This is a genomic window from bacterium, from assembly GCA_008933615.1.
Lineage (GTDB): Bacteria > CLD3 > CLD3 > SB21 > SB21 > SB21.
On record WBUR01000007.1, the window covers coordinates 1 to 57671 of the forward strand.

Consider the following 57671-nt stretch of genomic DNA (forward strand, 5'->3'; position numbering starts at 1 on the left):
ATTTGAGGTTTGTGTTTCCATGATAAGTTCTCCATTTTAAATTTAGAAGAAACTTATCAAAACACCGACTCATTAACATAATGTCTCAGACTGAAGGGCTCTCTTCCATTTGTGAGCCAACCCGATAAGCGCGTTAAAAATTATAAAACACACCGAGTTTGGTTTGCCGTTTCATGTTTGCCTATTTCCGCATTATCATTTTCTGTGTTTTTCTCAGTGTTCTCTGTTGTCTCCGTGGGTGGTATTTTACGCATTCACACATATTGTCCAGCCGCAAATCCGGATGCCCAGGCCCATTGAAAATTATGTCCGCCAAGATGGCCGGTTACATCAACCGCTTCACCGATATAATACAGGCCCGGAATTTTCTTAGATTCCATCGTTTTGGACGATAACTCATTGGTGTCGATCCCACCGCACGTCACTTCCGCTTTATCGTAACCCTCCGTGTCAACCGGCAAAACTTTCCAATGGTGAACCGTCTGTGCAATTTTTTTCAGATCTTTGTCAACGTATTGATAAATAGGTTTTACCTCAAAAAAAGTTTCACAAAATTTATCAATAAACCTTTTAGAAAAAAACTGCGCGAGAAAATTATCCAGTTTCATCCTGCTCTGAGCATGAGTTTTCAGAAAATTATATAAATCGGCGTTCGGCAGCAAGTTAATTTCAATGCTATCGCCTGCATTCCAATAGGAAGAAATCTGCAATATAGCCGGTCCGCTGAGTCCGCGATGAGTAAAAAGAATGTTCTCCCTGAATGACACGCCTTTACATACAACCTCAGCGGCAATCGAGACTCCGCTTAAAGCGCCGAATATTGACAAGAATTTCTGATCGCAGACCAGCGGAACAAGCCCTGGTTTTGTCGGAGTAACGGCGAGCTTAAATTGTTTTGCAATACGGTACGCGATATCTGTTGCGCCCATTTTTGGAATGGATAAACCTCCTGTAGCAATCACCATGGAGTCGCAACTATATAAACCACGCCCGGTATGAATCTGAAATTCCTTTTCCTTCTGAATTCGCGAGGCGCCGCAGTTTACTACAATTTCAACTCCCGCCGCAGCACATTCTTTCTGAAGCAGCCCAACAATTTCACGCGCGCTTTCATCGCAGAATAATTGCCCCAACTTTTTTTCGTGGTAGCTAATGCCGTGCTTTTCAATCAGTCGGATGAAGTCAGCCGGAGTGAACCGCGCCAACGCGGATTTACAAAAATGGCCGTTTTGAGACAAGAAATTCTGCGGATTAGAATAGAGATTGGTAAAATTACACCGTCCGCCTCCAGAGATCAGAATTTTATTCCCGATCTTATCCGCATGTTCCAGTAACGCCACGCTGCGTCCGCGCTTCCCTGCTTCGATCGCACACATCAGTCCCGCCGCGCCGGCGCCTATAATGATCACGTCCTTTTTTATGATTGCCATGGCAGAAGTGTATTGATAAAATAACTCTAATGAGATACATTGATCGTATATTCAATATGTCCTTTTTTTTGATTGGAATCTATGAAGATTTTTTGCTGCTTATTCCTGATCTATTTTCTGTCCGGCTGCAGTTCTAATAACATCTCATCGGCTGACAATTTGCCCCGAAAAAGACCCGGAGTATTCAGAGTTGCATTCGGTTCATGTAGCAAGCATAATCGTCCGCAGCCTTTGTGGAAATATATACTCCAAGGTAATCCTGACGTTTGGGTTTGGCTCGGCGACGTGATCTATGCCGACACAAAGAACATGAAACGAATGGCGCGAAAATATCAACTGCAGAAGGCCAACCCCGATTATCAAAAACTTGTCGAGACCATACCTGTCATAGGAATTTGGGATGATCATGATTACGGGAAAAACGGCGCCAACAGAACTTATTCGCAAAAAAGAGAAAGTCAGCGTTTGTTTCTGGATTTTCTGGATGTGCCGGCCGACAGCCCTAGACGCTCTCAGGAAGGAGTTTATGCTTCTTATCTTTTTGGAACTGAAAAAAATCAAATCAAAATCATCCTGCTTGACGAACGCTATTTCCGCGAGCGGAAGGGTGAAAATTCAGATATTCTCGGTGAAATCCAATGGCGATGGTTTGAGAATGAACTCACCGATAGCCGCGCGCAAATTCACCTTATCGGATCCTCCACGCAGATTGTGGGGCGCGATCATTTCCATGACAAGTGGGCTGACTTTCCAAAATCTGAAAAACGTTTGTATGAACTGTTAAAAAGAACACGAGTTAAAAACGTCGTCATACTCGCCGGCGACAGGCATTTCAGCGAAATCTCAAAATTTCAGGATGCGCCGATCGGTTATCCTTTGTATGAAATAACATCGAGCGGCATGACACACCACAAAACCGGTTTTTGGCAGAATCTGTTTCGTCTGGAACAAAACCGTTATCGTATCAGCGGGCCCTTTTATGAACTTAATTACGGTATCGTCGATATTGATCTCGTTGGCCAATTAATTACTTTATACATCTGCGATCAAACGGGAAAAGTTCGATTAAAACAGGAAATCCATTTAGAGGAAATTCAGCCTCATTAGTAACGATGTTTTATGAAAGTCAGCATGAACCAAATAGAAATAAAAAACGCCCGAGAGAATGACATCTCGCTTATTCTAACCTTCATAAAAGAATTGGCGCATTACGAAAAACTCGCGCACGCGGTCGTCGCAACCGAAGAACATCTGCGGGAACATTTATTCGGTACAAATCCAAAGGCGGAAGTAGTTCTCGCCTATTATGAACAAGTACCTGTCGGATTCGCGCTATTCTTTCATAATTTTTCTACGTTTGTCGGCCGGCCCGGTATTTATCTGGAAGATCTGTTTGTTCGAGAAACTATGCGCGGCAAAGGTATTGGTAAAGCTTTGCTTGCCTATCTTGCACATGTGGCCATTGAGCGAAATTGCGGCCGATTTGAATGGGCAGTCTTGGACTGGAATTCACCCGCAATCGAATTTTATAAAAGCCTGGGCGCTGTTCCTGTAGACGATTGGACTATATTCCGCGTTTCCGGCGACGCTCTACAGAATCTGGCCCGGAAAAAATAGGAATGGAAAGGCAATATATCATGGCATCACGTTGGACGTTATCCGGAAAAAGGGCGCTGATCACCGGCGCGACCAAAGGAATTGGAAAGGCGATCGCCGAAGAATTTTTGAGCCTCGGCGCGGAGATCACTATCGTCGCCAGGAAAACAACGGATATAAATCTTCTTCTTCAAACATGGAAAGACATGGGCTATACGGCCGACGGCCTTACTGCTGACGTCAGTCGCGACAGCGATAGGAAAATGATGTTTAACGCTTTGGAAACAAAATGGCAACAATTTGATATTTTGGTCAACAACGTCGGTACGAATATTCGCAGGAAAGCTACAGAATATTCTTCAGAAGACTATGACCACATTCTCAATACCAATATGCGTTCGGCGTATGACCTATGTATGTTATCTTACCCTTTTCTGAAGAAATCAGGTTCCGGGTGTATAGTCAATATCTCCTCAGTTGGCGGTTTGACTGCGCTGAAAACAGGCGCTATTTACGCAATGACCAAAGCCGCCTTGATTCAACTTTCAAAAAACCTGGCCATCGAATGGGCGGCTGACAACATTCGGGTTAATTCCATCGCTCCGTGGTATATCCGAACCCCTTTGGCCGAAACGGTTCTGCAAAATCAAGACTATTTGAAATCCGTATTGTCACGAACACCGATGAACCGGATTGGTCAACCGAGTGAAGTTGCATCGGCTGCCGCTTTTTTCTGCATGCCGGCCGGGTCTTATATAACCGGGCAATGCCTTGCCGTTGATGGAGGATTCAGTGTTTTTGGTTTTTAAGATGCTTTTCTGTATTTGATGCTTGAATTCGTCGCCCTTCATTTGAATTTGAAAACACTTTCCCTGCCTCCAAAACCAAAAAAATCCTTGATATATAACGATTTATAATCTATATTTTTGTTTAAATTGAGTCTTTATAACTGAAATTTTGTCAGTGGAAAACTTATGGCACAATTACGGTCAGTTGCGGGTAAACTCATAGTTTTTAGTGCGCCTTCAGGAACAGGGAAAACGGCGATCAAGAACGAACTTGTTAAAAAGGACCCGACACTTGTTTTTTCCATTTCTGCGACCACACGGGAGAAACGGGAAGACGAACATGACGGTAAGGATTATTATTTTATCAGTGAAGAGGAGTTCAAAGATCATATTGAACACAATGATTTTATTGAATACGATCACCATTTCGGAAATTATTACGGCACCTTGCGAATGGCGGTGGAACCGGATCTAAAGGTCGGTTGTAATGTGATCATGGACATTGACGTCAACGGCGCGCTCACCGTTAAGAAAAATTTTCCGGATCAATCGGTCTTGATTTTTATTAAACCGCCTTCCATGGAAGAACTTAAGAAACGACTCATGGCGCGTGGAACTGAAAATGACGAAAACCTGAAAGTGCGCCTTGCGCGGGTTGCTGAAGAAATGGATAAAGCGCATCATTTTGATCATGTCGTGATCAACGATACCATTGAACGCGCAGCAAACGAGATCTTAGACATTATTCGTAAGTGATGGAATGAACCAGACTCCGATACAGGCCGAGAATTTAAGAAATTTTGTATTGGCCAATGACGAAACTGAGATTGAAAACAACCTTGATGAAATAGGCGATACCATCGGGCTAATTGGACGTTCAGCTTCGATTAAATCGGTTGTTCGTGACATTTGCAAAATTGCCCCATCTGATGTTGCCGTTCTCATCATCGGTGAAAGCGGCACCGGCAAAGATATATCGGCGAAAGCCATCCATCAGCTTAGCCACCGCCGAAATCGCCCTCTCGTTATAGTCAATAGCGGCGCAATCGCAGAAGGTATACTCGAGAGCGAACTTTTCGGACATGAACGAGGCGCTTTTACGGGCGCGGTGTCGGAGCGTAAAGGATATTTTGAAACGGCTAACGGCGGAACCGTTTTTTTAGATGAAATCGGCGATATGCCGCTTGTAACACAGGTGAAACTCCTGCGTGTATTGGAATCCGGCGAATTTATTAAGGTTGGAGGCTCGGTTGTCAAAAAGTCAGATGTGCGTGTGATCGCGGCAACTAACCGAAATCTGGAACAAATGGTTCGGCGTGGCGAGTTTCGTAAAGATCTGTACTACCGGCTTAAGGCAATTACGTTGAACATAGCGCCATTGCGCGCGCGGCGGGAAGATATTCCGATACTTGTTGAAAAATTCATTCGGTCATTCAGTCTCCAGACGCACGGATCTTTTAAAGGATTTTCGCCAGAAGCCATGGATATGATTACCCAGTACCGCTGGCCTGGAAACGTAAGGGAATTAAAAAATTTTGTAGAAAGTTTGATCACGCTCAAAAGGGGCGACATCGTTACGCCGTCTGATGTGACCAATAATTTGCAGAATTTCAGAGATATTGATGCGCTCAACGAAGACGAACCGGATAATACGCGCTTGCCGGTTGCCATGCATGTGACTCCTGAACAGGCGGAACGGGAATTATTATATCGGACCTTGCTGTCGCTCAAACAGGACATTACGGATATTAAACACTTTCTTGCGGCAAAATTTGGCGGTTCCGCCTCCGGGTTGTCAAGCCACGCGTCTTCGCCTATGATCTTTGACAAAAAAATTTCTGAAAGCAAAGTGGTCGAACCGGAAATTTATAATGTAGATGAATCGCCCGAACGTGAAACGATGGACGTCGGAGAGGCAGAGAAGGAACTGATCATTAAAGCGTTGAAAAGATATGATAGCAAAAGAAGCGCCGCGGCCAAAGCGCTCGGACTATCCGAACGAACGCTGTACCGTAAGATCAAAGAATATAACCTGGACTTATAATGAACCCGATCCGTCGTAAAAATTATTTTGACTTGTCGACGGGAACCCATTCCTTTATGGCATCTCAAGTCCTCCTGTGCAAGTTTTTTTTGCTCGCGCTGACGGTGAGCATGACGGGTTGCACCTATTCGTTCAGCGGCGCCAATCTAGGAGGCGTTAAAACGGTGGCCGTTCCGGTTTTTGATAACATTACGTCCGAGCCCGGTATCCGCGAACGCGTGACAAACGAACTTGTCCGCGCCATCCTCGATGATAATAATTTCAAGATCGCCGACCTGAAATTGGCGGACGCTGTTATAGCGGGCAAGATTACTAAAATTGATGACGTTCCGTTTACATTCGAAGGCAGCGGCAATACTTTCTCGACTACGGATTACAAAATAACGATAACCACCACCATACGTTTTGAAAATAAGAAAGAAAAGAAAACACTTTGGGAGGAATCGGTCACAGGATGGGGTCGTTATACTCTGCAAGGCGATAAGCGGCGCAATGACGGTATCGATGAGGCAGTCAAAATGATAACGCAAAATGTTTTAAATAAAGTTGTTTCGGATTGGTAAAACCAAACCCGGAGATATTCAAAAACCCTAAACCCTATTAAACCCAAGGACCCTTATGCTTCTCTCGTTCGACGGCGGATTGCTTTTATTCTACGCCTATCTTTTTTGTATGTTTGTATTGTTTCTTTTCAGTACGCATAATTTTGTGATGATCTATTATTTTCTAAAGCATCGTCATAAAAATAATCTCGAAAAATTTGATCTGAAAAAAATTCCGACACAGAGCTGGCCGCGCGTGACGGTCCAGCTTCCAATTTTCAATGAACAAAATGTCGCAGAACGCCTGATTCTGTCAACAAGTAAACTAAGTTGGCCAAAAGATAGATTAGAAATTCAGGTTCTGGACGACTCAACGGATGACACGCTTAAACTAACTTCGGCGGTTGTTGACCAATTATCAAAAGAAGGGTTTTGTGTTAGGATGTTCCACCGAACAAACCGCACAGGGTATAAGGCCGGCGCTCTCCGCGAAGCTTTGGAAGATGCAAGCGGCGAATACGTCGCAATCTTTGATGCCGATTTTATTCCTGATAAGGATTTTCTGAAAAATACAATTCCCTATTTTGCTAATCCGAAGATCGGCATGGTGCAAACGCGTTGGGGTCATTTGAATGAAGATTATTCAATCCTTACGCAAACACAGTCTATCGGGTTGAACGGCCACTTTGTCATTCAGCAACTCGCCAGGAATCGCGCCGGATTTCTCATCAATTTTAACGGCACAGGCGGAGTCTGGAAAAAAGACTGTATCCATGACGCAGGAAATTGGCACGACGATACGCTGACCGAAGATCTCGATCTCAGTTATCGCGCACAACTCAAAGGATGGAATTTTGTATTTTTGAATGACGTGGTTTCTCCGGGCGAATTACCGGCAGAGATCAACGCATTGAAATCGCAGCAATTTCGTTGGACTAAAGGCTCAGTCGAAACGGCAAAAAAATTAGTTCCTAAGATTCTAAAATCCGAGTTGTCGTTATGGGTAAAAATACAATCGTTGTTTCACCTGACTGCCAATTTTTCGTACATATTTGTAGTGGCGTCTTGTCTGCTTAATTCATCGGTTCTATTTCTGCATAATGAAAATGGACGGTTTAATATCATGCTGGATATCATGATGGTATTTGTTCTAACGATCATTGGTTTATTTATTTTCTACTTCTATTCTGAAAAAATGATCAACCCGAACTGGAAAAAACGCATGCTGTTGTTTCCGATCTTCATGATGGGCAGCATTGGATTGTCGCTCAGCAACGCCAAAGCAGTTCTGGAAGGTTTTTTTAATATCAAATCGGCATTTATCCGTACGCCGAAACTAGGATTTTTACATCGCGATCCGAACAAACAGCATCATACGAAATACGTTATAAAAATCGACAAACTCGTTTTTCTGGAAATACTAATGATTTTTTACGTCGTTTGGTCGTCGTACGTCGGTATTCATAACTATATGACGGCTAAATCTAATTTTATCGGGATGATCTTTTTTAACTTCTGGACGTTAATCGGATTTTCGATGGTCACGTTTCTTTCTCTAAAACACGTATACCAAAGCCGCAACTAACTTGATGGGTCGTTTATGGCAAGAGAAAATAAAGCTACCGTAGCCGCTGTGATCAGCAACCAGGAAATTCTGGCCGAGATCAATCTGATTTCACAGATACAGCAGATAGAAACGCGCTTCGCCACAGAGCCTGATAGCATAAGGTTTGCACAACTCGCCGATGCCTATCTCGGTATCGGTGATTTTGAACATGCAATAAAGCTCTGCGAACAGGGCCTGGTAAAACATCCGCAATACGATACCGGCACATTGGTGCTGGCGAAATCACATTATCTCAGCGGCAATAAGAAAAAAGCGCGCGAAGTGCTGCAAGATTTTCTAATTACGCATCCGGCAAGTTTATCGGGACATAAATTACTTGGCGACTTGTCTCTAGAAGAGGATGACGTTGCAGGTACTGTTTCTCATTACCGCATCGCATTGCGTTTTGACCCGATTAACAGACAGATCATACAGACTCTTGTCGATTTGAAAGATAAATATCAGAAGATTAAAGAATCAAAACCCTCCGATGAGGAAGAGGAAGAAGTTGTCAAAACGGTCGCGAAGAAAGCAGAACCAACCGTTCCTCCCGATACACAGGTGAAGAAAACTTCACCGGTCAGTGAGGAGAAGCCCGCTGTAAAACCAGCGCCGGATAAGGAAGACAACAAACTAGATTCTTTCATCGAAGATGCGATTCAGCCAATGGAAGATCGGGTTGAATTTAAGCCCATTGAAGTTAAACCCGCAAAGACGGAACCGGTTATTGCCAAAACTCAGGAAAAACCGAAAGCCGAAGAAAAACCAAGCGAATTCTCTCCTGCGTACACCGACAATAACGGCATCATGTATTTCTACGATGACGATGAAGTGTCATTTGAACAATACAAAAAACGCCTTGATTTACAAAAAGCCGGAAAGGCGCTCATTCTTGAACGGGCTTTGCTTGATCAGAAATTGGCCGAAAAAGGCATAAAAACTGCAGTTAAAACACGAAAAGCGGAAGACGACGCCTTCGCTGCGCAGGCTGAATCTGCAATTGACATGGAGATTACGCCTAAAGGATTTGAATTCGAAGCTGAAAAAGAGAAACCGAAGAAAATCGCCACTTTTGAGGAACATATAGATGCGTCGATGGCAAAAGAGGAAGAAGATCTCCTTACGGCTGCAGAACAGGAAGCCGCGCTTTCAGAGATCGAAATGTCTTATAAAGATTATCTCGACATCCTGACTAATGAAGAAGATTTGTTAGAGGCTTTGTTTCAAGAGGAACATGAAGCGGGTATCGAAGAGGAAAAAGAGGACAAAGCAGGACGTATTCTCGCAACCGCTGAAGATAGCGAGAAACCGTTAAGTTCGACTACTGAAGCCGATCAGCCGATTCCGTATTTGGATTATGTCCAGAGTCTCGAAAGTGATTCGGATATTACGGAAGCAAGTTTCACAACTCAATCTGCAGTTACGGAAAAGGAGGAAACGATCGGATTTAGCGAATTTTCATCCTATCTCGATGATTCGGACGATACGATTGATTATGCATCTTATGCTATGCTGCTTGAGGTTGAAGGTAGCTCGGCAAAAACATTATGGGCTGATGTTCCTGCGACGGTAGAGTCAGCTGTAAGCTACAACGATTACATCGTGTCTGCGCCTGCGGCAGAAAAAGCATATGCCGTATTCAAAACACCTGATGAAGATAAGAAACAAGAAAAAGCCAAGGAAGTATCGGCAGCGGATGCGGTAGTCGAAGCGACCGTCACTGGAGCCAAAACGGTTGTAGAATCCGTTGTGAAGGCGGAAGCCGCTAAGACAATACAGCCTGAGATCAAAGAAGAAATAACGGAAGAAACTGATGATTACCAGGAAGAGGAATTTGAAACAGAAATTAATCCTCAGGATGCAACGCCTGAATTGGTAGAAAAACTTGCGGCACGAGGACAGTACGGATCGGCGTATAAAGTATGTAAAATGCTTAAAGTAAAAAACCCTACCGACGCTAAAGTGGATAGAAAAATTTTGGAACTTAAACGTCTTTACGTTTGGAGCAGCCAGATGGTAGGATAGAAATTACCCTGCATTTTTATTGAAACTCTGCTTCGATCGTATTATTTTACTCCGCGATTTTGAAGTGCCCCACGCATACCGGAAAAACAGACTGATATGCGGTTTCTACGACACATAATAGAAGGAGACATTGGACATGAATTTCCCTGAAGATCTACTTTACAGCACCAGTCACGAATGGGTCAAACTCAACGGCGATGAAGCGACCATCGGCATTACCGAATATGCGCAGTCTGAACTGGGTGATATTATTTTTGTTGAAACTCCCGAAGTCGGGCGAAAGATCCAGCCGGGTCAGCCTTTTGGATCCATCGAAGCCGTGAAAACGGTCAGTGACCTGTACGGGCCGCTCACCGGTGAAGTAACCGCCGTGAATAGTAAGCTCACCGATACCCCTGAAGTCATTAATTCCGATCCGTACGGCGAAGGATGGATCATTAAAATGAAGGTGACCGACGCTTCTGCAAAAGCAAAACTGTTATCTGTTCAAAAGTACAAAGAAACTACCGCGCACTAAATAAAGCGAAATACCTCCGCGAGATTTTAGAAACCACAACGGCAATGGCAAAAAAAAAACCATCCTTGAAGACTACCATTTCAAAAACTTCCCCGCATAACAAGCCGGCTGGACGGAAAAGTATTTCTAGGAAAGACCGCCCTAAAAAAAAAACTGAACCGGTTGGTTTTCTGTTAGAAACATTAATTCAAAGTTCACCTGACGCACTTTTGATCATTGGCCCCGACGGAAAAGTCATCCGATATAATAAAAAATTTACGGCCCTCCTCGCTGTAAACTCCGGTGTGGCGTTAATATCCGAAGAAGACATTATTACTCAATTAAAAAGCTATCTGCCTTCATATCTACTCCAAAAGATTGAGTCCGAAAATGGTCCAAATTTTTCATGTAGGGAAGACGTTGAGTTTAGTCACCCGGATGTCAAATACGTTCAATGCCAGATCCAACCAATGCTGGATACATCCGGAAATTACGCTGGGAAATTATGGGTGATTCGCGACAGAACTGATCTAGTTCAGAATCAGAAATCAGTAGAACATGCCTCGCGCGATATAGAAAAGCGAAAATTTGATTTTGAAAAAAAGAGCCAGGATTTAGGAAAAGCTTACCGCGAGGTTGAAGAACTGAATAAAAGCGTAACGGAAGCCAATCGCCTCAAGTCCGAATTCTTGTCCAACATGAGCCATGAATTACGTACGCCTTTGAACTCTATCCTCGCGCTTTCAAGTATTTTGCTGGCGAGAATGGACGGCGATCTCAATGAGGAACAGGAAAAACAACTGAAGATCATTGAAAAAAGCGGAAAGAATTTATTACGCTTGATTAATGATATTTTAGATCTTTCCAAGATCGACTCAGGACGAATGGATATTTTCAACTCCGAATACGCCGTACACGATTTCACCGAATCGCTGCGCATGACCATTATGCCGATGCTGAAAGAGACCGACCTCGCATTCAATATCGATGTGGAAGAGGGAATCGATATCCATAGTTCGGATGAAAATAAACTGAAACAAATATTACTTAATCTTATTTCAAACGCTATTAAGTTCACCCATAAAGGCAGTGTTACGCTTCTCGTTAAGCGTACTAAGTTTGATGATGTGCTTGAATACTCAGTCAAAGATACCGGGATTGGGATCGAACCTTCAAATTTTGAAACGATTTTCGACCCGTTCAGACAACTGGACGGGTCAGCCACACGTAAGTACGGCGGAACGGGACTGGGTTTGGCTGTAACGAAAAAACTGGTGGACTTACTTGGCGGCAAGATCTGGGTTGAAAGCGAACCGGGTAAAGGTTCGGCATTTAAGTTCATACTTCCGTCTAAATTGCGTGGTACAACTTCATCCGTTTTGTCTGATACCGAAATTGCCGGAATGATTTCAAAAGAAAAAAAACCAACTGAGTCTCCGGAGAATAAAGAAATTCAAATTGATCCGAGCAAAAAGATTATCATGGTTGTGGATGATGATAATGAGTTCCTGTATGTCATGAAAAAGTATGTCAGCGAAGGTAACTATCAAATTATAACAGTTCAAGACGGCGAATCGGCCATTAAGACGGCTATCAAATACAACCCTGACGTTATTACTTTGGATATCATGATGCCGAAAAAAGACGGATGGGAAATTTTACAGGAATTAAAGCGTACACCCCAAACCAAAGATATCCCTGTTGCGATTATATCCATGATTGACAACAAAAAACTTGGCTACAGCCTCGGCACGGCGGATTATATTGTCAAACCTGTGATTCAGGACATGCTGTTAAAAAGACTAAACAAATTAAGTGAAGAACGCGGACTGAAAAAAATCCTGATCGTTGACGACGATCTGTCGCAGGCTGAGCTGGTTGAGGAAATTCTCGAAAGCGATGATTTTGTTTCTGAAGTTGCTACCAGCGGTGAAATGGCGATTCAATTAGCCAAACGAAAACCCTATGATTTGGTGATCCTTGATCTACTGATGCCGCAAATTGACGGCTTTGCTGTGCTTAAAAATTTGCAAAACGACCCTCTGACGGAAAAAATGCCGGTTCTGATCCTGACGGGGAAATTATTGACACAGGAAGATCAAAAAAAATTGACCGGACGTCATTATTATGTATTTCAAAAAAGCATGTTCTCAAGGGAAAAACTTTTGGAACAGATTCACGTGATACTGAAAAAGGATACCCAGCGCATTTAGGATGAGCATACAATACAAAATTTTAATCGTAGATGATAATGAGCATAGCCGCTATTCGCTGCAAAAGACGCTCCAAAGGCCTGAATACCAGTTTATTGAAGCCCATGATGGTTCTTCCGCTATTCAGCTGGTCCAATCGATTAAACCGGACTTAATTCTGCTTGATGTTCGCCTCCCGGGTATTGACGGTTTTCAAATATGCGAATCCATTCGTCAGTTTGAAAAACATGTTCCGATAGTGTTTGTCACGGCCAACCTTAAAGAATTCGTTGATCAAGTACACGGATTTGAAAAAGGCGGCGACGATTATATTATCCAGCCGTATGATCCGAAAGAATTGATCATAAAAATAAAAGTTTTGCTGCGTAATAAGAGACTCTACGATGAATTGCTCGAAGAAGTTCAGAAATTAGATAAAATGAAGTCGGATTTAAATTCATCCAACGAGAAATTGAAAGAAGTGAATTCGCAGTTGGCAGAAAAAAACGACTTTCTCGTATCTCTTACCATTACTGATCCGCTTACCTCATTATACAACCGAAAATATTTCCATCAGCGAATTGAAAAGGAAATAAGCGCGGTAAAGCGTTATAAACACGATTCGAGCGCTGCTATCTTAGATATCGACCATTATAAAAAAGTGAATGAGCGTTTCAGCCGGCAACAAGGTGACGTCGTTCTAAAGGAACTGTCCAGTATATTGGTCAACAGCGTACGTAATTCGGATGTGGTCACTCGTTTTGACGGAGGCAAGTTTGCAATAATTTTTACCCACACACCGGAAGAGAATGCGCTCACAAAAGCGCGAATGATTCATGAGTCTATTATGGCTTACCCTTTTCCTGTATACGAAGATCTTATTTCGGAAGATGTTTGGAATTCTTTGTCGACTAAGTCAATTCAATTGACGGCAAGTATTGCCGTCGCCGGGTTATCGCGCGACTGGATCAAAAATGAAGCCGACCTGATTGGAGCATTGAATGATTCCATCGATCAGGCTAAACACCAGGGCGGTAACCGTGTCTTAACAGTAACTCAAAATATGCAGCAGCAATAGGAGAATAGAATTAACATGAACACGGAACATGATGGAAGTTTTGAAACGCGCCATATAGGGCCGAATCCGGATGAGACAAAAGCAATGTTGGATGTCATCGGTGTATCTTCGCTGGACAATTTAATTAATCAAACGGTCCCTGAACTCATACGTCTTACCAAGGAAATGAATCTTCCTCCTGCTTTGGGCGAGTATGACGTATTAAAGGAAATGAAGAGTATTGCATCAAAGAATAAAGTTTACAAGTCTTATATCGGGATGGGATATTACGGATGCATAACGCCAACGGTTATCCTGAGAAATATTCTGGAGAACCCGAGTTGGTATACGCAATATACTCCCTATCAAGCTGAAATCGCCCAGGGACGGCTAGAGGCGTTGCTCAATTATCAGACGATGATATCGGATTTGACAGCTTTACCGGTCGCTAACGCTTCTTTGCTCGACGAAGGAACGGCCGCGGCCGAGGCTATGCATATGTTGCACGCGTCACAAACCGATTCGAAACGAAACAGATTTTTTGTTTCACAGAACTGCTTTCCGCAAACTATCGATATTCTAAAAACGCGCGCGAATCCCCTCGGAATTAAGATCATCGTAGGCGATCACACAAAGTTTGATTACACAAAGAATTTCTTCGGAGCGCTTGTTCAATATCCTGACTGCGATGGTGAGATCATTGATTACAAAGATTTCTGCAGTAAGATCCATGATCAAGGAGGGTATGTCGCGGTGGCCGCTGACCTGCTCAGTCTTGCGCTTCTGACGCCGCCGGGTGAGTGGGGCGCAGACGTCGTTGTCGGATCTTCGCAGCGTTTTGGAATTCCGATGGGTTACGGCGGGCCTCATGCAGGCTATTTTTCAACTAAGGACGAGTTCAAACGAAAGATCCCTGGACGCATAATCGGTGTATCCATTGATTCGCACGGAAAACGCGCTCTGCGTATGGCATTACAGACACGCGAGCAGCATATTCGCCGAGAAAAAGCCACGAGCAATATTTGCACTGCGCAGGTTCTATTGGCCAATATGGCCGGCATGTATGCCGTATATCACGGCCCTAAGGGAATTAAAAATATTGCATCCCGCGTCAATCAATTAGCGTCCGTTTTGAATAAGGGTCTGGAAGAACTCGGATTCAAGCAACTCAATCAAAACTATTTTGATACGATTAAGATTCTCATAAAAGATGCCGCTTTATATAAAAGAGTCAAGAAAGCGGCTTTAGGAATTCAGATTAATTTGAGGTATATCGACAAACAAACAGTAGGTATTTCTATTGACGAAACGACGTCTGCATCCGATATCCAGAGGATTACCAATATGTTTGCTGCAGCCAAAGGAGTCCCTGCGGTTTCAATTGATATGGATGTTCAGAATTTTCTGCCGCTGACCCTGATTCGAAAAACTGCTTATTTACAGCATCCTGTATTTAATTCTCATCATTCGGAAGCGGAAATGCTACGCTATATCAAGTCACTTGAAAACAAAGACCTGTCCCTCGCTAATTCCATGATTCCGCTTGGCTCATGTACGATGAAATTGAACGCCACGACAGAAATGATACCCGTAAGTTGGCCGGAATTTGCTGCTCTACATCCATTTACGCCGATTAATCAGACTTCAGGTTATCAACAAATATTTCTTGAACTTGAAAATTATCTTAATGAAATCACGGGTTTTGCAGCCACGTCACTTCAGCCGAATGCCGGCGCGCAGGGCGAGTATACCGGATTGATGGTAATTAGGGCTTATTTAAAAAGCATGAAGCAATCTCATCGCAACGTCGCATTAATCCCGTCATCTGCACACGGAACTAATCCTGCAAGCGCCGTTATGGCGGGCATGCAGGTTGTCGTAATCAAATGCGATGACCATGGAAATATTGATGTAAATGACCTGAAAGAAAAGGCGGAACAGCATAAAGAAAATCTTGCGGCATTAATGGTTACGTATCCGTCGACGCATGGCGTGTTCGAAGAAAGTATTAATGAAATGTGCGCGATCGTACATCAGCACGGCGGCCAGGTATACATGGACGGCGCCAATATGAATGCGCAAGTCGGATTGACCAACCCGGCAATGATCGGCGCAGACGTATGCCATTTGAATTTACATAAGACATTTTGTATTCCGCACGGCGGCGGCGGCCCAGGAATGGGACCTATTTGTGTAGCAAGCCACCTTGCTCCATTCCTGCCCGGACACACGGTTGTAAAGACGGGCGGCAGACAGGCTATTACGGCTGTTTCTGCTGCACCGTGGGGCAGCGCCAGTATTTTGTTAATTTCCTATATCTACATTCGGATGATGGGCGCTCGCGGACTTACGAATGCAACAAAGTACGCCATTCTCAATGCAAACTATATCAAATCCAGATTGCGCGGTTATTATGAGGCGCTATACTCCGGTAAAAACGGTCGAAGTGCGCACGAAATGATTCTTGATACCCGCGTTTTTAAAACTACGGCGAATGTCGAAGTGATCGATATTGCAAAACGACTGATGGATTATGGTTTTCACGCGCCAACGGTTTCATTTCCCGTTCCGGGAACCTTGATGGTAGAGCCTACGGAAAGCGAACCTAAGCCTGAACTCGACCGTTTCTGCGATGCGTTGATCTCTATTCGAAAAGAAATTGAAGAAATCGAAAAGGGGGAGTCAGACAAGGAAAATAATGTTTTAAAAAATGCGCCGCATACCATCGAAACGCTTGTTGCGGATGATTGGAAATATCCCTATTTGCGCGAAAAAGCGGCATATCCATTATCGTTTTTAAGAACCGCTAAATTCTGGCCGAGCGTTGGACGAGTTAACGATGCTCACGGCGACCGGAATCTTATCTGTAGCTGTCCGCCGGTTGAAAGTTATACTTAAGAAAACTGTTGCGTCGTTCGATTAAATACTTTATATTTGCAGCCCAATTGAGAATAAGATATTGTTTATAAAAAATATAAGGAGAATCTTTCATGCCCGTAAAAGCATTTCCATTTGATAAACTGGATGAAAAGATCGAAAACGTATACGAAGCGGTGATCATTGCCGCTCGGCGCGCACGTCAGATCAATGACGAACAAATGATTCAGGTTCGTACTCTAATGGAAGGCGAGGATGCTGAGGATGACGAGGCGCCGCGTATTAACCGCGAAGACATTCTCGATCTTGAAAAATTACCTAAACCGGTCGCGACAGCTCTCAAAGAATTACTGGATCAAAAACTCGAACACGAGTATCTGGATAAAGAGGAAAAATAGATCTCTGTTCTCTGCAGAATTTTATTCTAATTCCAAATAACAAACTTTATCCAAAAAAGTCTGTTATTTGGAATTTCTTATTTTACCCGTAGGAAAATGTTATGCAAGCAGGCAATCCAAAATATGCCGGAAAGAAAATTTTAATTGGGATGACCGGAGGAATTGCTTGCTACAAAATGTGTGAGTTAGTGCGCTCTTTAAAAAAAAACGGCGCAGAAGTACGCGTAATCATGACGCGTCATGCGACCGAATTTATTTCTCCACTTACTCTAGAGACTCTCTCGGGCTATAAAGTTACAACTGAGACCTTCCCCCCTTACGATTCTGCACATACGGAAATGACAGGCACCCATCATATTGATATAGCAAATTGGCCCGATATTTTTCTTATTGCGCCGGCCGGCGGAAATATGGTGGGTAAAATCGCCAACGGTATAGCGGATGAGATTCTATCTACCGTCGTCATGGCCTGTCCTAAACCCATTTTGTTAGCGCTGGCAATGAATGACAAAATGTACCTAAATCCAATCGTTCAGAAAAATATCCAGACCTTGCGTGAATTTAATTATGGCATTATTGATCCTGAAACGGGCTTTTTGGCTGAAGGCTATGAGGGGGTTGGCCGTTTGGCGGACATTGAAAAGATCATTTGGAAGGTAGAAAAGGCACTTTTTGGAAACAACTCGCTTATTAATAAAAAAATCTTAGTGACAGCGGGGCCAACGCATGAATCACTTGATCCCGTGCGATTTCTGACAAATCATTCTTCCGGCAGAATGGGGTACGCTGTGGCAAAAGAAGCCGTTCTGCAGGGAGCCGGCGTAACTCTTATTTCAGGCCCCACTCATTTGCCGCCGCCGCAGGATGTACGTTTAGTTACGGCTACTTCTGCTGAAGATATGGCCCGTGCGGTTGATGACAATATTTCTGATCACGATGTGCTGATCATGGCGGCTGCAGTTGCCGATTTCACTCCATATAATCAGGAAGATCAAAAGATAAAAAAGTCTGAGGAATGGATACTCAAACTCAAAAAGACAACAGATATTCTGTCAGGCGTTGCCAGTAAAAAGGGAAATAAGATCGTTGTGGGATTTGCTCTTGAAACTGAAAATGAAATCCAGAATGCGCAAATGAAATTAAAATCCAAGAATTTGAATTTTATTGTTCTCAACAACCCCAAGGACATCGGTGCCGGATTTAATACGAAAACGAATAAGATCACAATCATAGACCAAAATCATATTGAAAAACTGCCGTTGATGACCAAAGAGGATGTTGCAAAAATAATTCTGAATCGAATAATAAAAATATTATAACAGGAGTTCTCATGTTAGATACGGTCAGAGTCCGCTACGCACCCAGCCCAACGGGATTTCTACATATTGGAGGACTGCGCACCGCATTGTATAATTATCTTTTTGCAAAGCACCATGGCGGAAAGTTTATACTGCGAGTGGAGGACACTGACCGCGCGCGTTTTGTGGAAGGTGCAGTCGAAGACTTTATTCATATGCTTAATTGGGCTGGGATTGAGATTGATGAGGGCCCGGGGAAGGATGGGCCATACGGCCCCTACTATCAATCTCAGCGGCTTGACCTATATACAAACCACGCGCAAAAACTTTTGAACGATGGCCATGCCTATTATTGTTTTTGCAGCTCGGACCGGTTGGATCAAATGCGAAAGTTCCAGGAAAAATCTAAAATGCCGCCCAAGTATGACCGTACCTGTCTGCGCTTGTCTCCAGAGGCGATCAAAAAAAACTTGGACGACCAAGTTCCATTCGTTCTGCGGATGAAAGTTCCGCAGGATACTACGATCCAATTTACAGATCTTATCCGAGGTGAAGTTGAGTTTGTCGGTTCTAATATAGACGATCAGGTTTTGGTCAAGTCGGACGGATATCCCACGTACCATCTCGCCAATGTCGTCGATGATCACTATATGGAGATCTCGCACGTTATACGCGGCGAAGAATGGGTTTCCAGTACACCTAAACATATCCTGCTGTACCGGTATTTCGGTTGGGACATTCCTCAGTTTGCACATTTGCCTTTACTACTCAATTCCGATAGAAGCAAAATGAGCAAACGCCAGGGTGATGTCGAAGCGCGCGCCTACCCGCCCAAGGGTTATTTGACGGAAGCCGTTGTCAATTTTATATCTCTTCTGGGATGGAACCCGGGCGACGAACGTGAAATATTCACAATGGATGAGTTGATCAAAGAATTCTCAATTGAACGCATCCACAAAGCGGGCGCTATTTTTAATATTGAAAAACTTAATTGGATCAATACGCAGCATATACGACGTAAATCCGATGAAGAAATATTCAACATGCTGAAGTCGGATCTTGAAAAATCAGGTTACTCCGATTTTCCAAAACAATATGTCATGAGCGCTATCGGTCTTATGAAAGAACGAATTAATTTTATTCACGAATTACTTTCTTTTTCGTCGTATTTTTTTAAGGATCCGGATACTTTCGATCCCGATGGTATTAAGAAGCGTATGCTGCCCCCGGCTAAGGAACATCTCTCTGAGCTGGCGGATCGTCTTGAAAAATTAGATTCGTTTCAACATGACGAAATTGAAAAGGTATTCCGTGTATATGCTGAAGAAAATCAGATAAAAGCCAGTGAACTTATCCATCCTACCCGTTTAGCTATTTCAGGAGTAACGCTGGGACCCGGACTATTTGATTTAATAGCGGTAATCGGAAAGGAAACCGTTGTTCGCCGGATGCGTTACGTTGTGTCACATTTTGATCAGATAACCAAACTTCCGGCATAATTATCAAAGGGATTTAATTCAGGCTTAGACCTGTACATTCGTTAAATTAACGCCACCGTAATGACTTCTTTAGACACCCCCATTCACAAGCCTCAAACTGACACATCATCAGCGGCAATTTCCGCTACCCCACAAGCTCATCATGATAACAAGATTGCCATGCGATGGTCACTTGGCATAGGTTTGTCCATGTTTTTCATGAAAATATATGCATTCTATATTACGCAGTCTGCGGCGATCTTATCGGACGCGGCCGAGTCCGTAGTACATGTACTTGCGGTTTCATTTGCAGCATACAGCCTTTGGCTCAGTACCAAACCTGCAGATAAAACCCATCTTTACGGCCACGATCGCATTAGTTTTTTTTCAGCAGGTTTTGAAGGCGCTATGATCATTATGGCGGCCATTTATATCATATATGAATCCGTCATGAAATGGATTCGCGGTTTGTATTTGGAAAATATCGAAGTCGGCACTTTTTTTATTGTTGCAGCTACGCTGATAAATGGTTTGTTGGGGTGGTACCTTGTGACCAAGGGGAAAAAAAATAATTCATTGATACTGATCGCAAACGGTAAACATGTTTTAACTGACAGCTGGACAAGTTTTGGGGTCATCGCAGGACTTGTATTAACCATCATCACCGGGTGGCTTCCGTTTGATCCGATAGTGGCAATTCTTGTTGCTCTTAATATTCTATGGTCAGGCAGCAAACTCATTCGTCAGTCCGTTGGCGGGCTGATGGATGAAGCGGATCCTGAGGTCCACAAAAAAATCACGTCGATACTCGAACAGGAAACGAAAAAACATTCAATCGTATTTCATGACGTGAGGCATCGTAACGCCGGTAATAAACTTCACATAGAATTCCATCTTCTTTTCCACAAAGATATGACGATTGCCGCCGCTCATGAAAAGGCAACCTTGATTGAACAGGTTCTGGCTAAATCATTTCCTATGGTAACTGAAATAACAACGCATCTGGAGCCGATCGAAGGACATAATGAAGTACACATGGTCTGGATGGAAGAGAAAAAAAATAAGCCCTTTTGATCAGGGCTCGATTTGTGTATGTAAACCAATTTCTTCTAAAACGCCGCTTACTTTCAAACATTCACCCAGATCGCCTTCATAACATACCGCTTTCCCTGTCGAATGAACCTCCCAGGCAATGGCTTCTGCCCGCGCAGATGTACATCCAATCGCTTTAATTAACTGCGCAATTACTTCGTCGAAGGAATGAATGTTGTCATTGAACAGAATTACTTTAAGCGGAGCGTCCAGCGATGTAATGTCTGAAGTTTCCTTGTCGAATTCGGTCTGGTCAGCCAAACAATAAATGGACCGTGATTCCCTATTTCTCATCGTCCACTCACCTCGCCAGCTTTTTTGATCCTCTATAAATTAAATTCAGCGCGGAAATCTTCGATTGACGTTCCTTTACGATACGCTTCCAGCCAGTCTCGGTATGCGCGTTGTTGTTTGGTATTGATCAATTGGCGCTTTAACTCTTCGCGAGCGTCCTGATATTTTGATTCATTAAATTCATCACGCGTAAATATTTGTACCAAATACGCGCCTCTAGTTCCTTTTACAGGTTCACTTAATAATGATAATGGTAATTGGAATAACGCGCCCGCGAGTTTTGCATCACGCCCGACTCCGGGAATAGAATTATTTATCGTAAAATTATTCAGATCCCTGATATAAAACGTTGTGTCAATCGTCTTAATATCCGCCATGGTAGTCATTTTCTTACGATATTCTTGAGCCCTGGAAAATGCCATTTCTTTGCGTTTTTCCTCCAGTACGGCGTTTTTGACTCGGTCTTTCACAGCCTCCAACGATTTTATTTCCGCTTTGCTCCGACTGACAGTCTTGAAAATAGTAAACCCGAGGCTTGTTCGATGCGGCGTTGAGGTAGATCCTATTTCTTCGTTGAAAGCAAAACGCACTACATTTTTCAAACGGTCTGGAAATCCTGCGACCATACCGAATTCATTGTTGAGCATTTCAGCCGTGGTATCCACTTTCAGGTTGTGTTTGACAGAATATTTTTCAACAGCTTCATCAAATTCTCCGTCTTTAGCCAGCTCGTAAAACGCATTAGCATTTTCGCGAACCGTTTCAATTGTAGTAGGGCTGGCTTCCATTTTAATCAGTATATGGCTTGCTTTTACGCTGTCCTGTTGACCCGCTTCAGACTTTTTATTTTTGTTTTTGAATTTTGTTTCTTCTATCTTGATGATATGATAACCGAATTGCGTTAATATCGGCCCGACAATGTCGCCGGTCTTAGCGTTAAAACAAGCCTCTTCAAATTCAGCTACCATTCGTCCGCGTGTAAACCACCCTAATTCGCCTCCGCTCTTGGACGCGCCGGGTTCCGTGGAGTACATTTTAGCGAGATCCGAAAAGTCTTTGCCGTCTTTTATCTGTTTGCTGATATCGTCTAAACGCGAAAATACTTCTGCAGAGTCGTCCTTAGTTGCCGCATCGCTAAAATTGACGTAGGCAAGACGCGCTTTTTCCGGTTCTTTGTATTCGTCAAGGTGCGCATCGTAATGGGTTTTCAGCTCATCATCGGAAACATCGATCGTATTCGCTGAAAATTCTGAAGGGCTGAAAAATATAAGCTGTCCGTTTACTTTCAGGTTACGCCGTGCATATTCTTGCCGTAATTCTGCATCGCTTACGCGCGCAGAAAGGACAATCATGCTCTGTAATTTCGAATAAGGCAATTGCATACGAAGAATATTCTCGATCTGTGCCCATTCTTTGGCATAAGCCGGGTTACTTAATGCCTGAACATATTTGTTTGCGTCAAAAGCGCCGTCGGTCTGAAATGAAGGGCTTTGTTTCAAAAAGTCCGGCGGATTGTTTCGTAAATGAAAAACGACTTCGGAATCGCCGACGGCTATATCGTTTTTGATAATGAAATTGCGTAAGAGGGTTTCCTCGATCATTTGATTCCATATCTGATCGCTGATCATTTCCATTTCCGATTCAGATAAAGACTCGCCGTCTTTTTTCTGCTGCATTTGCTGAATTTGATTAAAGTACGCGGTCTGAAAATCGGCATAACGAATGTCGTCGCCGTCGATCTTACCGATAATACCGCGCGTGGTACGGGCCGTATCGGAATAATTAGCGCCCCATTCGATCACGATAAGTCCCACAAAACAAAAGATCAAAACATATAAGAGAAGATGGGTCTTCTCCCTGATTTTCGTCATCATAACAAGATTCTCCTGAAATTCGATTTATAAAAAAGTATTCATATTCCTTTTAGGGATGGCAAAATTACAATAATTCACGTAAAAAAGCAACTGTTTATATAGGATTTTCCGATAAAAAACAAAGGCTGTAAACCTTACATTTACAGCCTTTGCAACAGAAGGAGGAGAGAGATGCCTTATCAAAAGTGATAGGTCAGATTAATCTGAGGCCCTCGGATCGGCTTATCGCCAAAACCGAACGCATCGTCGTGTTCCCTTTTTTGATAACTGGCGCCTATACCTATAAAATTGAGATCTACTCCAAGCCGGCCATCGAAAAATAAAGCTTCGATACCGAGGCCTGCGCCGAGTTTCAAATATTTGCGAACTCTATCCAGACTGTATGAGCCTGTTGTTTCGTCATAGATGCCGTTGATCTTGCGATCATAGAAGTAACTTCCGCCTACAACCGTGTACACCGCGATGCGATTTGTTATGCGGCTAAACGCATATTTTAAAGATAACCCCGTATTAAAATCACTGTTGCTTTTTTGGGCAACGCCGCCGATAACAAAAAGAGTTGAAAAATTTCGTGAGATATTCCTTTCATACGAAATGCCGATGCCGCTCACATTACCGGCTGCAAATCCTATTCTGTTATTTAAAACCAAAGCATGCGGCTTTTCTGATAAACCCAATTCATCTTCCTGAGAAAATGCAATTTCTGAAACGAAGGCCAGCGCTACTGCGGCCATGGTTAATTTGATTAAACTTTTCATAAAACGTTTCCCTCTTAAAGTAGTTAGTTGTTTTCTTAGCTAATAGAACAGCAAAGCCTCTGCCAAAGTTATTTTTAGAATTTACAATGGATTATACGTCACGTGTAAGTGTGATTTAGGTCACAGTGTGAAATGGGGCTACAGTTAACTTTGGTAGAAATGAATAAGTCAGGAGGGGTGTTGCACGATCAGAACGCTGTTCAGGCCATTATAATGATCATTTTCTTTCAAAGGATTTAGAGAGTCCTCTTCCCAGCGTTTGTCATCGATTAGAAACTTGTATTGGTAACTGCCATCGGATAATAATGGAATATCAATCCGCCAGAGCCCTTCTTCTACTTTGTGCAGCACGATCATATCCTTCTGCCATGCGGTGAAATCGCCGACCAGTGTAACTTTTTTTGCATGATGATCATGATAATAAAATACGATACGGTGCTGCAAAATTTTCGGCGAGATGTCGACCATACGGAGATGTGTTTCCTCCAATGCTCTTTGAACGCAGGCGCGTGCAGTGATCAAGCCATAGCCTTGTTTTTCCGGAATAATGTCGGGTAATCTTCGCGCCGTGGTTGTCAGTATCATCTTGATAAGTGAAGGCGTTAATTTGGGATTAGCCTCCAGCATCTGTGCAATGATCGACGAAACGATCGGCGCTGCAAAAGAGGTTCCATCCACATGCTGGTAATGCGGCGCGAAAAACTTTTCAGCTGTTAGTCTCTCGATTATTGCTTTTTTTATCTCTTTTGGTTTCTTATCAAGCAATGTCCGATCCAGCTTCGTCTTTTTAATTAGTTTTCTGAGTTTTGACTTGAGTTCTTTTAACGGCAACTTCAACAACGCATGCAATGCTTGCGATTCATCATAAATTACATTTTCCAATAACATCGGCGCTGGCAGTAATCTGCTCGGTGCGACAATCTCAGGCTTCATAAATCCGTCCGTCGTTCTACCGAAAGAGGATCCGTAATCTGTGATCTTATTTTCATCCAACAAATTATTATCATCAATTCCGCCGACCGTGATAACATCGGGGCAACTGGCCGGGGGTATAACTCCTTTCGTCGGATTATTCCCGGCAGCCGCGACAACGGTAATTCCAAGTTGATTCAGTTGTTTTATGACTTTGCAAATACGACTTCGTTTACTCGATTCATTACGATCACCGCCCAGCGAAATATTGACTATTCGAATACGGTACTCCTTATGATGCTTGAGTATCCATTGTAACGCCTTCAATATTGCCCCGGATCGGATAGTCTTGCCGTCAAAGGCCTTGATTAATACGACCGACGCATCGCTTGCAATTCCACGGTAATATCCTTTTGAAGAATTGCCGCTGCCGCACGCAACGCAGGCGACCATGGTTCCATGCCAACTGGAAGCCCGAACCAATTCAAAATCCGATTCTTTAAATTTTTCATCCGTCACATCGACCATCTTCAGAATGCGCGACTCGGGTTTCGCCAGGGCGGGATGCGGGTAAAATCCGCTGTCGATAAATGCGATGGTCACACCTTTACCAGTGTACATCGTGTCTGCATTGACACGAAGATAAACAGGAATAATGACGTAGTCTTTACGCGGGGGTTTTTTGTGAGGCATGGTGAAACGGGATTAAAATAAAAGTAACTGTTCAGGATTTTATGCCACTAAGACACTAAGCCACGAAGATTCACAACAAAACACATTGTTTTTTCTTCGTGTTTCCGCCTGTGGCGGAGTTTTCGTATCTTTGTGGCAATTTTTCAATGGTAGCTGAGTAATTACAAAGTGCAATTTATAATCTGTGAATCTGTGGCAACTTTATTTTACTTTAAAACTACTGAGGTGTTACAAATAAAAAACCATGGTACGGGAGGCACCATGGTTTAAAGATTCAAATAATTAGGTCTTAAGGATTAATAACCCTCTTCCAGTTGGATCATTTTCTGTTTCCGGATAGCGCGCATGCGGTCCGCTTTTTTTCTTTCGCTGGGCTTTACATAATGCGCCGTATCACGCAATGTGCGCATCAAACCGGACTGTAAGCATTTTCTCTTAAACCGTTTCAAAGCTTTGTCAAATGATTCATTTTCGCCGATCTGAACCGTGATCATAAACTCTCTCCTTGCTCTTGGGTTGTATATTATAAACTTATATAAAAACAGGGTTTAGCAATTCTTCGAAAAACCATGCTAAATTTAATAAATTAATGCGCAAAAGCAAGGAAAAATTGTGAAATAAGGAGCGTTAATAATATGGAAAATAAAAAACCCCGGGGTTGCCCGGGGTTTGAAAACTCAATCATGAAATCTTCTTATTTGAGACGAATCAAAATACCTAAGTTAATTCCCATCGTCGTTTCCTTGATTGCGCTTGGACCGGTTTTGTCGAATGCAACTTCTCCATAAACCGCTCCACCTTCCATCGGCCAATACTTGACGCCAACAGAGCCGCCAAATGTCAACGGAGCATCGTCTCCACCTGCTTTCCCTAATAAGCCATCGCCGAGGCCGAAATTCACATGAGCACCTGCGTACGGCCACATTTTGTCTTTAACCATAAAATGATACTTGCCATTTACGTCTACTGCTGCACTAAATTTGTCAAAAGGTGCGATTGCGCCATCGCCGCCGTACTTCAAAACTTGAATGCCGCCGCCGACTTCGATCGCATCATTGATAAAGTAACCTACTCCAACAGCAGGTCCGATAGTGGAAACTTTGGCTTCGGACATGTTTTGCCAAAGAACTCCGCCTAGGCTAAATTCGGTCACACCTTTGGACTGGGCAAATGCGCTAGTAGCCATAGCCATCATCGCGACTAACGATAGAATCATCGTTAATTTCTTCATCTTCGTACTCCTTAAGTTAGTTATTAGGTACATTCCTCCGAAACTTCGGAAGAAAATTTACGACGCTGTTATATGACAGCAGTTAATTACATGTAAATGAACAATTTTTAGTTTAGAAAATGTACATCTGGAGATATATAAAGTCAAGCTGTATTATTTGTCAATAAAAGTGTTTTTAGATGTTCTCTGGATTGATTATATTAATAATACGTATGCACCGTATACTGAAAAAAATTACAATTGTTTCGATTTTTCTGTTGCTCACATCCTGTGGATCACACAGTCAGGATATTCCGTTAACGATTATTTATACTAATAACAATAACGGCAATATACTCGAATGCGAGTGCGAAGATCTTCCCTATGGCGGACTGGCAAGGCGTAAAACGGTATTCGAACAGATTCGTAAAGAAAATAGAAACGTCATAACGCTTGATGCGGGCGATTTCCTGGATCAGTTCGGCACCAAACCGGAACAAGACGAACTCGTCATTACATTGTATGAAGAACTCGGTTATGATGGGATCAATATTGGCGACAACGAACTGGCAAATGAAAATACATTCTTAGAATCTAAAATACTTTCGTCTAAATTGCCGCTCATTTCCACTTCGATGGCAGATAGGAATGGAAAAAAAATAACGAAACCTTATGTCATTAGAGCCGTTTCTAATATCCAAATTGCTCTGATCGGATACACGCCTAAGTCCAGCTTTCGATATTTCCCCGAATGGAAGAAACTTGAAATAAAGATCGAAAATGAACGCGAAAAATTACGGCAAACGTTGGCAGAAGTTAAAGAAAAATCCGATATGATCGTGTTGTTATCCAACTCCGGGGATGATGAGGATTACCGGCTAGCTAAATCTTTTCCAATGATCGACGTGATTATCGGCGGGCACAACCAGGTAGAGCTTGAAGAACCTGTCCAAATCGGCAAAACGATCATCGTTCAGGCCGGAGGCAATGGCGGTTACGTTGGCAAACTGGAGCTTATCTATTCCAATAGAAAAGCCAAAGTCGTGCATAACAAGTTGATCCCGCTGGACAAAAATGTCAAAGATGATTCAAAATTGAAGAAGACCATTGATGATTTTCTCTCTCACTCTAAGTACAAGTAGCCAACGGCTTAATACTCCGTTCAACATCCTGATTAAAAATTGACTTTCAAAACCTATTTATGTAATATGCGAATAATCAGCGGAAATCTATAAACACACGAAATAACGCGAATTCATGAGTCAGATAAATTCAAAAAAAGTTCTATTCAACCTGCCGGTATTGAATGATCCCAATCCGTCTGAACAAATTCATTTGAAAGACATACGGGCAAAGAAAATCAACATTGTTTCGCTCGGATGCCCAAAAAATCAGGTAGATTCCGAGGTTATTCTGGGTAATTTGAAACAGTCAATCATTGTTGACAAAGCGGAAGATGCCGATACGATCGTAATTAACACCTGCGGTTTCATCGAAAGCGCAAAAAAGGAATCCATTGACACTATTTTTGAAGCGATTCGATTAAAAAAAGAATTTGAAAAAAAAGGAATAAAGAAAGAGATCATCGTTACCGGATGTCTCTCGGAGCGTTATAGAACGGAACTAACCGCATCCATGCCGGAAGTAGATTCGTTTTATGGCGTGCATGAATTTGATAAAGTGACTGAACGTATCGAAGGCCATTATCAACAAATTTCATTCACGGAACGCGTTCTCCTCAATCAGAAACACTACGCTTATTTGAAGATTTCTGAAGGCTGCAATCAGCGTTGCGGCTTTTGTTATATTCCCATGATTCGTGGAAATCTTGTAAGTAAATCTATAGATCAAAATTATCGTGAAGCGGTCTTACTTGCCGATCGCGGCGTCAAGGAACTGATCTGTGTTTCACAAGACACTTCGTCGTATGGATACGATTTAGACCGAAGCGCGCCGAATCTGAAGCGTAACTTTAATTTGGTACAGCTTCTCAATACCTTATCGACCGTTGAAGGTATTGAATGGATCCGTGTCATGTATTTATATCCCTCATTGTTTTCTGATGAACTCATCGAATGTATCGCTCAAAATCCAAAAATTTGCAAATATATTGATTTGCCTGTACAACACATCTCAGATAATATGCTGAAATCTATGCGGCGTAACACATCAAAAAAACAAACATCGGGCTTATTGCATAAAATCAAACAACGAATCCCTGAATTGGCTTTAAGAACTTCGATGATCGTCGGTTATCCCGGCGAAACGGAACAGGATTTTCAGGAACTATGCGATTTTGTAACGGAATTTCAGTTCGACCGGTTAGGGGTTTTTGTCTATTCGCGCGAAGAAGGAACTTATGCCTTTGATCTCAATAAGCAAGTACCCGAAAAAGTGAAAAAAGAGCGGTATAATAAATTGATGAATCTGCAACAAACCATATCGCTAAATAAAAACTTGGCTAAAATTGATAAAACGTGCCGTGTTCTGATTGACATCAAAGACGGTGAACGCTACGTTGGGAGGACACAATACGATGCCCCGGAAATTGATAACGAAGTAATCATTGAAACCGATCAATCTCTGCAGATAGGAAATTTTGTGAATGTTCACATCACCGATGCCTCGGAGTATGACCTTTTTGGAAAACCTGTTTAATGTTTATTGAAGGGAGTATAGCGTGAAATTCTTTAGACTTGCGACACTGATAATCGCGATGTTCTTTTTTGCTTCGTTGCTGCAAGCCCAGACTGATCCCGGACGATCCACCGGGGGGCCATTCTTTTTTGTTGACGCCGCTAATGTTGCGTCTAAAGAAGTATCCAAAGGCCGAATCGAGGTTTTTGTAAAGGTTGCATTTAGTGAATTGCTCTTCACGAAGTTCCAATCAACTCTCTTCCGCTCCCAATATGAAATCACTTACCTTTTATACGACAAAAAAAATAACCTCATTCAGCGTGAAATTCAGGATAAAGAAATCATTACCGACAAATATTCCGATACCGAATCAGACCTTCGATTTCATTTCAGCCGGCTAACTTTAAACGTTGAACCCGGCGACTACACTCTGACCACAACCATTACGGACAAGGAAACTCAGAAATTTGGGCAAAGGAAGTTAAGTATTCCCGTTAAGACATTCCGCGAAAAACCCATCGGTATCAGCGATCTTATTTTTGCCGATAGAATCCAGAAAGACAGCCTCTTGGATATTGTCAATATCGTACCGAATGTTTTTAAGAGTTTTGATAATGAATTTAAGCGGTACCTTGTATATTTCGAAATCTATGACAGCAAGTTCTCTGCAAAAAGAGACAGTGCAGATAGGTCACCCGCGGAAAAAGAAACTATCAAGATAAAATATAAGGTACTTGATAAGAACCAGAATGTGATTGTCGCCGATTCCACTGAACAGGTGGTTTCGCAATTTCAAACTTTTAGTTCCGTTGAAATTGATAAAAAGGATATCAGCTACGGAAAATATATTCTCGATGTTGTCGTAAGTCGTGCGGGGCAGCGGGCTTCAAGTAAAGCTATTTTTGACGTGCGTTTGTCCACATTCACGTCTCCTTCGATGACTTCGACTGCTTTTGATCTGGATATTGCGATCAAACAACTTCGTCACATAACACGTAATATTAATATCGGTAAAATTCTCAAAGGTACGCAGGCGGAAAAGGGCAAGTTCTTTGAGGAGTTCTGGAAAACCAAGGACCCTACACCGGAAACGGAACGCAACGAACTCATGGAAGAATACTACCGCCGGATTGATTATGCGAATCGGTATTTTTCATCCGGTTACAGGGAAGGGTGGGATACCGACCGCGGAATGGTTTTCGTTGTGATGAACGGACCGGACGACATTGAAAGACATCCGTATGACTCCGATGCAAAACCGTACGAAATCTGGTACTTTTATGAGGCAAATTTGAAATTGGTTTTTGTTGACTTCTCAGGTGTCGGTGATTATGAATTATATAATCGGCAGGAGTTTGAAAGTTATATACTTTTGCACCGTTAAATGAAGGCCAAACATTTTTTTCTGACGGGTTTACCATTCGTCGGTAAGACTACCGCTTTACTTCGTTCTCTTCAATTATTGGATCAGGCTGAAGGGTTTGTTACTCAAGCTGTGGAATTGGACGGCAAAAGAATCGGGTTAAATATTATCAACTCACATCAGCGGATATTCAAATTCGCCTCATTGGATCTTAACTCAGCTCATCGAAGCGGCAAATATTCAGTTGATATAGCCGCTTTAAATACGGCAATAGGCGAAGTTTTCGATAATCGCGGTAAGGCAAAATACATATATATTGATGAAATCGGCACTTTATTTTGTCAATCTCCATTTTTCATTGATAGAGTTAGCTCACTTCTTGAATCACACACCCTGATCGGCGTCATTGCCAAAAAAGGCCATTCCTTCGTCAAAGAAATTCATCGAAGACCGGATTGCTGTTTTACAGAGGTAACGGCGGACAATCGGGACGACATACCAAATACGATCATGAAAAAAATAACAGGAAACGAATATTTTGAAGAAAACTGAAAAACCAAAAACGCGTTGCGGATACGTCGCCATTATCGGCAGGCCCAATGCAGGTAAATCCACATTACTCAACCAACTGCTTGATTTCAAATTGTCCATCGTTACGGCAAAACCGCAAACAACGCGCCAGCGTATACTCGGCATAATGAATGAGGACAATGTCCAGATCATTTTTCTGGATACACCGGGCTTGATTAAACCTAAATACGCTCTTCAAACTGCGATGATGAAGATTGCCGATCAGGCGATTCAAACATCGGATATTTTGCTGGTAATGATTGACGTCACATCTGAAGAAGACTCGGATTTTGTACTTGAACTTTTCCAAAACGCACTCAAAAACTTAGACCTACCAAAAATACTTTTGCTCAATAAAGTCGATCTTGTGCCCAAAGAGCAATTATTACCTTTAATTCATCGGTTTCATGCAGTTGGAGTTTTTAAAGAAATCATTCCAATTTCCGCATTAAATAATGACGGTGTTGATATCGTCAAAAAGAATTTGATCGACCTTCTGCCTTTTGGAGAGAGGTTCTACCCTGAGGACACCCTGACCGAACAGCCTGAAAAATTCTTTGTCAGTGAGATCATCCGCGAAAAAATTTTCTTGTATTACGGCAAGGAAGTACCTTATTCCACTGACGTTATAATCGAAGAGTTTAAAGAAAGAAACGATTCAAAGGACTTCATCCGCGCAACTATAATCGTGGAACGTCAATCCCAAAAAGTCATTTTGATTGGGAAAAACGGGGAAGCGATTAAACGAGTTGGAGAAGAATCCCGAAAAGATATTGAGAGGTTTCTTGACCGAAAGGTTTTTCTGGAGTTATGGGTCAAGGTCAAGGAGGACTGGAGAAAAAACAACACCGTATTAAAAAATTTAGGTTATTTGTAATATCGTAATGAATAAGCACGTTGTTGCAGTTATTTTTGTTTTTATTTTAGATATCGGTTGTACGCAACATCACAACACACCCGAATTCACTGCAAAACTATTCGTTCGTGATTACTTTCTTGCCGAAGGACGTTCTCATGTATTGAAATACACCTCCGGGAATGCCAACAAAAAAATTATATCAGAAAATGAATATTTCAATGATCAGAAATTACAAAAGGTTGAGATTGAAAGGCCGTCCCTCTTCTTATTGACCGATTCAATATCGATGGACTTGAATAGCATTCAATTCACGTTCTCAATTTGTTACGAGAGTAATATTTTAACCACACAAAACATGTTTGTAACGATGATTAAAGATAACGATACTTGGAATGTTTCAGATTATCATTTTGCCGGTCAGGAGAATTATGATCTCCGTTGATCATGCATTAAGAATAGTTTTGGATACCGCACAGGTATTACCCGTGCGGTCTATTTCCATTACGGAATCCGTAGGGCTGGTGCTCGGTGAAAATATCATATCAAGTGAAAATATACCGTCGTTTGACAATTCCGCTATGGACGGTTATGCCGTTCGTTTCATCGATGTGCAAAACGCTTCGCGCGAAAACCCGGTCACGCTAAAAGTCGTCGACGTTCTTCCCGCTGGTAAGGTCTCACAAAAGCATCTCGAAGAGCACGAAACCATTCAGATTATGACCGGCGCCCCGCTGCCCAGTGGAGCCGACGCGGTAGTTATGGTTGAGCAGACTGAAAAAAAAAATGATAACGAAGTGCTTTTCTTCTCACCTGTTCAAAAAAACGAACACTGTCGCAAAGCCGGAGATGATATTAAAGCCGGACAGGTAGTTTTTCAAAAGGGCCGGCTCATCAAACCTTACGATGTAGGTGTTCTTGCCTCAATCGGGAAATCTACGATTCAAATCAATCCAAAACCAAGCATTGCCATCCTTTCTACCGGCGATGAATTAGTAGGAATTGACGAACCCTTGCCTCCGGGCAAGATCCGATCGAGTAATAACTATACCTTGCGCGCATTGATTGAGAAAATGGGTATGACGGCGGTTGATCTCGGTATCGCCAAGGATACGTTACAAGACACCGAGAAAAAACTTATGAGCGCGTTTTCAGCCGACATTGTTTTGACTTCCGGCGGTGTTTCTATGGGCGAGTTTGATTATGTAAGGGAAGCGTTAGAAAAACTCGGAGTTGATATCAAATTCTGGAAGGTCAAACAAAAGCCGGGTAAGCCTCTGGTTTTCGGAAACTATCAAAATAAACTTTTTTTTGGATTGCCAGGAAATCCGGTCAGCTCTATAGTCTGTTTTGAATTGTTTGTTGTTCCTGCAATTAAGAAAATGTCAAATGTCGATTATTATACGCCGAATAGCGTAAAAGCAGTCAGCTCTGTTCAAATTCCGAAAAAACCGGGATTACGTTATTTTTTACGCGGAATACTTTGTAAGAATGAAAAAGGCTTTACCGTATCACCAATGAACAATCAGAGTTCGGGAGTTATGTCCTCACTCTCGTATGCTAATTGTCTTATCGATATTCCCGAAGAAGCAGGCAACATAGAACCCGGCCAAGAAGTTACTGTCATCTTGCTTGACCGGCAAACACTCCACGAACTGATGTGTATTTAATCATGTCCTCCGAATTCAGTTTACAGCCTCTCGAATTTGATAAAATCAGAGAACAGTTATTACGTTATATTCTCACCGATATGGCATCAGAGAGAATCGAGACTCTGGCGCCATTGTATGATTTCGAAACGATTGAAAAAAACCTGAACGAACTTGTTGAGATGTCCGACTTGTTAAAATATGACGATGCATTTCCGATTGACCAACTCAAAGATGTGCGGGACTCCTTTCGAAAACTTGGAACACTGGGCATATTCTTGAACCCGGACCAATTTAACCAGGTATTACTCACACTGCAAACGGCACGAAAAATAAAATCTTATATTAAAAGCCGTGGCGACAAATATCCTCTTCTATTCAAACTGACTGCGCCCCTTCAGAATTATTCCGACATTGAAGATGCCATTTCATCGGCTCTTGACGAAAATGGCGAGGTCAAGAACAATGCAAGTTCGCGGCTTAGACAGATACGAAGAGACCTTGAAACAAAATCGTCCCACATACGCAAAAAACTCGAATCCCTTTCACGGCAATTTGCTTCGGAGGGTTATTCACAGGATGCCATCGTTACGATGCGTGGCGGGCGAATGGTAATTCCGGTCAAAGAGGAATACAAAAATATAGTTAAAGGATTCATTCATGACGAATCCTCCAGCGGCCAGACTGTATTTATTGAACCCGCTGAAGTGTTAGAGCTCAATAATGAATTACGAAAACTCGCAATGGACGAGGCTCGCGAGATCGAACGAATTTTACTGCAAATTGCTGATGTAATTCGCCCGCATTTGGACACCCTAAAATACGCAATGGAAATTCTAGGCGATATTGAGTTCCTGTACGTTCGAGGCCGGTTTGCCAATTTTCTGAATGGCGTTAAACCGCATTTAAATGAAACCGGGCACCTCCACATCAAGCAAGGGTTACACCCTCTCTTGTTTCTGAAAGAACTTAATAAATTACCGGCAGACCGGCGTGGTGTAGTTCCGCTTGATCTTGAACTCGGCAGTTCACCGGAATCAGGACGTACGCTTATTATTTCCGGACCGAATGCCGGAGGTAAGACGGTTGCGCTCAAAACTATCGGGCTTTTTGCCTTGATGAACCAGTCAGGACTGCTAATCCCTTGCGCGATCGGGACTCATTTGAGCGTATTTGATCAGATATTCGCAGATATTGGCGACGATCAATCAATAGAGAATGACCTTTCAACGTTTTCTTCACACGTTCAGCATCTTTCTGAAATGGTAAATAAAGTTACACAGAAATCACTTATTCTGATCGACGAAATAGGCAGCGGAACCGACCCGAAAGAAGGGTCTTCGCTTGCCATTGCCATCCTGGATTATTTTAACAAAAAGCAAGCTGTGTCGATCGTCACTACGCATCATGGCGAGTTGAAAGCATTTGCTCATGACACGGATGGAATTGAAAACGGGTCAATGGAATTTGATCATGAAACCCTGCAACCCACCTATGTCTTTCGCCCTAAAATTCCAGGAAGCAGCTATGCTTTTGAAATATCGAAACGCATCGGCCTTCATCCTGATATTATTGCAAAGGCAAAAGAAATTTCAGGCACTGAAATACTAAGATTAGAGAATCTGATTCAGGAACTGCAGACCCAGATTAAGCGATACGAAACACTGTTTACTGAAGTAAACCGAGAAAGGGCAGGTCTTGAGGGCTTGACGAAACTTTACGATGATCGTATTAAAGATCTGAAGACTAAGGAGAGAAACCTCAAACAAAAATCTTTGGAAGAGACTCAAAAAGTCCTTCAGGAGGCAAATAAAAAGATAGAAGCAGTCGTTCAGGAAATCCGTTTATCCAATGCCGATAAAGAAATAATAAAAAAATCCAGAAATTTAATTCGTGAAGAAAACGCGTTTGTTCAGACTGAATTGAAGGCCATAAAAGAAATTGATGTCTTGCCGCTTGAACATCCGGACAAATTGCAAAAAGGCGATAAAGTATTTATTCCAAGCATGGGTGTTGAAGCTACGGTACTAGAGAGCCCGGATGAGTCTAATCATGTGCTGTTGGGAACAGGCAGTATTTCTATCAAAATTAATACTAACCTGTTATCCAATGCTAAAACTGAAAGCGAAGAAAAATCCGAATCTCTGCCGCGGCAGCATATTAACTGGAATACGGATGATATTAAAAACCAAATTGATTTGCGCGGCCTGACAGCAGAAGAAGCGATCTATGAGGTTGACGCGTATTTAACGGATGTTCTTATGCTTGGTTTCAGGGAGGTTACTCTGGTTCACGGAAAAGGCGATGGAATTCTTCGAAAGAAAATTGGCGAGTTCTTAAAGCGTGATCCCCGTATAAAACATTTCCGTTTGGGCCAATGGGGTGAAGGCGATACCGGCGTGACGGTGGTGGAAATAAAAAGTGAGTGATTTATTCATCCCATAAACCTTTAAAAAAGCTGTCATAAAAGTCTAAAGTCACATTTATTACCGAAGGCGCTTGTTTGGTTTGATTTGCTAATGAAAACAAAGTTTGTATCTTCGCAAAAAACACTTTAACGTCCGGCTCAGCCTGAATCTCCATATCATAATCGATCATGATGTCCGATAGCATGGAAAGAAAATAGGCTACTTCAATTTCTTCATATATAAACCTTTCAAGGAGTTTGCGAAGAGTTCGCCTAAATACCTTTGCCCTATCTTTTTCCGAAGTAACGACATCACCTTTAATTGTTTCCCGGATTTTATAAATATATTCCCGAGTCAATTCTTGCTCTGTTTTTCCCGCCAATTCCATAAGATATTTTTCGATGTAATTTTTTCTACCGCGTTTGCTTTGGGAAACTATCAACATCGGAGCTGCTGCATTAATAAGATCTTTGGGTGAAATATAACCCAACAGAAACTGATCCAGCATTTGCACCGTTTGTTTCTTAAGGCTGGATTTCTTTTCGTTTGAAGACGCTCTCATGGCACGTGCCTAATAAATATGCCTTCAGGCGGTCATTGCCACTTCTGAAGACCACTTTTGTAGGGTTCTTAAAACTATTTTAAGGCTGGGGTCTCCACGCAGGATAATAAGCTTTGTTATCCCCGCTGATCAATTTTCTTTCGTTCAGTCCATTTCGCCCTATGATGTAGATATAGCTACGCGGTTTTGATGTCGATCCACCTCTTTTTGCGAATACAATTTCATTTCCATCAGGGGACCAGGACGGATCATAGTTATTACCTGATGTAGTCACAGTATCAAGATTCGCTCCATTTGGATCCATGGTATACACCTGAAGTGAATCGTTCCCATTTGCCCACATATTGGAAAAAAAAGAAATGCGATCCGCAGAAGGCGAAAACCGCGGGCGGGAATTTATCGTGGCGTTGTTGTGGGTTAATTGGATCTTATTCGACCCATCGGAGTTCATAACCCAAATTTCCTCATTCCCGCTTTTTTTCGATGTATATACTATTTTTGTTCCGTCCGGGGAAAAAGAAGGATAGCAAAATATATCAATTTTGTCATTTAAATCGGTTAATACCGTTGGCAGTGTATCCCCGGTAAGCGTATCAGAAATATCGGTGATGAATATGTTGAAAACACTATCGCGATCAGATATAAAAACAACCTGATCAGTTAGGAGGCTCCAGTCGGGACGCATATTTAAGGTGCCGTAATGAATACCGTTTGAATCGATTACGTACGGACTAAATGTCACCTGAGTAAATGCATTACTAAAGCTATCCATGTTCACAATATATACGTTAGTGTGGAATGGGTACCCTGTCTGCGTACTAACAAGCATGTTAGTATATGTAAATTTTCTGCCGTCCGGTGACCAACTCGGATCGAGCGTTCCGTTGTTGTTACCCAAACTAATGCTATACACTTGATCAAACGTAGTATCCTGTACGGCATAAATCCGCTGAGCTCCGGAATTTTCAGATACAAACAAAATGTCAATCTGGTTTTTTGTGAGATCAATAAATTTTTCTGTAGTCGGGTTACTATCACATGCATTTACCGTTAATATTATGCCTATAATCACAACAACAAAACATATTCTAAACATTCCTGGCTCCTTTGCTATGGTTTTAAACGATGAATCATTCTTGCAAACGGTATGGTTTCACGGACATGCTGCAAGCCACAGATCCACGCAACTGTTCTCTCCACACCAAGACCAAAACCTGCATGCGGAACAGAGCCGTATTTGCGTAAATCTAAATACCAATCAAATGCCTCCATCGGCAAATTATGTTCTTTTATTCTTGAAACAAGCATATCATAATCATCTTCTCGCTGGCTTCCCCCGATAATTTCTCCGTAACCTTCAGGCGCCAATACATCCATCGCCAAAGCTTTATCGGGCTCGTTTGGATCGCGTTTCATATAAAACGCTTTTATTGCCGACGGATAATGGTGCACAATGACCGGCCGATCAAATCTTTCCGATATGGCCGTTTCATCCGGAGAGCCAAAATCGTTACCGTATTCAAATTTTAACCCAGCTTCCTCCAGAATTTTGACCGCCTCATCATAATGAATTTTGGGAAATGGCGCTTGAACATTCTGAAGCTTCGTCGTATCGCGGCCAAGTGTTTTCAATTCCTCAGCGCGTGTTCTTAAAACTGTTTGAACGATATATTCAATGAAATCTTCCGCTAACTCCATGTTCTCTTTTAATTCATTAAAAGCCACTTCAGGTTCAACCATCCAAAATTCCGTCAGATGCCTGCGTGTCTTGGATTTTTCAGCTCGAAAGGTTGGGCCGAAACAATATACTTTTCCGAGCGCCAATGCGCCCGCTTCTGCGTATAATTGACCGCTCTGAGTTAGAAATGCTTTCGTATCAAAATAATCTGTTTCAAATAAAGTAGAAGTTCCTTCGCAAGCCGCAGGCGTAAATATCGGCGTATCGACTAACGTAAACCCCCTGCCGTCAAAAAAATCCCGAATCGCTTTGATAATGGTATGACGCACTCTTAGAATGGCATGTTGATTTTTTGAACGAAGCCAAAGATGTCGATAATCCATTAAGAACTCAGGTCCATGTTCTTTCGGTGTAATAGGAAAATCGACCGATTGCCCGATAAGTTTGACATCTGTCACCTGCAATTCATAACCCCCCGGAGCCCTTTCATCTTTCTTGATTTTCCCAATTACCGACAACGAAGCTTCCTGGGTTAATTTATCTGCCGTCTCAAATATTTCTGCGCTTACGCCCGGCTTATAAACGGTTGCCTGAATCACGGCCGTTCCGTCCCGTACAAGTAGAAATAATAATTTTCCACTCGAACGTTTGTTATATAACCAGCCTCTAAGAATCACATCCGAACCATCCGGAATTTTATGCTGAAAAATATCCTCAATATACACGCGATCAGTCATCCTAATCTCTCCTCTTGTGTCGTTATTTAGCTACACGGTCCTGCCAACGGGAATCGCTGAGTTCGCCACGGGCATTGGAATGCAGTAGTTGTTGAATACCTGATTCTGTCAAATCGGCAAAGACAAAAATGGTTTGTGCGGGTTGGTCTTTTAATTGAAAATAATACCATAGCTGATACGGTTTTTTGTCGGATTCAAATTCATGTTTCTCGATCTGCGCGGGAGGGCCATAGACCATGTATACCCTGCCCAAATCCGTTTTCCATCCTTCACGGTTAGGTGTTGAAAATTTCATATTTGCGTCTTCATATCGCTTGTAATAGTCCATAAGAAGCTCGTTGGATTTAGTTCCGGGGGATGGGTCGCGCTCTTTCCAGAAACGGTCTAAGAATTTCTTCTTTCCTTCTAATTCAAGTTGTGAATAGATTTTTGTGTCATCCGTTCTTCCGACAATAGTTAATATGTTTCCTGCCCGAACAGCTCCTTGCGCATCCAAATCTTTGAAGAAGGAGTCATCCGCCTGTGTTTCATAAATAGACTCACCGTCACGGTAAATAGCAAACAACTTTTTTGATTGTGCAATCTTTTTATTCGAGTTGTCGGTCACGCGAATAATCAAGTTATAACGGCCGCTTTGGATTGAGATGATATTCAACGAATGAATGATTATGGCTGTCTTGCCCGCCTTGTTAAATGTTTTTGATGGAAATTCTTTAATAACGCTTCCGGCTTCATCCGTTAATATAAAATCTGCGACATATGAATTATTAGCTCCGCCTTCCTCAAAATCTAAATTATAAACTTCAGAATAAAAAGTTAACCGAGGCAAATTGCTTCCATAAAATTTCGTCGGGTTTGGAAAAATCGTGTAGCCGTTCTTAACAAACATATCGTCATTATTTCCGCCCTTCAACGCCTGAGTTGCTAATTCAATCTGGCTTAGGTTCAGCTGCTTACCTGTATAATCAGGAATATCCATTTCTTCGGAGTAATTGCCGGTTCTGGTCTTCTCATTTTCATCTTCGATCAATATCGTTAATTTATATTTGCCGGGTTTGACCGCAAAACTGTTCTCAAAAATGATTGGAATATTCTTGGCCGTGTCGCCGGCTGTAATGTTGTCGTCAATATTCATCGTCCATTGTTTTTCGAAAATGCTCTTTGGGTCGCTTACGTCCGTAAATGTGACACGAACAGTGAAACCGGCTATAAACACCGTGTCTTTTGGAACAAAAGTAAATTGATTCCGTTCTGAAAAAAAATGCAACTGCGTATAAGTTACGCTTTGATCACTCAACATTTTGAAACATGTAACGTCCGTATAAAATCTTATCGTGCCTTCGCTTTGATTCTCTTTCGCTTCTAATGTATTACAACCAATACCTGCGATTAGAATGAAATAAAAAGTAGTCTTTAGAAAAAACCGCATACTTGCCTCCTGATTATTTTGCGAGAAATTACAGATGTTTTGAAATCGCGCTTAGAATTTCGCGCTTTCCTTCGCCCGATTGAGCGGAAGCCGGGATAAGATTCATCTTAGAATATACCTCGGATTCACCTAATTGTTTCAGGTTTTTTTGACGTTGCGAATGCGACAGCTTGTCTATTTTGTTCACAACAAGTGCACTCGGAATTCTGTGATAATTTAGCCATTCGGCCATCTGAAGGTCCGATTTCTGCGGTTCTAACCGCGCATCAATGATCTGAATTACCAGTTTTAGCCTGTCATTTCCGGTTATCCATTCGTCTATAAATCTTTTCCATGCCAATTTTAATTTTTCAGGAACTTTTGCGTATCCATAGCCCGGCGCATCTACAAGATAAAAACCGCCGTTCACGCGATAGTAGTTTAAACATTGTGTCTTCCCGGGCGTGCTGCTGATACGAGCAAGTTTTTTTCCGGTTAGCGTATTCAGCAGAGTTGACTTACCGACGTTTGATCTTCCAAAAAAAGCTATTTCACTCAAGTGCGGTTCCGGCACCTGGTGGTTTCGGTATACGCTGGCTATAAATTCAATCGTCTCTATATTCACAAGCAAACAACTTTTTAAATATGAACGGCTTCACCGTAGGCATCCAGAGCCGCTTCCATCATCGCTTCGGATAGTGTCGGGTGTGCATGAATGGTGTTTCCAATCTCTTTATAAGTCGCTTCCAACGATTTGGCAATACCGTATTCCGCAATCATTTCTGTTGCTTCCGATCCTAATATGTGTGCGCCGAGTAATTCGCCATATTTCGCATCAAAGATCACTTTAACAAATCCGTCGCGTTCATTGATTGCTCTGGCCTTCCCGCTCGCGGAAAATGGAAATTTTCCAACTTTGACCTGAAATCCTTTTTCTTTTGCCACTTTTTCAGTTAAACCGATGCTGGCAACTTGAGGCTGACAATACGTGCAGCCGGGAATCGACGTATAATCTATCGGATGCGTCTCTTTTCCGGCTATTTTTTCTACACAAACAATTCCCTCGTGTGAAGCAACGTGCGCGAGCCACGGAGCGCCGATAATGTCGCCGATAGCATAGACGCCGGTCACATTCGTTCGATAATATTCGTCAACTTTGACCCAGCCTTTTTCTGTTGTGACCCCGATCTTCTCCAACCCTATGTTTTCTATATTTCCCTGAACGCCGATCGCAACCAAGCATTGGTCTGCTTTGATAGTTTTAATTCCGTCTTTTCCGCCGATCGTTAGTGTGACATCGTTGGCGCCGACATCAACCTTATCAACTTTTGTATTTGTATGTATATCGATACCCTTTTTAGTAAATATTTTAGAAAGCGTTTGTGAAATTTCCTCGTCTTCAACAGGTAAAATGCCCGGAAGCATTTCAATTACGGTTACTTTGGCCCCAAAAGTATTAAACAAGTATGCGAATTCGATCCCGATGGCGCCGGCTCCGATGACGGCGATGGATTTGGGGACATCTTGCACAATCATCGCTTCCGTACTGGTCAAAATGCGTTTCCCGTCAGCCTTCAAATTGGGCAACATCCGCGCGCGCGCGCCGGTCGCGATGATAATATGCTTGGCTTTAACTTGCACCGATTCTTTTCCGGCCGTATCCATCACGCTTAATGTACTTTTGTCGAGGAATTTTCCGGTCCCTTTGATGACTTCGATCTTATTTTTTTTCATCAAAAAATCGCCGCCTTTGGAATTGGCCTCGGCCACATCACGGCTGCGTTTGATCACTTGCTTAAAATCAAACCTAAGATTATCGAAGGAATAACCCCAGTCTTTAGCGTGTTTCAAGGTTTCATATATCTCAGCATTTTTCAAGAGCGCTTTCGTGGGAATACAACCCCAATTAACGCAAACGCCGCCGATTTTCTCACGCTCTACTACAGCCGTCTTAAGACCTAACTGTGACGCTTTAATAGCCGCAACATAACCTCCCGGGCCTCCGCCTAATACCACGACATCAAAATTTTTGGTTTCCATTAGAACCTCTTGATTAATACTCTTATTTATTTTATTTTCTATTCATTCGTTGGGATTTGGAAGCTATAAAAATACACCTAAATAATCAATATATAGTTTGCTGTCCAGTCAGACTTGTCAATATAGATAGCGTATAAAGCAGAAAGGATGCACGATGCCCATTTACGAATTCAAGTGTAAAAAGTGCGACACTGAGTTTTCAGAACTATTTTCTTCATCGAAATTTAAGATAACTGACGTCGAGTGCCCAAAATGCCACACGCACGCCGCCGAAAAACTCTTGTCCGTTTTCGCATCCGACACCAAATCATCGGGCGAGTTTGCCGGCTTGAATGCGCCATCATGCGGACATGGATGCGGATGCCATAATTAAATTGGGACGACCGTGCAATCGGAGCAAAATTGGAAAATATTTTTTTTGAGAATTTTCTCGGCCCGCAAGCTGAGAATCATCCGACGCTTCAAAATGCCATTCAGAGAATTCTAGAATGGCACTCTGCGTGGCGGCGCAAGTTTTATCCCGAAGATGCTTCTCTCTATCCGGAAATGTACATGGCGCCCGCTGAGTTTTTCATCACGCTGGATCATTTCCTGAAACGCCTTGAGCAGCAACCCCCCTATTTTTCTCCACGGTATTTCGCGCAAATGCTGAAGGATCCTGCCTTATCTTCGGTCATCGGATATCTGGCCGTGATTCTGACCAACCCGAATAATCACGCTTACGAGGGCGGCCCTGTTACAACGCAAATGGAAATAGAAGTGGTTGACGATCTGCTCAAACTATGCGGATTCCAAAAAGGCTGGGGACATTTATGCAGCGGCGGTTCACTCGCAAACACCGAAGCCATGTGGGCGGTGAGAGATACCTATATCCGAAGATTCAAAAAACCAGGACAGGTTCTTTTCTCCAATATGTCTCACTACTCCTGGAAGCGAATTTGTTCCATTCTTATGATACCGCACTATGGGGAAATTCCTATAAATATCCATTTTAGAATGGATCTGGATAAACTTGAAACCGTTTTGAAGAAAAAACCCACGATGATGGTTGTGGCAAATATCGGAACAACGGGATGCGGCGCGGTGGATGACGTCGAAGGAATACTTACGTTAAGGAACAAGTATAAATTTCATCTGCATTTGGACGCGGCATACGGCGGTTATACGCGCAGCATTCTTCTTAATGAAAACGGCGAAATTCAGAACTTCAATGAGGTCGGTCATATTCTCAAAAAGGATGTGTATCAAAGCCTGATTTCAATGAAGGAGGCGGATTCTATCACTATAGATCCGCATAAACAAGGCTCGACCGGATACGGCTGCGGTGCGGTATTGTACAAAGACGAACGACTCAAAAAAGTAATCTTGAATACGGCGCCGTATACCTACCATGTCAAAAATAAACCCAATATCGGGATGTTTACACTTGAAGGGTCACGGCCAGGCGCAGTCGCTGCAGGCTGCTGGCTGACACATCGCATGATTCCACTCAACAGAAACGGCTACGGGAAGATTATCGGTGAATGCCTGCTCACGGCAAAAGAACTTTCTGAAAGGATCGAGAAGGAAAGCGGCTTTACGCCACTCAATCAACCCGATCTTGATATATTCTGTTTTTATCAAATGCCTTCTGAAAAGCCGGCCTCGATGACAAAGATGAATAAGATTAACCTAGATCATTATGAAAACTTCTCGGTTTTAAATCCGGAGTCAAACTTCATTTTATCAAAATTTGTAATGGATAAGAAGACAGTAAGAGCCATTTTACCAAAAATAAAACGGGATGACAGGCAGTTAGTTGCGCTTCGTTCGGTTTTTATTAAGCACTGGTTGCGTATGGGCCGCCCATCTTATCTTGACCGGCTGCTGGCCACACTCAAAAACAACTTGAAATAATACTTGCTTTTCCCCAACCGGTGTTATACTTTGTTAACAGGTATAACACTATGAATAAAACACTTTTACGAACTACCTTACTGATTTCCGGATTCCTGATCTTTTCCGGTATCCCCCTTAAAACTGAAGTCCGTCCAATAAGTTCGGTTGACAATGAATTAAATTCGTCATTGGACGACCTGTCTTTCTCTGTTTATGATCAGAACGATTTTCATGCTTTTCTTTCCTCCCCGAAAGAAGACTTAACCCTTCAGTACCAACATCAGAAGGTTAGATTCTTAAACCCATACCTTTATCAAAATGCAATAATTAACTATCGTTTTACTCACCTTTTTTATCAAAGCGTTTTAGCCCGTTCTTTCACTTTAGGCAGAACGACCGCCCTCCGCGCGCCTCCTTTTTGTGATCCTCTTTCTTAAACACCATTCTTAAATAAGACTACGTTGAGTTTTAAGCGCTCAACAAACGTTGTTTTTACTAATTTTTAGCTAATGAAATGACTAAGCCGTCGAGCATTATGCGTTCATCCTATTATTTTTTTGCTAACAGGATAAACTGTTACAAAACTAAAACCGCGAAAGTAAAGACCTTATGGAAACATCAGTAGATTGGGTTACAAAAGCAATTATGATTTTAGTATCTATTGCCGTGATCGGTGCATTTGTTCAATTATATATAAAAGCAAGTCAACAACAAAAATTAAAACCTTAACCCCAAACTAAAAAAGGAGATGATTGTTATGTCAATCATGCGAGAAGAAATCAGTCGTACTTTGATTCCCACAAAAGAGCTGTTCGAATCACAGCCGGAATGGATTGAAAAACGCGACCGAGCGGTTAAAAAGCTTTTTAACGGAAACCTGAATGAATTTAATCAATTCCTATCCAAGATTGATCCTGTTACGGAGTGGAAAGATGCGATGGATATCATTGATGCGGAGATTGCAAAACGAAAAGTACGTCCGGACGGTAAGGAAATTACAGGTTTAACTGACGTTCTGTTTAAACGCTATTTTCCGTCCTATTAAGAAAGGTCGGCGATAAGAAAACCCGCGTGAATAAACCCGCGGGTTCTTCCTTATGGCTTGTTAAGGCTAAAATATTCCTTGACTATTCAATGCGGAATTTTTATTTTTCGCATGAAATTAAGGTTTTCTCACTTACAAGCAATGAGGAGCATCTTATGGCCTATATTATTGCGGAACCCTGCGTTGGTGTGAAAGATACGGCATGCGTAAAAGTTTGCCCTGTTGATTGTATCTACGATTCGGAAGGATGGGATCAATTGTACATACATCCGGATGAATGCATCGACTGCGGTGCATGCGAACCCGAATGTCCAGTCGAAGCTATTTTTACCGCTGAAAATACGCCGGAGAAATGGAAATCGTACATTCAGAAAAACGCTGATATGTTCAAACAGTAATCGGCAAAGTTTTTCATAATAAAAAGGCTCGGATGAAAGTCAGAGCCTTTTTTTATTTATATTTGAAAGTATCACGCCTGACAATTAAACCATAAGCAATTACTAAATATTTTCGAGGAGAGTAAAATGACCATTGCAGTGGGATGTGACCACGGAGGATTTCCACTCAAAAAAGCGGTTTTGGAAACCATTGCCAAAGCAGGGCATAAGACTATAGACCTTGGAACAAATTCGACCGACGCCGTTGATTATCCTGATTTTTCTGCAGCCGTTGCAAAATCAGTATTGTCACACCAAGCCGACCGCGGTATTGTGATCTGCGGAAGCGGGGTAGGCGCAACGGTTGCTGCGAACAAGTTCAAAGGCATCCGTGCAGGGTTATGCCATGACACTTTTTCCGCCCGGCAAGGCGTCGAGGATGATGACATGAATGTGCTCACGTTAGGCGCGCGAATCATAGGGCCGCTCCTGGCCATCGAGATTATCCAGGCGTTCTTAAAAGCGCAATTTTCAAATGCTGAGCGACACTTGCGCCGGTTAAATAAAGTAAAGGGGTTTGAGGAGCATTTTGGTCACTAGTTGTTGAATAAAGGAATATAAATGGAAAAACCATACCCGCCGATTTATTACTCCGATTATCTGCATCTTGAACGATTATTATCCAGTCAAAATGCAAAAAGCGCTGAATACGGAAATCCGGCGCATGATGAAATGTTATTCATCATTGTTCATCAAGCGTACGAATTGTGGTTCAAGCAGATCTTGCATGAGCTGGACTCTATAGTTCAGCTGTTTGAAAAAAATTACGTTGATGAAAAAAATATCAGCGTGGCAGTTGCACGATTGATTCGCATTACCGAAATTCAAAAGGTGTTGATTGACCAACTGCGTATTCTCGAAACCATGACGCCATTGGATTTTCTGGAATTTCGAGACTATCTTGTTCCTGCCTCCGGATTTCAGAGCATTCAATTTCGTCTGATTGAAAATAAACTCGGCCTAAAACATAAACAACGATTACAATATAATGAAAGCGCGTATTACAGCCGCCTGTCCAAAGAACATCAGGAACTGCTCAAGAAATCAGAGCAGGAAACCTCGTTACTGGAACTATTGGAAAAATGGCTCGAGCGAACGCCATTTCTGGAATTTGGAAACTTCCATTTTTGGAAGGACTATCGTCAGGCTATCCTAAATATGTTGGTTGAGGACAAGAAGATCATCCGGAATAATTCTACACTATCGGAAAACGAAAAAATCCAGCAGGTAAAACAACTGGATATGACGCAAGAAAATTTTGACGCTTTATTCGACGAGGATAAGCATAACAAGTTAGTTGAAGAAGGCCAACGGAAACTGTCATATCGGGCGACTCAGGCGGCTCTTTTGATTTGTCTCTATCGCGATCAACCGATCTTGCATATGCCGTTCAGATTATTGACCTCCTTAATAGATATCGATGAACTTTTTACTTCATGGCGGTACCGGCACGTGCTGATGGTTCAGCGTATGATTGGGACCAAGATCGGAACCGGCGGATCATCGGGATATCAGTACCTGAAAGCGACGTCCGAACAGCACAAAATATTTACTGATCTTTTTAATCTTTCGACTTTTTTGATTCCACGTTCGGCGCTCCCAAAACTCACCGAAGATGTTGAGCGCAATCTGGGTTTCTATTACAAAACGAAATAACCGACTCTTCATTTTCAGATTTTTATGATAAATATTATTAAACACATTCGCGATGCGGGTATAGTTGGAGCCGGCGGGGCCGGTTTTCCGACGCATGTAAAGGCCGCGTCAAAAGTAGATTGTGTAATTGCCAACGGTGCAGAATGTGAGCCCTTAATTCACAAAGATTATGAATTAATGGTTCATTACCCGGAAGAAGTAGTACGCGGCGTCGAGTATATGATGCAGTCGACCGGAGCAACCGAAGGCATCATCGGGATCAAAGAAAAGAACTCAGCCGCAATCGACGCGATTCAAAAGCATTTACGTTCCGGCATGCGTCTTCATCTGCTCGGTGATTTTTATCCTTCCGGTGACGAATTTATTCTCGTCTACGAATCTACCAAACGACTGATCCCTCCCCAAGGTTATCCTCTAAATGTCGGCATTGTTGTCAATAACGTAGAGACGTTTTATAATATTGCGCGGGCGTTGGACGGAACTCCCGTAACCGAGAAATTTATTTCCGTTTCCGGAGCGGTGAAGAAACCGTTTACCGGAATTGTTCCTGTTGGAACGACATTTCGTGATCTGCTCAGTTTGGCCGGCGGAACGACAGTGAGCGATTACGGCTTATTTGTCAGCGGGATTATGATGGGTAAGCTCGAATTTGATCTGGAACAGTCGATTACAAAAACCTGTGCAGGTTTGATCGTGCTTCCGCGTGAACACACTCTCATTACCCGAAAAAGTCTTCCGGAAAAAGCGATGCACAGCATTGGAAAATCGGCGTGCGATCAATGCAGCTACTGTACCGAGTTATGCCCGAGATACATCCTAGGTTATGATATCCAGCCGCACAAAGTCATGCGCAGTCTCGGTTTTACCAAAACCGGCACGGATTACTGGAATCAATACGCATCGTTATGCTGTGCGTGCGGATTATGTACTTTATACGCATGCCCGGAAAGTCTATTTCCGAAAGAAGCGTGCGATCAGAGCAAACGCGTTATGAAGGAAGAAGGGATTACCTGGAGCGGAAAGATGGACATCGAACCGCACCCTATGTATGAAGGCCGGCGCACGCCTTTGAAAATGCTCGTCAAACGGCTTGGCGTTACCGAATACGATCATCATGCGCCGTTTGTGGATCGAATCGCCGAGAATGTTCGTTCGGTGAGATTGCCGCTGCAACAACATGTTGGGAAAAAAGCAGATCCATTGGTAACTTCCGGTGAGCGGGTCAAACGCGGACAAGCGATTGCCGATGTCGGCGAAGGGCAAATGGGAGCGAGGATTCACGCAAGTATCGATGGAGTTGTAAGCGTAGAGCAGGATCAAATTGTGATTACTAGGTAATTTGAAATAAAAAACATAAAAGCGTAAAAATATTATGATAATGAATTCCATCGGCCTCATTGAACTCGGCAGTATCGCCGCAGGATTCGAAACGGCGGACGCAATGCTGAAGGCAGCGGACGTTACTATTCTCCTCGCTCGTTCCATCTGTTCCGGCAAATACATCGTCATGATCGGCGGCGAGGTTGCGGCGGTACAATCCAGTATTGACGTCGGCGTTAAGATCAGCCGCGGTTCGGTAATTGATACGTTCGTTATTCCCAATGTACATCCGGATGTATTTCCGGCCATTTCGGGTACGGGAAAAACCGAGATGCTCGGCGCATTAGGTATTGTCGAATCATTTTCCGTGGCATCGCTAATCGAGGCGGCGGACGCATCGGCTAAGGCGGCCAACGTTAAGATTATGGAAATTCGCCTTGCTATGGCACTCGGAGGAAAAGCATTTCTCACCATGACCGGCGAAGTTGCCGCCGTACAATCTGCAGTAGATGCCGGTGCGCGCGTGGTTGCACAAAAAGGCCTGCTCGTCAATAAAGTCGTCATTCCAGGGCCGAGACCGGAATTGCTGACGGAAGTTGTTTAAAAGAACCAGAAATCCCATTCGATTAGTTCGCATTATAAATAAAATATGAATATAAATCTAAGTGGAAAAACAGCCATCGTTTGCGGCAGCACACAAGGAATTGGAAAAGCCGTTGCTGTGGAATTAGCATCGCTCGACGCTAATGTTATCTTGATGGCACGAAATGAGAAATCGTTGAATGCCGTGCTCGGCGAACTGGACCGCAGGAAAGGCCAAAAGCATCAATTCATCTGCGCCGATTTCTCCAGGCCGGAGGAAGTGAAAGCCAGGATCACGGATTTTGTTAAAAATAACCCTCCCGTTCACATCCTGGTCAATAACACCGGCGGGCCTCCCGGCGGCGCGATTGCTGAAGCGGAAACCGAAGCATTTGAAGAAACATTTTCTCAACATCTGATCTGCAATCATATTCTTGCGCAGGCCGTTTTACCCGGAATGAAAAAGGAAAACTACGGGCGTATTATCAATATTATTTCCACGTCGGTTAAACAACCCCTGAAAAATCTTGGCGTTTCCAATACCGTGCGCGCCGCCGTTGCTAATTGGGCAAAAACCTTGTCGGTCGAAGTGGCGCCGTTTGGCATTACGGTAAATAACGTATTGCCCGGCGCAACGTTAACCGGAAGATTGAACGGCCTCATCGAAAACCGATCCAAGCAAACCGGCCGTTCCGTAGACGTTCTTCGCCGTGAGATGTTAGCTGAAATTCCTGCAGGCCGATTCGGTGAACCGGCAGAAATTGCTCGCGCCGTTGCCTTCTTAGCTTCACCTGCTGCCGCATATATTAATGGTATTAATTTACCGGTAGACGGCGGCAGAACCGGGTCATTGTAAGAAAATTTTTATTCTATTAGCAATTCTACAAAATCTGACGAATGGCGGATCCTTCAGAATTAATGTTGCATGTATTCGATGAGCACATAAAACATTATGGCGACCCCGATCTGCAATTTGAATTCAACACAGGCGACTTCAAATTATTTAAGCGGCTTGATGTGTTTTTGTGGCAGCCAAGTGGTCATAATCCAATGACCACGTTTTCAACTATGGGCATGGCGGACGTGCCCATGAAAGGTGCGAACTTCCGATGTGAACTTCACTGGACAATTCGCGGTAAATTGTCAGAAACACAGGAATCAGAATGTGCATCATTTATGTCGAATTTGGTTAATTATCCTTTTCTGAAAAATACTTTTGTAGATCATTGGCATATTATTCCGAATCTTATCATCCCGAGCTTTCAACAATGTTCAAACATTTTATTTCATCCGACATTCATAAAAGACGGTTGGGATCAAATACAATGGCGCACGCAGATGGTAAAGATCTTGAATATCGTGCCTTTAACAAATGAAGAAGGTCAATTGGCAAAAAGTTCCGGTATCAAAATAATGCTTGATCATTTATATCAAACGCAAATTGATATTTTCAGCAACAGACGATTATTCCATGCAAAAAATTAAAAACTATATTAACGGCGTTTTGGTCGAACCGGTTTCAGATCAATATCTGGATAACTACGATCCGTCGATCGGTGAAGTGTATTCCTATTGTCCGGATTCCGATGAAAGAGATATCGCACTCGCCGTCGATGCGGCAGAAAAGGCTTTTTCGGCATGGTCTATCCTGCCGAAAGAAGATCGTTCAAAAACACTGCTTCGCATTTCCGATTTGATCGATCAAAATCTTGAAAAACTTGCGGTAGCTGAATCCATCGATAACGGCAAGCCGGTATCTCTGGCACGTGAAGTGGATATTCCGCGCGCGTCGAGTAATTTTTACTATTTTGCTACCGCTATCATGCAATTTTCAAGTGAATCGCACGCTATGGAGAACACCGCTATCAATTATACTTTGCGTAACCCGCTCGGAGTGGCCGGTTGTATTTCGCCATGGAATTTACCATTGTACCTCTTCACCTGGAAAATAGCGCCGGCTTTGGCCGCAGGAAACTGCGTCGTTGCTAAACCATCCGAAGTTACGCCCATGACCGCGTATCTGTTATCCGAAATCTGCATCGAAGCAGGGCTGCCGCCGGGCGTTCTGAATATTGTGCACGGCCTCGGACCGAAAGTTGGGTCGGCCATCTCTGTACACCCGAAAATCACGGCAATTTCTTTTACCGGCGGAACAAAGACCGGCTCAGAGATTGCCCGAGCCGCCGCTCCTCTATTCAAAAAACTATCGCTTGAACTCGGTGGAAAAAACCCGAACATGATTTTTGCAGATTGCAATTTTGATGAGATGTTGGTAACAACGATTCGATCTTCATTTTCTAATCAGGGTGAAATCTGCTTATGCGGGTCGCGAATATTTATCGAAAGACCTCTATACGATCGATTCAAAAAAGATTTCGTGGATGCGGTAAAAAAACTAACGATTGGCGACCCTTTGTTACAAGATACGCAGCAGGGGGCGATCGTTTCCAAAGCCCATTTCGAAAAAATTTTATTTTATCTGAATTTAGCAAAACAAGAAGGGGGAAAAATATTATGCGGCGGTAAGGCTGTTCAATTGGAAGGACGGTGCAGGGGCGGTTGGTTCATTGAACCGACGGTGATAGAAGGGCTGCCGCACGATTGCCGAACCAATCAGGAAGAAATATTTGGTCCGGTTGTTACTCTTATGCCTTTTGACACAGAGGATGAGGTGCTGGGTTATGCAAATTCCACTCCGTACGGATTGGCTTCGATAATCTGGACAGAGAATTTAACAAGAGCTCATCGAATGGCCGGTGAAATACAGTCAGGCATCGTCTGGGTTAATTGCTGGATGTTGCGCGACCTGCGAACGCCATTTGGCGGAACGAAACACTCCGGCATAGGCCGGGAAGGCGGATTTGAGGCTTTACGCTTTTTTACTGAACCAAAAAATGTATGTATTAAGTTGAAATAAGTTAGGATGGACGATTTTGGATTTGCGATTTTCGATTCATGCCTTGTAAGAAATCCAAACTATCATTAAGAATTTAATTATGACAAGCAAAAAACCTTCAATAGTTGCAAGAAAACCAAAAATCGTAAATCGTAAATCAAAAACCGTCCATTCCTCTCGTGCGCCTGAACCGGTCGGCCCGTATCCTCATGCGCGACGTGTCGGAAATTTACTTTTCCTATCCGGCGTCGGGCCGAGGGAAAAGGGTTCCACAAAAATTCCGGGCGTTGAATTAGATGAATCAGGAAATATTCTCTCCCACGATATCGAGCCGCAATGCCATTCCGTTTTTCGAAACGTTAAGAATATTCTGGAAGATGCGGGTTCGAAGTGGGAACGTATCGTAGATGTGACGGTATTTTTAACAGATATGAAAAATGATTTTGCGGCTTTTAATCGCGTCTATGCGGAATATTTCACGGATAATAAACCGTGCCGCACGACCGTTGAGGTTAACGCCTTACCGACGCCGATCGCGATTGAATTGAAAGTGATTGCAACAATAAAATAATTAAAGAGGATTCAGATTATCCCGAATTAATTTTTCCGCTTTGATCAGATCAATATCCTCAACGCTTTCAATACCTATGATTAGTTCATTCAAAATAAAATCCTGAACCAGTCCCCGCTGCACGGCAGTTGCATAAGGTACACGCATAAACGACACCATGGTGTATTTGGGTACAAATATGCCTGGAAATTTTTCCTCCAGCACGTGCTCGATTTTTTTCTTCAGAATAAACAATGGGTCTGATACCCGGTCGCGCATTTCGTAGAAGTTCTCAACGGCAAGATCCGCAATAGCATTTGCGTTGATTTTACGCAGTTTTTCGTATTCCTGAAATACGGTCTCCCAGTTTGGCCCGAACGAATCAATACATTCATTCAAATAAGTACAATCTTCAAATGCGCAATTCATCCCTTGGCCAAAAAACGGCACAATGGCATGCGCCGCATCTCCCAGCAGCGCAACCTTGTCTTCCACATACCATGGAGAACACTTTACTGTGATCAAAGTTCCCACCGGATTTGTAAAATAATCTTCAAGCAGAGTCGGCATTAACGCGAGTGCATCCGGAAATTCTTTTTGAAAAAAGGCCTGCACCTGCGGTTTCGTCTTTAATGTTTCAAAACTGTTTTCTCCTTCCATCGGATAAAAAAGCGTGCACGTAAAGCTGCCGTCTACGTTTGGCAACGCGATCAACATATAGGTTTTTCGCGGCCAAATATGTAACGCGTTCTTCTCAAGTAAAAATTTTCCGTGATCACCTGCAGGAATTGTCAATTCCTTATAACCATGTTCGAGATAGCTTTGTGAGAAATTAAATCGCCCTATCTTGAGCATATCCATACGAATGGCGGAAGCAGATCCGTCGGTTCCGATTACAGTTCTGCCCTTTTCGATATGGAATTCACTTGATACTTCGTTCGTCAGATGAACTTCACCTGTTGAAAAATTCATCCCTGTGCAGCGCTCATTAAAATGAATTTTTACATTTTTATTTTGTTCGGCTAAATCCATCAGCCGCATATTAAGGTCGCCGCGCGACACGGCATTAATTACTTCTAAATCATTCTTTCCATAAGGCAGAAACTGCAACTCACCGGAATGATTATGGATCATGCGTCCTTTCATCGGAATGGCAATTTTCATGATCTCTTCGTATAGGCCAACTTCTTTAAGAGCGTGAATGCCGCGCGTAGAAAGTGCAAGATTGATCGAACGTCCGGCGCCGATGCTGTTTTTTCGCATATCGGGGCGACGCTCGAATATTTCTACTTGATATCCCTTTTTGGCTAAATACACCGATAGAAGCGAACCAGCCAATCCGGCGCCGACAAGAATTATTTTTTCTGACATGGTTTTATATATTTTGTTTCAAAATGTGAGCAAAGGCGTATACATCAAAAAATGAATTGTACAAGGGCACAGGTGCGAGTCGAATGACATCAGGCTCCCGCCAATCGCAAATCACGCCGTGACGAACGAGTTCTTGAAACATCTGTTTTCCGTTTTTTTTAAAACGAATAGATAACTGGCACCCGCGCTGTGAAACATCCGATGGCGTAATAATATCAATTTGATCGCTGTCCAGATCCATGATCAGATATTCGAGATAACTTGTTAGTAATTCCGATTTTTTTTGGAGTTTATCCATTCCTGCTTCATCAAAAATTTGCAGAGATGCATTCAAAGCGGCAAGTTGAATGATGGGCGGATTACTTAGTTGCCAGCCTTCAGCCGTACTGATCGGATGAAAATCAGATCCCATCAGAAATCGTGTCTTTTTATCGTGTCCCCACCAACCTGCAAATCTTTTCAGATCAGAATTAGCCACATGCCGTTCATTCACAAAACATCCTGCAATGGAGCCGGGGCCGCCATTCAGATATTTATACGTACACCACACGGCAAAATCAGGATCCCAGTCGTGAAGTTTCAAAAGTAAATTCCCTGCCGCGTGCGCAAGATCAAACCCTACCGCACAACCTTTTGCTTGGGCAGCTTCTGTAATTCGCTTTATGTCAAAGGTTTGTCCGGTATAATAATTCACGCCGCCAAAGAGAACCAAGGCAATGGACTCTCCTTCTTCGTTGATCTTTTTTTCAATATCTTCGGTATGAATAATGTCTTCGCCTTCGCGCGGGTTCATTTCTATCAACGACGACGATGGGTCGTAATGGTGAAATTTAATCTGTGAAGTGACCGCATACTGGTCTGAAGGAAAAGCGCCGCTCTCGATTAGAATTTTATGACGGGAAGGCGTCGGCCGGTAAAATGTCACCATCATTAAATGAAGATTAACGGTCAGTGAATTCATATTCACCACTTCAACAGGCCGCGCTCCTACGATCTTCGCTGTTTTCTCGGCAAGAAATTCATGATAATTTAGCCATGGGTGTTTGGCGTGAAAATGCCCATCAACGCCAAGCCGCTCCCAGTCCTTTAATTCCTGTTCAATGTGCGCGTGCACAGTTTTCGGCTGAAGCCCGAGTGAATTACCGCAAAAATAAATGCACGGCTCACCGTTGTTTTGTTTGGGAATGTAAAACTTCTCACGAAAGTATTTTAATGGATCCTTCGAATCCATTTCCTCCGCAAACGATTTATCGTTTAGAAATTGCATAGCCATGACCGTCTAATGTAATTTATAAAGTATCGGACGGCTAGGCGCCGCATCCGCAACAAAATCAGGAATCTGTATATTGAGAAGGTAATTTCCGTCCGGTATTTCATCCGGAACAAAGATCATTTCTGTAATTGTTTTCGTCGAGTACGCTTCCGGATCAACGTCATGACTCCCCTGCGGCACTGCCCAAAATATATGATGCGCGCTTAACTTCCCATCGTCCATTGCGCGATCTACTGACGGCACATCAACCAATAAATGGTCGACACCTAATTCGTCTAAATAATCCATCGCTTCCAGTGAAAAAAAAGGAGCGTTGACGTCTTTGTAATTACGTTTTTTTTTCGAATCGTCGTTCGGAAGCGTACGAATCAAAAGGCTTTTTAGAAACTCTTTAGGAGCATCGTTAAGCTTGTAGAAAAGGCTTTTCGCCGTAATCATCTCATCGTCCTTTACTTTATCAGGCGAATATGTCTCGGACGTCTCGGAGGAATTTACCGGCTTCACTGTAATTAGCGTAGATGGAATCAGCAGACTGCGCAGAGTGTTATGAATTGAAATACGTTCCAATGAAATGTGTCCGGCGCATTCCGTATGCGTTCCATTGCAATGAGGCGTAAAAGAGTAGGTTTCAAAATTACAGCTTCCTCCGCGGCGGGTGTCGCCTATAAAATTATTATCTTCGTATGCTTTCGACTGTGCGGACGGTACGCCATAGGTATTCGGCTGTGGCCCATTGAACAGCAGAGGAATCGACACGTCGATCGGGTTTTCAAGATCAACAGAATACGATTTACCGGACAGATCTATAAATAATTTCATTTTGCATGATTACATTAGGTTGTGAAATGATTACGTGAATTTTTCTTTTGAAATATTAAGCCATTCTAAAGCTGTTCCGCTGAGTAATTGCTCTTTCGTTTTTTTGTTTAGACCGGACATCGATTCGATTAATTTTCCGGGAATTGCTTCACCCAATGGAAATGGATAGTCCGAACCCAATGCAATTCTTTTTTCTCCTACAAGATCGATGAGATATTTCAACATCAACGGTTCGTGTACTAATGAATCCAAATAGAATTTTCCCAGATAATCCCGTGGATTTATTTTGGTGTCAATTGCGCATAGGTCGGGCCGTACATTAAATCCGTGTTCGATTCGGCCGATAGTTGACGGAAACGATCCGCCGCCGTGCGCAAAAGCCACGCGCAGCATCGGCAGGCGCTCGAAGATTCCTCCGAAAATCATGGAGCATATCGCAAGTGACGTTTCAGCCGGCATGCCCACCAGCCACGGCAGCCAGTATTTCGGCATTTTCTCTTTGCCCATCATGTCCCACGGATGAACAAATAACGCGGCGCCACTTTCCTCTACGGCCTGAAAAAACGAAAACAAATGCTCATCATTCAAATTCCATTCATTCACATGCGATCCGATTTGAATTCCTGCTAGCCCAAGCTGATCTACGCATCGTTCTAATTCCTGTATAGCTAATTCGGGCGACTGCAGTGGAACTGTTCCAAGACCGACAAAACGGTTTGGAAACTGCTCGACGATCCCGGCTATGTGGTCATTCAACATCTTCGAAAGATCAAGCGCATCCTGCGGTTTGGCCCAGTAGCTGAACATAACCGGCACAGTAGACAGAACTTGAACGCGGACGTTATTCTTATCGCATTCTAATAAACGAACTTCCGGATCCCAGCTATTCGATTCAATCTCCCGAAACGCTTTCCCGTCAATCATCATACGCGCGCAGCAGGGTTTATGGTGATCCAATTGAACAAATCCGCCATAACCGTATTTTTCTTTCAGGTTGGGCCAGTTCTCAGGAAGAATATGAGTATGAATATCTATCTTAAGCATGGCTTATTTCCGAATCTCTCTTAATAATCTTCAGTATTTCTCTTCGTATAATACCGCTAAACGGCCCTATCAGTTTCCAGTACAGGGCAAACTTTTTCCGGCTCGACTCATCGGTACAATGAATTCTTGTTTCCGTTGACAATTCAGTTGATATGTGACCCATAGGACGTAATGAAAAATTCCATACGGCTTTGGCAAAGCCTGTTTCGTTGAACGATCGGAATTGTTCCGG

At 42.8% G+C, this 57671-nt stretch carries 54 protein-coding genes (1 of these 54 running past the window's edge); 36 read left to right on the top strand and 18 right to left on the bottom strand.

Annotation, left to right across the window (positions count from 1 at the left end; translation table 11 throughout):
• Window positions 1-254: 254 nt before the first annotated feature.
• Window positions 255-1424, bottom strand: a complete 1170-nt coding sequence (locus F9K33_03815; protein KAB2880778.1) for an NAD(P)/FAD-dependent oxidoreductase — start codon at window positions 1422-1424, stop codon at window positions 255-257.
• Window positions 1425-1511: 87 nt separating this feature from the next.
• On the opposite strand from F9K33_03815, the gene F9K33_03820 reads away from it, so the two are divergent.
• The 16 genes from F9K33_03820 to F9K33_03895 all read left to right on the top strand — a co-directional run bounded on the left by F9K33_03820 (window position 1512) and on the right by F9K33_03895 (window position 20901).
• On the top strand, window positions 1512-2537 hold the full coding sequence (locus F9K33_03820; GenBank protein KAB2880689.1) for an alkaline phosphatase family protein: 1026 nt from the start codon (window positions 1512-1514) through the stop codon (window positions 2535-2537).
• Between the two features lie 24 nt (window positions 2538-2561).
• Entirely contained in the window at window positions 2562-3047 is a 486-nt protein-coding gene (locus F9K33_03825) for a GNAT family N-acetyltransferase (protein ID KAB2880690.1), read from the top strand.
• Window positions 3048-3067: 20 nt separating this feature from the next.
• Entirely contained in the window at window positions 3068-3835 is a 768-nt protein-coding gene (locus F9K33_03830; GenBank protein KAB2880779.1) for an SDR family oxidoreductase, read from the top strand.
• 165 nt (window positions 3836-4000) lie between these two features.
• The gene (locus tag F9K33_03835) at window positions 4001-4570 is read left to right on the top strand and encodes a guanylate kinase (GenBank protein ID KAB2880691.1); all 570 of its coding nucleotides are present in this window, start codon (window positions 4001-4003) and stop codon (window positions 4568-4570) included.
• Between the two features lie 4 nt (window positions 4571-4574).
• Window positions 4575-5858: a sigma-54-dependent Fis family transcriptional regulator gene (locus F9K33_03840; protein KAB2880692.1), complete on the top strand. Its 1284-nt coding sequence runs from the start codon at window positions 4575-4577 to the stop codon at window positions 5856-5858.
• On the top strand, window positions 5858-6421 hold the full coding sequence (locus F9K33_03845) for a hypothetical protein (GenBank protein KAB2880693.1): 564 nt from the start codon (window positions 5858-5860) through the stop codon (window positions 6419-6421). Before F9K33_03840 ends, F9K33_03845 begins: the two co-directional genes overlap by 1 nt.
• 109 nt (window positions 6422-6530) lie before the next feature.
• Window positions 6531-7985 carry a glycosyltransferase gene (locus tag F9K33_03850; protein KAB2880780.1) on the top strand — a complete coding sequence of 485 codons (1455 nt, stop codon included), beginning with the start codon at window positions 6531-6533 and terminating at the stop codon, window positions 7983-7985.
• Window positions 7986-8000: 15 nt separating this feature from the next.
• The gene (locus F9K33_03855; GenBank protein ID KAB2880694.1) at window positions 8001-10031 is read left to right on the top strand and encodes a hypothetical protein; all 2031 of its coding nucleotides are present in this window, start codon (window positions 8001-8003) and stop codon (window positions 10029-10031) included.
• 136 nt (window positions 10032-10167) lie between these two features.
• The gene (gcvH, locus tag F9K33_03860) at window positions 10168-10548 is read left to right on the top strand and encodes a glycine cleavage system protein GcvH (GenBank protein KAB2880695.1); all 381 of its coding nucleotides are present in this window, start codon (window positions 10168-10170) and stop codon (window positions 10546-10548) included.
• A gap of 44 nt (window positions 10549-10592) precedes the next feature.
• Window positions 10593-12740, top strand: coding sequence for a response regulator (locus F9K33_03865; GenBank protein KAB2880696.1), 2148 nt, complete (start codon window positions 10593-10595; stop codon window positions 12738-12740).
• A 1-nt stretch (window position 12741) separates the two neighbouring features.
• On the top strand, window positions 12742-13797 hold the full coding sequence (locus F9K33_03870; GenBank protein KAB2880697.1) for a diguanylate cyclase: 1056 nt from the start codon (window positions 12742-12744) through the stop codon (window positions 13795-13797).
• 15 nt (window positions 13798-13812) lie between these two features.
• On the top strand, window positions 13813-16674 hold the full coding sequence (gene gcvP / locus F9K33_03875; protein ID KAB2880698.1) for an aminomethyl-transferring glycine dehydrogenase: 2862 nt from the start codon (window positions 13813-13815) through the stop codon (window positions 16672-16674).
• A gap of 92 nt (window positions 16675-16766) precedes the next feature.
• The gene (gene rpoZ, locus F9K33_03880; protein ID KAB2880699.1) at window positions 16767-17051 is read left to right on the top strand and encodes a DNA-directed RNA polymerase subunit omega; all 285 of its coding nucleotides are present in this window, start codon (window positions 16767-16769) and stop codon (window positions 17049-17051) included.
• A gap of 101 nt (window positions 17052-17152) precedes the next feature.
• Window positions 17153-18370 carry a bifunctional phosphopantothenoylcysteine decarboxylase/phosphopantothenate--cysteine ligase CoaBC gene (gene coaBC, locus F9K33_03885; protein KAB2880700.1) on the top strand — a complete coding sequence of 406 codons (1218 nt, stop codon included), beginning with the start codon at window positions 17153-17155 and terminating at the stop codon, window positions 18368-18370.
• An 11-nt stretch (window positions 18371-18381) separates the two neighbouring features.
• Window positions 18382-19848, top strand: a complete 1467-nt coding sequence (locus F9K33_03890; GenBank protein ID KAB2880701.1) for a glutamate--tRNA ligase — start codon at window positions 18382-18384, stop codon at window positions 19846-19848.
• Between the two features lie 60 nt (window positions 19849-19908).
• Window positions 19909-20901: a cation transporter gene (locus F9K33_03895; GenBank protein KAB2880702.1), complete on the top strand. Its 993-nt coding sequence runs from the start codon at window positions 19909-19911 to the stop codon at window positions 20899-20901.
• Here F9K33_03895 and F9K33_03900 read toward each other — a convergent pair whose 3' ends face one another.
• From F9K33_03900 to F9K33_03925, 6 genes are all read right to left on the bottom strand, one after another.
• On the bottom strand, window positions 20902-21213 hold the full coding sequence (locus F9K33_03900; GenBank protein ID KAB2880703.1) for an ATP-dependent Clp protease adaptor ClpS: 312 nt from the start codon (window positions 21211-21213) through the stop codon (window positions 20902-20904).
• Between the two features lie 32 nt (window positions 21214-21245).
• A complete protein-coding gene (locus F9K33_03905) occupies window positions 21246-23087 on the bottom strand; it encodes a hypothetical protein (GenBank protein KAB2880704.1) in 1842 nt (613 codons plus the stop codon).
• Between the two features lie 179 nt (window positions 23088-23266).
• Window positions 23267-23845: a hypothetical protein gene (locus F9K33_03910; GenBank protein ID KAB2880705.1), complete on the bottom strand. Its 579-nt coding sequence runs from the start codon at window positions 23843-23845 to the stop codon at window positions 23267-23269.
• 168 nt (window positions 23846-24013) lie between these two features.
• Window positions 24014-25450 (bottom strand): S8 family serine peptidase, encoded by a 1437-nt coding sequence (locus F9K33_03915; GenBank protein KAB2880706.1) that lies wholly within the window; start codon window positions 25448-25450, stop codon window positions 24014-24016.
• A gap of 296 nt (window positions 25451-25746) precedes the next feature.
• Window positions 25747-25944 carry a 30S ribosomal protein S21 gene (gene rpsU / locus F9K33_03920; GenBank protein ID KAB2880707.1) on the bottom strand — a complete coding sequence of 66 codons (198 nt, stop codon included), beginning with the start codon at window positions 25942-25944 and terminating at the stop codon, window positions 25747-25749.
• Between the two features lie 200 nt (window positions 25945-26144).
• Window positions 26145-26714 (bottom strand): porin family protein, encoded by a 570-nt coding sequence (locus tag F9K33_03925; protein KAB2880708.1) that lies wholly within the window; start codon window positions 26712-26714, stop codon window positions 26145-26147.
• 179 nt (window positions 26715-26893) lie between these two features.
• On the opposite strand from F9K33_03925, the gene F9K33_03930 reads away from it, so the two are divergent.
• From F9K33_03930 to F9K33_03965, 8 genes are all read left to right on the top strand, one after another.
• Window positions 26894-27802: a hypothetical protein gene (locus F9K33_03930; GenBank protein KAB2880709.1), complete on the top strand. Its 909-nt coding sequence runs from the start codon at window positions 26894-26896 to the stop codon at window positions 27800-27802.
• Between the two features lie 115 nt (window positions 27803-27917).
• Complete coding sequence (gene rimO / locus F9K33_03935; GenBank protein ID KAB2880710.1) at window positions 27918-29318, top strand: 30S ribosomal protein S12 methylthiotransferase RimO; 1401 nt, start codon at window positions 27918-27920, stop codon at window positions 29316-29318.
• 22 nt (window positions 29319-29340) lie between these two features.
• Window positions 29341-30681, top strand: a complete 1341-nt coding sequence (locus F9K33_03940) for a GWxTD domain-containing protein (GenBank protein ID KAB2880711.1) — start codon at window positions 29341-29343, stop codon at window positions 30679-30681.
• Window positions 30682-31212: a hypothetical protein gene (locus tag F9K33_03945; GenBank protein KAB2880712.1), complete on the top strand. Its 531-nt coding sequence runs from the start codon at window positions 30682-30684 to the stop codon at window positions 31210-31212.
• The gene (locus F9K33_03950) at window positions 31196-32107 is read left to right on the top strand and encodes a GTPase Era (protein KAB2880713.1); all 912 of its coding nucleotides are present in this window, start codon (window positions 31196-31198) and stop codon (window positions 32105-32107) included. The genes F9K33_03945 and F9K33_03950 overlap by 17 nt, the downstream gene beginning before the upstream one ends.
• A gap of 7 nt (window positions 32108-32114) precedes the next feature.
• Window positions 32115-32531 carry a hypothetical protein gene (locus tag F9K33_03955; GenBank protein KAB2880714.1) on the top strand — a complete coding sequence of 139 codons (417 nt, stop codon included), beginning with the start codon at window positions 32115-32117 and terminating at the stop codon, window positions 32529-32531.
• Window positions 32482-33756 (top strand): molybdopterin molybdotransferase MoeA, encoded by a 1275-nt coding sequence (locus tag F9K33_03960; protein ID KAB2880715.1) that lies wholly within the window; start codon window positions 32482-32484, stop codon window positions 33754-33756. Before F9K33_03955 ends, F9K33_03960 begins: the two co-directional genes overlap by 50 nt.
• Window positions 33757-33758: 2 nt before the next feature.
• Window positions 33759-36164, top strand: coding sequence for an endonuclease MutS2 (locus tag F9K33_03965; GenBank protein ID KAB2880716.1), 2406 nt, complete (start codon window positions 33759-33761; stop codon window positions 36162-36164).
• 1 nt (window position 36165) lies between these two features.
• Here F9K33_03965 and F9K33_03970 read toward each other — a convergent pair whose 3' ends face one another.
• The 6 genes from F9K33_03970 to lpdA form a co-directional block, all read right to left on the bottom strand.
• Window positions 36166-36705: a hypothetical protein gene (locus tag F9K33_03970; protein ID KAB2880717.1), complete on the bottom strand. Its 540-nt coding sequence runs from the start codon at window positions 36703-36705 to the stop codon at window positions 36166-36168.
• Window positions 36706-36784: 79 nt separating this feature from the next.
• Window positions 36785-37801 carry a hypothetical protein gene (locus tag F9K33_03975; GenBank protein ID KAB2880718.1) on the bottom strand — a complete coding sequence of 339 codons (1017 nt, stop codon included), beginning with the start codon at window positions 37799-37801 and terminating at the stop codon, window positions 36785-36787.
• Between the two features lie 14 nt (window positions 37802-37815).
• Complete coding sequence (gene asnS, locus F9K33_03980; GenBank protein KAB2880719.1) at window positions 37816-39120, bottom strand: asparagine--tRNA ligase; 1305 nt, start codon at window positions 39118-39120, stop codon at window positions 37816-37818.
• A gap of 22 nt (window positions 39121-39142) precedes the next feature.
• Entirely contained in the window at window positions 39143-40549 is a 1407-nt protein-coding gene (locus tag F9K33_03985; GenBank protein KAB2880720.1) for a GWxTD domain-containing protein, read from the bottom strand.
• 28 nt (window positions 40550-40577) lie between these two features.
• The gene (locus F9K33_03990) at window positions 40578-41159 is read right to left on the bottom strand and encodes a YihA family ribosome biogenesis GTP-binding protein (protein ID KAB2880721.1); all 582 of its coding nucleotides are present in this window, start codon (window positions 41157-41159) and stop codon (window positions 40578-40580) included.
• Window positions 41160-41167: 8 nt separating this feature from the next.
• Window positions 41168-42568: a dihydrolipoyl dehydrogenase gene (lpdA, locus tag F9K33_03995; protein ID KAB2880722.1), complete on the bottom strand. Its 1401-nt coding sequence runs from the start codon at window positions 42566-42568 to the stop codon at window positions 41168-41170.
• 154 nt (window positions 42569-42722) lie between these two features.
• Here lpdA and F9K33_04000 point away from each other — a divergent pair, with 154 nt between their 5' ends.
• From F9K33_04000 to F9K33_04055, 12 genes are all read left to right on the top strand, one after another.
• Entirely contained in the window at window positions 42723-42941 is a 219-nt protein-coding gene (locus tag F9K33_04000; protein KAB2880723.1) for a zinc ribbon domain-containing protein, read from the top strand.
• Window positions 42942-42970: 29 nt separating this feature from the next.
• Window positions 42971-44464, top strand: a complete 1494-nt coding sequence (locus F9K33_04005) for an aminotransferase class I/II-fold pyridoxal phosphate-dependent enzyme (GenBank protein KAB2880724.1) — start codon at window positions 42971-42973, stop codon at window positions 44462-44464.
• A 739-nt stretch (window positions 44465-45203) separates the two neighbouring features.
• Window positions 45204-45491, top strand: coding sequence for a hypothetical protein (locus F9K33_04010; protein ID KAB2880725.1), 288 nt, complete (start codon window positions 45204-45206; stop codon window positions 45489-45491).
• 155 nt (window positions 45492-45646) lie between these two features.
• Entirely contained in the window at window positions 45647-45889 is a 243-nt protein-coding gene (locus tag F9K33_04015) for a ferredoxin family protein (GenBank protein ID KAB2880726.1), read from the top strand.
• Window positions 45890-46015: 126 nt separating this feature from the next.
• The gene (gene rpiB / locus F9K33_04020) at window positions 46016-46468 is read left to right on the top strand and encodes a ribose 5-phosphate isomerase B (protein KAB2880727.1); all 453 of its coding nucleotides are present in this window, start codon (window positions 46016-46018) and stop codon (window positions 46466-46468) included.
• 21 nt (window positions 46469-46489) lie between these two features.
• A complete protein-coding gene (locus tag F9K33_04025) occupies window positions 46490-47584 on the top strand; it encodes a tryptophan 2,3-dioxygenase (protein KAB2880728.1) in 1095 nt (364 codons plus the stop codon).
• A gap of 24 nt (window positions 47585-47608) precedes the next feature.
• A complete protein-coding gene (locus F9K33_04030) occupies window positions 47609-48922 on the top strand; it encodes an NADH dehydrogenase subunit (protein KAB2880729.1) in 1314 nt (437 codons plus the stop codon).
• A 34-nt stretch (window positions 48923-48956) separates the two neighbouring features.
• On the top strand, window positions 48957-49508 hold the full coding sequence (locus F9K33_04035) for a BMC domain-containing protein (protein KAB2880730.1): 552 nt from the start codon (window positions 48957-48959) through the stop codon (window positions 49506-49508).
• Window positions 49509-49553: 45 nt separating this feature from the next.
• Window positions 49554-50342: an SDR family oxidoreductase gene (locus tag F9K33_04040; GenBank protein KAB2880731.1), complete on the top strand. Its 789-nt coding sequence runs from the start codon at window positions 49554-49556 to the stop codon at window positions 50340-50342.
• Window positions 50343-50383: 41 nt separating this feature from the next.
• The gene (locus F9K33_04045; GenBank protein KAB2880732.1) at window positions 50384-50971 is read left to right on the top strand and encodes a suppressor of fused domain protein; all 588 of its coding nucleotides are present in this window, start codon (window positions 50384-50386) and stop codon (window positions 50969-50971) included.
• Entirely contained in the window at window positions 50958-52403 is a 1446-nt protein-coding gene (locus tag F9K33_04050; protein ID KAB2880733.1) for an aldehyde dehydrogenase, read from the top strand. Before F9K33_04045 ends, F9K33_04050 begins: the two co-directional genes overlap by 14 nt.
• 79 nt (window positions 52404-52482) lie before the next feature.
• Entirely contained in the window at window positions 52483-52953 is a 471-nt protein-coding gene (locus F9K33_04055) for a RidA family protein (protein KAB2880734.1), read from the top strand.
• Here the strand turns inward: F9K33_04055 and F9K33_04060 are convergent, their stop codons facing one another.
• The 5 genes in view from F9K33_04060 to F9K33_04080 are tightly spaced (at most 30 nt apart) and all read right to left on the bottom strand, a layout consistent with a single transcriptional unit that may run on beyond the window.
• A complete protein-coding gene (locus F9K33_04060) occupies window positions 52954-54303 on the bottom strand; it encodes an FAD-dependent monooxygenase (GenBank protein KAB2880735.1) in 1350 nt (449 codons plus the stop codon).
• A gap of 4 nt (window positions 54304-54307) precedes the next feature.
• A complete protein-coding gene (gene kynU, locus F9K33_04065; GenBank protein KAB2880736.1) occupies window positions 54308-55576 on the bottom strand; it encodes a kynureninase in 1269 nt (422 codons plus the stop codon).
• A gap of 6 nt (window positions 55577-55582) precedes the next feature.
• Window positions 55583-56395, bottom strand: a complete 813-nt coding sequence (locus tag F9K33_04070; protein KAB2880737.1) for a cyclase family protein — start codon at window positions 56393-56395, stop codon at window positions 55583-55585.
• 30 nt (window positions 56396-56425) lie between these two features.
• Window positions 56426-57439: an amidohydrolase gene (locus tag F9K33_04075; GenBank protein KAB2880738.1), complete on the bottom strand. Its 1014-nt coding sequence runs from the start codon at window positions 57437-57439 to the stop codon at window positions 56426-56428.
• Window positions 57432-57671, bottom strand: partial view of a hypothetical protein gene (locus tag F9K33_04080; protein ID KAB2880739.1) — the 3' end only. 303 nt of this gene lie beyond the right edge of the window; the window shows 240 of its 543 coding nt (coding positions 304-543); its start codon lies beyond the right edge, outside the window — the gene reads right to left on this strand; it ends in the stop codon at window positions 57432-57434. Before F9K33_04080 ends, F9K33_04075 begins: the two co-directional genes overlap by 8 nt.

Bases quoted from the DNA above. Each gene is read 5' to 3' on its own strand.
- F9K33_03820 (KAB2880689.1), top strand. From the start codon at position 1,512: ATGAAGATTTTTTGCTGCTTATTCCTGATCTATTTTCTGTCCGGCTGC.
- F9K33_03825 (KAB2880690.1), top strand. From the start codon at position 2,562: ATGAACCAAATAGAAATAAAAAACGCCCGAGAGAATGACATCTCGCTT.
- F9K33_03830 (KAB2880779.1), top strand. From the start codon at position 3,068: ATGGCATCACGTTGGACGTTATCCGGAAAAAGGGCGCTGATCACCGGC.
- F9K33_03835 (KAB2880691.1), top strand. From the start codon at position 4,001: ATGGCACAATTACGGTCAGTTGCGGGTAAACTCATAGTTTTTAGTGCG.
- F9K33_03840 (KAB2880692.1), top strand. From the start codon at position 4,575: ATGAACCAGACTCCGATACAGGCCGAGAATTTAAGAAATTTTGTATTG.
- F9K33_03845 (KAB2880693.1), top strand. From the start codon at position 5,858: ATGAACCCGATCCGTCGTAAAAATTATTTTGACTTGTCGACGGGAACC.
- F9K33_03850 (KAB2880780.1), top strand. From the start codon at position 6,531: ATGTTTGTATTGTTTCTTTTCAGTACGCATAATTTTGTGATGATCTAT.
- F9K33_03855 (KAB2880694.1), top strand. From the start codon at position 8,001: ATGGCAAGAGAAAATAAAGCTACCGTAGCCGCTGTGATCAGCAACCAG.
- gcvH (KAB2880695.1), top strand. From the start codon at position 10,168: ATGAATTTCCCTGAAGATCTACTTTACAGCACCAGTCACGAATGGGTC.
- F9K33_03865 (KAB2880696.1), top strand. From the start codon at position 10,593: ATGGCAAAAAAAAAACCATCCTTGAAGACTACCATTTCAAAAACTTCC.
- F9K33_03870 (KAB2880697.1), top strand. From the start codon at position 12,742: ATGAGCATACAATACAAAATTTTAATCGTAGATGATAATGAGCATAGC.
- gcvP (KAB2880698.1), top strand. From the start codon at position 13,813: ATGAACACGGAACATGATGGAAGTTTTGAAACGCGCCATATAGGGCCG.
- rpoZ (KAB2880699.1), top strand. From the start codon at position 16,767: ATGCCCGTAAAAGCATTTCCATTTGATAAACTGGATGAAAAGATCGAA.
- coaBC (KAB2880700.1), top strand. From the start codon at position 17,153: ATGCAAGCAGGCAATCCAAAATATGCCGGAAAGAAAATTTTAATTGGG.
- F9K33_03890 (KAB2880701.1), top strand. From the start codon at position 18,382: ATGTTAGATACGGTCAGAGTCCGCTACGCACCCAGCCCAACGGGATTT.
- F9K33_03895 (KAB2880702.1), top strand. From the start codon at position 19,909: ATGACTTCTTTAGACACCCCCATTCACAAGCCTCAAACTGACACATCA.
- F9K33_03900 (KAB2880703.1), bottom strand. From the start codon at position 21,213: ATGAGAAATAGGGAATCACGGTCCATTTATTGTTTGGCTGACCAGACC.
- F9K33_03905 (KAB2880704.1), bottom strand. From the start codon at position 23,087: ATGATGACGAAAATCAGGGAGAAGACCCATCTTCTCTTATATGTTTTG.
- F9K33_03910 (KAB2880705.1), bottom strand. From the start codon at position 23,845: ATGAAAAGTTTAATCAAATTAACCATGGCCGCAGTAGCGCTGGCCTTC.
- F9K33_03915 (KAB2880706.1), bottom strand. From the start codon at position 25,450: ATGCCTCACAAAAAACCCCCGCGTAAAGACTACGTCATTATTCCTGTT.
- rpsU (KAB2880707.1), bottom strand. From the start codon at position 25,944: ATGATCACGGTTCAGATCGGCGAAAATGAATCATTTGACAAAGCTTTG.
- F9K33_03925 (KAB2880708.1), bottom strand. From the start codon at position 26,714: ATGTACCTAATAACTAACTTAAGGAGTACGAAGATGAAGAAATTAACG.
- F9K33_03930 (KAB2880709.1), top strand. From the start codon at position 26,894: ATGCACCGTATACTGAAAAAAATTACAATTGTTTCGATTTTTCTGTTG.
- rimO (KAB2880710.1), top strand. From the start codon at position 27,918: ATGAGTCAGATAAATTCAAAAAAAGTTCTATTCAACCTGCCGGTATTG.
- F9K33_03945 (KAB2880712.1), top strand. From the start codon at position 30,682: ATGAAGGCCAAACATTTTTTTCTGACGGGTTTACCATTCGTCGGTAAG.
- F9K33_03955 (KAB2880714.1), top strand. From the start codon at position 32,115: ATGAATAAGCACGTTGTTGCAGTTATTTTTGTTTTTATTTTAGATATC.
- F9K33_03960 (KAB2880715.1), top strand. From the start codon at position 32,482: ATGTTTCAGATTATCATTTTGCCGGTCAGGAGAATTATGATCTCCGTT.
- F9K33_03965 (KAB2880716.1), top strand. From the start codon at position 33,759: ATGTCCTCCGAATTCAGTTTACAGCCTCTCGAATTTGATAAAATCAGA.
- F9K33_03970 (KAB2880717.1), bottom strand. From the start codon at position 36,705: ATGAGAGCGTCTTCAAACGAAAAGAAATCCAGCCTTAAGAAACAAACG.
- F9K33_03975 (KAB2880718.1), bottom strand. From the start codon at position 37,801: ATGTTTAGAATATGTTTTGTTGTTGTGATTATAGGCATAATATTAACG.
- asnS (KAB2880719.1), bottom strand. From the start codon at position 39,120: ATGACTGATCGCGTGTATATTGAGGATATTTTTCAGCATAAAATTCCG.
- F9K33_03985 (KAB2880720.1), bottom strand. From the start codon at position 40,549: ATGCGGTTTTTTCTAAAGACTACTTTTTATTTCATTCTAATCGCAGGT.
- lpdA (KAB2880722.1), bottom strand. From the start codon at position 42,568: ATGGAAACCAAAAATTTTGATGTCGTGGTATTAGGCGGAGGCCCGGGA.
- F9K33_04000 (KAB2880723.1), top strand. From the start codon at position 42,723: ATGCCCATTTACGAATTCAAGTGTAAAAAGTGCGACACTGAGTTTTCA.
- F9K33_04010 (KAB2880725.1), top strand. From the start codon at position 45,204: ATGTCAATCATGCGAGAAGAAATCAGTCGTACTTTGATTCCCACAAAA.
- F9K33_04015 (KAB2880726.1), top strand. From the start codon at position 45,647: ATGGCCTATATTATTGCGGAACCCTGCGTTGGTGTGAAAGATACGGCA.
- rpiB (KAB2880727.1), top strand. From the start codon at position 46,016: ATGACCATTGCAGTGGGATGTGACCACGGAGGATTTCCACTCAAAAAA.
- F9K33_04025 (KAB2880728.1), top strand. From the start codon at position 46,490: ATGGAAAAACCATACCCGCCGATTTATTACTCCGATTATCTGCATCTT.
- F9K33_04030 (KAB2880729.1), top strand. From the start codon at position 47,609: ATGATAAATATTATTAAACACATTCGCGATGCGGGTATAGTTGGAGCC.
- F9K33_04035 (KAB2880730.1), top strand. From the start codon at position 48,957: ATGATAATGAATTCCATCGGCCTCATTGAACTCGGCAGTATCGCCGCA.
- F9K33_04040 (KAB2880731.1), top strand. From the start codon at position 49,554: ATGAATATAAATCTAAGTGGAAAAACAGCCATCGTTTGCGGCAGCACA.
- F9K33_04045 (KAB2880732.1), top strand. From the start codon at position 50,384: ATGGCGGATCCTTCAGAATTAATGTTGCATGTATTCGATGAGCACATA.
- F9K33_04050 (KAB2880733.1), top strand. From the start codon at position 50,958: ATGCAAAAAATTAAAAACTATATTAACGGCGTTTTGGTCGAACCGGTT.
- F9K33_04055 (KAB2880734.1), top strand. From the start codon at position 52,483: ATGACAAGCAAAAAACCTTCAATAGTTGCAAGAAAACCAAAAATCGTA.
- F9K33_04060 (KAB2880735.1), bottom strand. From the start codon at position 54,303: ATGTCAGAAAAAATAATTCTTGTCGGCGCCGGATTGGCTGGTTCGCTT.
- kynU (KAB2880736.1), bottom strand. From the start codon at position 55,576: ATGGCTATGCAATTTCTAAACGATAAATCGTTTGCGGAGGAAATGGAT.
- F9K33_04070 (KAB2880737.1), bottom strand. From the start codon at position 56,395: ATGAAATTATTTATAGATCTGTCCGGTAAATCGTATTCTGTTGATCTT.
- F9K33_04075 (KAB2880738.1), bottom strand. From the start codon at position 57,439: ATGCTTAAGATAGATATTCATACTCATATTCTTCCTGAGAACTGGCCC.